Annotated in this window: 48 protein-coding genes (1 of these 48 running past the window's edge); 19 read left to right on the top strand and 29 right to left on the bottom strand. The window is 34.6% G+C overall.

What is annotated here, in order from left to right:
- Nucleotides 1-413: 413 nt before the first annotated feature.
- Entirely contained in the window at nucleotides 414-923 is a 510-nt protein-coding gene (locus tag J8281_RS12340; RefSeq protein WP_210197938.1) for a peroxiredoxin-like family protein, read from the bottom strand.
- 402 nt (nucleotides 924-1,325) lie between these two features.
- Between J8281_RS12340 and J8281_RS12335 the strand changes: the two genes are divergently transcribed.
- Nucleotides 1,326-5,042 carry a hypothetical protein gene (locus J8281_RS12335; RefSeq protein ID WP_210197937.1) on the top strand — a complete coding sequence of 1,239 codons (3,717 nt, stop codon included), beginning with the start codon at nucleotides 1,326-1,328 and terminating at the stop codon, nucleotides 5,040-5,042.
- Here J8281_RS12335 and J8281_RS12330 read toward each other — a convergent pair.
- From J8281_RS12330 to J8281_RS12280, 11 genes are all read right to left on the bottom strand, one after another.
- Entirely contained in the window at nucleotides 5,039-5,977 is a 939-nt protein-coding gene (locus J8281_RS12330; protein WP_210197936.1) for a threonine/serine dehydratase, read from the bottom strand. The two genes, J8281_RS12335 and J8281_RS12330, sit on opposite strands and share 4 nt — an antisense overlap.
- 35 nt (nucleotides 5,978-6,012) lie before the next feature.
- On the bottom strand, nucleotides 6,013-7,131 hold the full coding sequence (dnaN, locus tag J8281_RS12325; RefSeq protein ID WP_210197935.1) for a DNA polymerase III subunit beta: 1,119 nt from the start codon (nucleotides 7,129-7,131) through the stop codon (nucleotides 6,013-6,015).
- Nucleotides 7,132-7,737: 606 nt separating this feature from the next.
- Nucleotides 7,738-8,322, bottom strand: a complete 585-nt coding sequence (locus tag J8281_RS12320) for a DUF1572 family protein (RefSeq protein WP_210197934.1) — start codon at nucleotides 8,320-8,322, stop codon at nucleotides 7,738-7,740.
- 250 nt (nucleotides 8,323-8,572) lie between these two features.
- Entirely contained in the window at nucleotides 8,573-9,604 is a 1,032-nt protein-coding gene (locus J8281_RS12315) for an iron ABC transporter permease (RefSeq protein ID WP_210197933.1), read from the bottom strand.
- Nucleotide 9,605: 1 nt separating this feature from the next.
- A complete protein-coding gene (locus J8281_RS12310; RefSeq protein WP_210197932.1) occupies nucleotides 9,606-10,745 on the bottom strand; it encodes an ABC transporter substrate-binding protein in 1,140 nt (379 codons plus the stop codon).
- Nucleotides 10,746-10,872: 127 nt separating this feature from the next.
- Nucleotides 10,873-11,391 (bottom strand): alpha-ribazole phosphatase, encoded by a 519-nt coding sequence (gene cobC / locus J8281_RS12305; protein ID WP_210197931.1) that lies wholly within the window; start codon nucleotides 11,389-11,391, stop codon nucleotides 10,873-10,875.
- Nucleotides 11,373-12,137 (bottom strand): adenosylcobinamide-GDP ribazoletransferase, encoded by a 765-nt coding sequence (locus J8281_RS12300; protein ID WP_210197930.1) that lies wholly within the window; start codon nucleotides 12,135-12,137, stop codon nucleotides 11,373-11,375. Before J8281_RS12300 ends, cobC begins: the two co-directional genes overlap by 19 nt.
- A 162-nt stretch (nucleotides 12,138-12,299) precedes the next feature.
- A complete protein-coding gene (gene cobT / locus J8281_RS12295; protein ID WP_210197929.1) occupies nucleotides 12,300-13,334 on the bottom strand; it encodes a nicotinate-nucleotide--dimethylbenzimidazole phosphoribosyltransferase in 1,035 nt (344 codons plus the stop codon).
- Between the two features lie 110 nt (nucleotides 13,335-13,444).
- Nucleotides 13,445-13,957 (bottom strand): bifunctional adenosylcobinamide kinase/adenosylcobinamide-phosphate guanylyltransferase, encoded by a 513-nt coding sequence (locus tag J8281_RS12290; RefSeq protein WP_210197928.1) that lies wholly within the window; start codon nucleotides 13,955-13,957, stop codon nucleotides 13,445-13,447.
- A 175-nt stretch (nucleotides 13,958-14,132) separates the two neighbouring features.
- Entirely contained in the window at nucleotides 14,133-15,620 is a 1,488-nt protein-coding gene (locus J8281_RS12285; RefSeq protein ID WP_210197927.1) for a S41 family peptidase, read from the bottom strand.
- Between the two features lie 207 nt (nucleotides 15,621-15,827).
- Nucleotides 15,828-17,246, bottom strand: a complete 1,419-nt coding sequence (locus J8281_RS12280; RefSeq protein WP_210197926.1) for a S41 family peptidase — start codon at nucleotides 17,244-17,246, stop codon at nucleotides 15,828-15,830.
- 271 nt (nucleotides 17,247-17,517) lie between these two features.
- On the opposite strand from J8281_RS12280, the gene J8281_RS12275 reads away from it, so the two are divergent.
- The 4 genes from J8281_RS12275 (at nucleotide 17,518) to J8281_RS12260 (ending at nucleotide 19,713) form a co-directional block, all read left to right on the top strand.
- The gene (locus J8281_RS12275; RefSeq protein ID WP_210197925.1) at nucleotides 17,518-18,027 is read left to right on the top strand and encodes an RNA polymerase sigma factor; all 510 of its coding nucleotides are present in this window, start codon (nucleotides 17,518-17,520) and stop codon (nucleotides 18,025-18,027) included.
- Nucleotides 18,014-18,448 carry a hypothetical protein gene (locus tag J8281_RS12270; protein WP_210197924.1) on the top strand — a complete coding sequence of 145 codons (435 nt, stop codon included), beginning with the start codon at nucleotides 18,014-18,016 and terminating at the stop codon, nucleotides 18,446-18,448. The genes J8281_RS12275 and J8281_RS12270 overlap by 14 nt, the downstream gene beginning before the upstream one ends.
- Before the next feature lie 46 nt (nucleotides 18,449-18,494).
- Nucleotides 18,495-19,034, top strand: a complete 540-nt coding sequence (locus J8281_RS12265) for a DUF4252 domain-containing protein (RefSeq protein ID WP_210197923.1) — start codon at nucleotides 18,495-18,497, stop codon at nucleotides 19,032-19,034.
- Between the two features lie 130 nt (nucleotides 19,035-19,164).
- Nucleotides 19,165-19,713: a DUF4252 domain-containing protein gene (locus tag J8281_RS12260; RefSeq protein ID WP_210197922.1), complete on the top strand. Its 549-nt coding sequence runs from the start codon at nucleotides 19,165-19,167 to the stop codon at nucleotides 19,711-19,713.
- 222 nt (nucleotides 19,714-19,935) lie between these two features.
- Here J8281_RS12260 and J8281_RS12255 read toward each other — a convergent pair whose 3' ends face one another.
- Both J8281_RS12255 and J8281_RS12250 read right to left on the bottom strand, forming a co-directional pair.
- Nucleotides 19,936-20,796 (bottom strand): redoxin domain-containing protein, encoded by an 861-nt coding sequence (locus J8281_RS12255; RefSeq protein WP_210197921.1) that lies wholly within the window; start codon nucleotides 20,794-20,796, stop codon nucleotides 19,936-19,938.
- Nucleotides 20,797-20,944: 148 nt separating this feature from the next.
- Nucleotides 20,945-21,460 carry a DUF2892 domain-containing protein gene (locus J8281_RS12250; RefSeq protein ID WP_210197920.1) on the bottom strand — a complete coding sequence of 172 codons (516 nt, stop codon included), beginning with the start codon at nucleotides 21,458-21,460 and terminating at the stop codon, nucleotides 20,945-20,947.
- A 172-nt stretch (nucleotides 21,461-21,632) separates the two neighbouring features.
- Here J8281_RS12250 and rpmH point away from each other — a divergent pair, with 172 nt between their 5' ends.
- The 3 genes from rpmH to J8281_RS12235 all read left to right on the top strand — a co-directional run bounded on the left by rpmH (nucleotide 21,633) and on the right by J8281_RS12235 (nucleotide 25,255).
- Entirely contained in the window at nucleotides 21,633-21,791 is a 159-nt protein-coding gene (gene rpmH / locus J8281_RS12245) for a 50S ribosomal protein L34 (RefSeq protein ID WP_073314535.1), read from the top strand.
- Nucleotides 21,792-21,890: 99 nt separating this feature from the next.
- Nucleotides 21,891-24,743, top strand: a complete 2,853-nt coding sequence (gene carB, locus J8281_RS12240; protein ID WP_210197919.1) for a carbamoyl-phosphate synthase large subunit — start codon at nucleotides 21,891-21,893, stop codon at nucleotides 24,741-24,743.
- A gap of 158 nt (nucleotides 24,744-24,901) precedes the next feature.
- Complete coding sequence (locus J8281_RS12235; RefSeq protein WP_210197918.1) at nucleotides 24,902-25,255, top strand: T9SS type A sorting domain-containing protein; 354 nt, start codon at nucleotides 24,902-24,904, stop codon at nucleotides 25,253-25,255.
- Nucleotides 25,256-25,259: 4 nt separating this feature from the next.
- Here the strand turns inward: J8281_RS12235 and J8281_RS12230 are convergent, their stop codons facing one another.
- The 9 genes from J8281_RS12230 to J8281_RS12190 form a co-directional block, all read right to left on the bottom strand.
- Entirely contained in the window at nucleotides 25,260-25,646 is a 387-nt protein-coding gene (locus tag J8281_RS12230) for a hypothetical protein (protein WP_210197917.1), read from the bottom strand.
- Nucleotides 25,647-26,196: 550 nt separating this feature from the next.
- Nucleotides 26,197-26,742, bottom strand: coding sequence for an acyl-CoA thioesterase (locus tag J8281_RS12225; protein WP_210197916.1), 546 nt, complete (start codon nucleotides 26,740-26,742; stop codon nucleotides 26,197-26,199).
- 4 nt (nucleotides 26,743-26,746) lie between these two features.
- The gene (locus J8281_RS12220) at nucleotides 26,747-27,115 is read right to left on the bottom strand and encodes a 6-phosphogluconate dehydrogenase (protein ID WP_210197915.1); all 369 of its coding nucleotides are present in this window, start codon (nucleotides 27,113-27,115) and stop codon (nucleotides 26,747-26,749) included.
- A 115-nt stretch (nucleotides 27,116-27,230) separates the two neighbouring features.
- Entirely contained in the window at nucleotides 27,231-28,574 is a 1,344-nt protein-coding gene (locus J8281_RS12215) for a DNA recombination protein RmuC (RefSeq protein ID WP_210197914.1), read from the bottom strand.
- Between the two features lie 251 nt (nucleotides 28,575-28,825).
- Nucleotides 28,826-29,869: a hypothetical protein gene (locus J8281_RS12210; protein WP_210197913.1), complete on the bottom strand. Its 1,044-nt coding sequence runs from the start codon at nucleotides 29,867-29,869 to the stop codon at nucleotides 28,826-28,828.
- 151 nt (nucleotides 29,870-30,020) lie between these two features.
- A complete protein-coding gene (locus J8281_RS12205) occupies nucleotides 30,021-30,767 on the bottom strand; it encodes an ABC transporter ATP-binding protein (RefSeq protein WP_371812610.1) in 747 nt (248 codons plus the stop codon).
- A gap of 365 nt (nucleotides 30,768-31,132) precedes the next feature.
- Nucleotides 31,133-33,511: a gliding motility-associated ABC transporter substrate-binding protein GldG gene (gene gldG, locus J8281_RS12200; protein WP_210197912.1), complete on the bottom strand. Its 2,379-nt coding sequence runs from the start codon at nucleotides 33,509-33,511 to the stop codon at nucleotides 31,133-31,135.
- Nucleotides 33,512-33,626: 115 nt separating this feature from the next.
- Nucleotides 33,627-33,911, bottom strand: a complete 285-nt coding sequence (locus J8281_RS12195) for a putative quinol monooxygenase (RefSeq protein ID WP_210197911.1) — start codon at nucleotides 33,909-33,911, stop codon at nucleotides 33,627-33,629.
- Nucleotides 33,912-34,134: 223 nt separating this feature from the next.
- Complete coding sequence (locus J8281_RS12190) at nucleotides 34,135-34,965, bottom strand: S-adenosyl-l-methionine hydroxide adenosyltransferase family protein (protein WP_210197910.1); 831 nt, start codon at nucleotides 34,963-34,965, stop codon at nucleotides 34,135-34,137.
- Nucleotides 34,966-35,242: 277 nt separating this feature from the next.
- On the opposite strand from J8281_RS12190, the gene J8281_RS12185 reads away from it, so the two are divergent.
- Both J8281_RS12185 and J8281_RS12180 read left to right on the top strand, forming a co-directional pair.
- Nucleotides 35,243-36,199 carry a PhoH family protein gene (locus tag J8281_RS12185; RefSeq protein WP_210197909.1) on the top strand — a complete coding sequence of 319 codons (957 nt, stop codon included), beginning with the start codon at nucleotides 35,243-35,245 and terminating at the stop codon, nucleotides 36,197-36,199.
- Nucleotides 36,200-36,456: 257 nt separating this feature from the next.
- Nucleotides 36,457-37,401, top strand: a complete 945-nt coding sequence (locus J8281_RS12180) for a phosphoribosylaminoimidazolesuccinocarboxamide synthase (RefSeq protein WP_210197908.1) — start codon at nucleotides 36,457-36,459, stop codon at nucleotides 37,399-37,401.
- A gap of 26 nt (nucleotides 37,402-37,427) precedes the next feature.
- On the opposite strand, the gene J8281_RS12175 is transcribed toward J8281_RS12180, so the two are convergent.
- The 4 genes from J8281_RS12175 to J8281_RS12160 form a co-directional block, all read right to left on the bottom strand.
- The gene (locus J8281_RS12175; RefSeq protein ID WP_210197907.1) at nucleotides 37,428-37,787 is read right to left on the bottom strand and encodes a DUF4174 domain-containing protein; all 360 of its coding nucleotides are present in this window, start codon (nucleotides 37,785-37,787) and stop codon (nucleotides 37,428-37,430) included.
- Between the two features lie 92 nt (nucleotides 37,788-37,879).
- The gene (locus tag J8281_RS12170; RefSeq protein WP_210197906.1) at nucleotides 37,880-38,296 is read right to left on the bottom strand and encodes a glyoxalase; all 417 of its coding nucleotides are present in this window, start codon (nucleotides 38,294-38,296) and stop codon (nucleotides 37,880-37,882) included.
- 447 nt (nucleotides 38,297-38,743) lie between these two features.
- Nucleotides 38,744-41,812, bottom strand: coding sequence for a hypothetical protein (locus tag J8281_RS12165; RefSeq protein WP_210197905.1), 3,069 nt, complete (start codon nucleotides 41,810-41,812; stop codon nucleotides 38,744-38,746).
- 335 nt (nucleotides 41,813-42,147) lie between these two features.
- Nucleotides 42,148-42,897, bottom strand: a complete 750-nt coding sequence (locus J8281_RS12160; protein WP_210197904.1) for an outer membrane lipoprotein-sorting protein — start codon at nucleotides 42,895-42,897, stop codon at nucleotides 42,148-42,150.
- A gap of 86 nt (nucleotides 42,898-42,983) precedes the next feature.
- On the opposite strand from J8281_RS12160, the gene J8281_RS12155 reads away from it, so the two are divergent.
- The 3 genes from J8281_RS12155 to J8281_RS12145 all read left to right on the top strand — a co-directional run bounded on the left by J8281_RS12155 (nucleotide 42,984) and on the right by J8281_RS12145 (nucleotide 46,006).
- Nucleotides 42,984-43,874, top strand: coding sequence for a DUF72 domain-containing protein (locus J8281_RS12155; RefSeq protein ID WP_210197941.1), 891 nt, complete (start codon nucleotides 42,984-42,986; stop codon nucleotides 43,872-43,874).
- Between the two features lie 180 nt (nucleotides 43,875-44,054).
- Entirely contained in the window at nucleotides 44,055-44,447 is a 393-nt protein-coding gene (locus tag J8281_RS12150) for a hypothetical protein (RefSeq protein ID WP_210197903.1), read from the top strand.
- 449 nt (nucleotides 44,448-44,896) lie between these two features.
- Complete coding sequence (locus tag J8281_RS12145) at nucleotides 44,897-46,006, top strand: DEAD/DEAH box helicase (RefSeq protein ID WP_210197902.1); 1,110 nt, start codon at nucleotides 44,897-44,899, stop codon at nucleotides 46,004-46,006.
- A 14-nt stretch (nucleotides 46,007-46,020) separates the two neighbouring features.
- On the opposite strand, the gene J8281_RS12140 is transcribed toward J8281_RS12145, so the two are convergent.
- Together J8281_RS12140 and J8281_RS12135 are read right to left on the bottom strand one after the other, a co-directional pair.
- Nucleotides 46,021-46,416, bottom strand: coding sequence for a response regulator (locus J8281_RS12140; protein ID WP_210197901.1), 396 nt, complete (start codon nucleotides 46,414-46,416; stop codon nucleotides 46,021-46,023).
- Nucleotides 46,413-48,617: an ATP-binding protein gene (locus J8281_RS12135; RefSeq protein ID WP_210197900.1), complete on the bottom strand. Its 2,205-nt coding sequence runs from the start codon at nucleotides 48,615-48,617 to the stop codon at nucleotides 46,413-46,415. Before J8281_RS12135 ends, J8281_RS12140 begins: the two co-directional genes overlap by 4 nt.
- A gap of 361 nt (nucleotides 48,618-48,978) precedes the next feature.
- Between J8281_RS12135 and J8281_RS12130 the strand changes: the two genes are divergently transcribed.
- The 6 genes from J8281_RS12130 to J8281_RS12105 form a co-directional block, all read left to right on the top strand.
- Nucleotides 48,979-49,713, top strand: a complete 735-nt coding sequence (locus J8281_RS12130) for a heavy-metal-associated domain-containing protein (protein WP_210197899.1) — start codon at nucleotides 48,979-48,981, stop codon at nucleotides 49,711-49,713.
- Nucleotides 49,714-50,537: 824 nt separating this feature from the next.
- Complete coding sequence (locus tag J8281_RS12125) at nucleotides 50,538-51,266, top strand: phosphatase PAP2 family protein (protein WP_210197898.1); 729 nt, start codon at nucleotides 50,538-50,540, stop codon at nucleotides 51,264-51,266.
- Between the two features lie 156 nt (nucleotides 51,267-51,422).
- Nucleotides 51,423-51,779: a hypothetical protein gene (locus tag J8281_RS12120; protein ID WP_210197897.1), complete on the top strand. Its 357-nt coding sequence runs from the start codon at nucleotides 51,423-51,425 to the stop codon at nucleotides 51,777-51,779.
- A 324-nt stretch (nucleotides 51,780-52,103) separates the two neighbouring features.
- Nucleotides 52,104-54,503, top strand: a complete 2,400-nt coding sequence (locus J8281_RS12115) for a TonB-dependent receptor domain-containing protein (RefSeq protein ID WP_210197896.1) — start codon at nucleotides 52,104-52,106, stop codon at nucleotides 54,501-54,503.
- A gap of 76 nt (nucleotides 54,504-54,579) precedes the next feature.
- Nucleotides 54,580-55,482, top strand: coding sequence for a DUF4625 domain-containing protein (locus J8281_RS12110; RefSeq protein WP_210197895.1), 903 nt, complete (start codon nucleotides 54,580-54,582; stop codon nucleotides 55,480-55,482).
- Nucleotides 55,483-55,498: 16 nt separating this feature from the next.
- Nucleotides 55,499-56,711: the 5' portion of a hypothetical protein gene (locus J8281_RS12105; RefSeq protein ID WP_210197894.1), read on the top strand. The gene runs 131 nt beyond the window's last position; only the first 1,213 of its 1,344 coding nucleotides appear in the window; the start codon lies at nucleotides 55,499-55,501; its stop codon lies off the right edge, out of view.

The following is a 56,711-nucleotide window of genomic DNA, read 5'->3' as shown; positions in this document are numbered from 1 at the left end:
TTTTGCTAACTCTAATAGTCCTAACTTTGGTTTGATGATTTTTTCTTCTGTGTTCATCTGACAAATATTTAAATTGATTTAAACTAAATTACTAAAATTGTCAGATTAAGTATTAACTATTACACGTAAGTAAATTGGGTAGCGAAAAATACTGATTTTCATCTCCGGTCATGCCTTGAGGCAAAAAAAGTTTAGTTTTTCGTTTCCGGTCATGCCTTGAGGCAAAAAAGTTTTAGTTTTTCATTCCCGGTCATGCCTTGAGGCAAAAAAGTTTTAGTTTTCCGTTTACGGTCACGCCTTGAGGCAAAAAAAGTTTTAGTTTTTTGTTTCCGGTCATGCCTTGAAGCAAAAAAAGTTTTAGTTTTTCGTTCCCGGCCACGCCGAAAACATAAAACGGGTTCAATGAACCCATCTTAAGATTCCCCCCTGGCTGGATAATCATTTTTCATCACATAATCTATAGCATTCAGGATATCATCAAACCCTGGTCGTGCAAAAGGCATGGTTTGAATAGAAGCGAAATATAATGTTTGATCAGGTCGTATAAGAAACATACCAGGTTCTGAAAAATGATTAGGTTCTTTGTCATCTTTTGCTTTAGAAATATACAATCCCCATTCCCGAGCTTTGTCTATCGACATTTCAAAACCTATGGGTAATGAAGGCACATTCCATGTATTTCCTGTTTTTTTAGCTTTTTCTTCAGTATCACAACTTATTGCAACTACATTGACCCCTCGGTCTACAAATTTATCTAGTTTGCCTGCAAGTTCTTCAAGCTGTTTTTTACAAATTGGGCAATGCAGGCCTCTGTAAAAGACAACTAGAATAAAATTTTTTGGGGTTTGATCTTCTAGTTTCCAATGCGTATCATTGATTAAGTCTACTTCTAGATTGGGAACTTTCTCTCTTGGTTTTAGCATAATCCGTACTTTTAAAATGGTATTTTTATTGGCATCATCAAAGGGTATAATTCCCCAAAGCTTGCCTCGAAATTGAAAAATTATTTTTCGCGAATGCCTCTTGGACTTTCCCCAAGGTAGTTTACTCTTTCATCAAATTGTGAACAGACCCCTTAGATTTTCTTCACTTTGTATACAAAATTATGATCTCAAAAGTTATGAGACGAACTATATTACATATTTTAATAGCGTTATAAAGATCCTACTGGTACGATTGTTTTATCATTAGAGTAAAAAAAAATATGGTATGCGATAAGATTATTTGAGATTTGGAGGTTACTTCGCAATACTGCTGATCATATCTTGCCTAAGAATAGTTCAGAACGACTAACCCAATTTTGTATCTATCTAAAAACAAAATGTATGATAAATTTTCGTGTCACGATAATTTCTTTTTTTCTATGTATACTACTACAATCCTGTGCTACTTTTAAACCCCAATTTCAAAAATCAGTTGATACAACAAGTACAATCGATAAAAACATCTCACATACATTTTATGTAGTGGGTGGATACGGAAATCAAAATAAGAAAAATACAACCCAAGTATTGAACCAAAAATTATCCTCCGAATTAAAAGAAGCTGATAAAAATAGTACGCTTCTTTTTGTTGGAGATAATATTTCTAGGATAAAGGGACAAGAAAATAAAGATTTTAAACTTCTGGATGAACAACTATCTTTTGCTAAAGGATATAAAGGTGAAACACTTTTCATTCACGGAGTTAATGAATGGAAAGATGCTAGTATCGATCAAATGGAGGAATATGAGGATTATGTAGAAGAAAAAAAATCTTTGGATTCAGAATTTCCCGAAAAAAATGGATGTCCTATAGATCATATAGTTGTTAATGATGAATTGGATATTATTGTAGTCAATTCGTATTGGTTCATCTCTAATTGGGATCGTATCGAAGAAATTAATAAAAAGTGTACCAATGTCAACACTAGACGGCGTTTTGTGGAAGAATTAGAAGGATATATTAATGATGCTCAAGGAAAAAATGTACTAATCGTAATGCATCATCCAATTTTTAGCAATGGTACTTATGCAGGTCATGAAACCGCAAAAAGCCATATGTTACCGTTTCCAATTCTTGGAACACTTGCAGGGGAGATTAAAGATTTGGCGAATTTGGATAGAAATCAATTGGATTTCCCTAGGTATAGGTATTTAAGAATAGTATTAAGTGCCATAGCTCAAAAATCAGATAGAGTAACTGTAGTGTCAGGCCACGAACAAAGTTTACAATACCTAGAAGGTAAAGGTATTCATCAAATTATTAGTGGATCATATGGAGGCGCAAAGGCGACTCATCGTTCCAAGGGATTTATTCACGCCCCGGGTGGTAGTCTTTCTTATCAAGGGAAATATACCCATGGTGCTCCTGGATTTGCAAAAATCGTATATTATGAAGATGGATCATCTGCTGTAACTTTTATAACCGAAGATGAGGTAGAAAATACATCTTTCGAAGTGTTACCTCCATTCAAAACCTATCAAGACTTTACTTATGACAATACATCGCATCCTAAACAAAAAAAAGCAGTTATTATTAAAGATGCAAGTACATTGGATAAATCAGGATTTTACAAAATGTTGTGGGGTGATCGCTACCGCTCGTATTTCAATAAAGAGGTCACTGTTCCTGTAGCTATATTAGATACGCTATATGGTGGTCTTCGAGTTATTAAAAAAGGCGGAGGGCATCAATCCAACTCGCTGCGATTAGTTGATACTATGAATAGAGAATATGCAATGCGATCCTTAAAAAAAGAGGCTTTAAAATTTTTGACCCAAAAAATACGAGGTATTTCTTATGATACTCAAGATTATGAAAATACATTGACAGAAGACTTGGTTTCTGATTTTTTCACAACTGCACATCCATTTATGCAAATGGTCATCAATGATATGGCTAAAGCTTTAGATATCAATCATGCAGAAACAGAATTATTTTACGTGCCTAAGCAAAATAGCCTTGGTAAATACAATGAAACCTTCGGAGATGAACTGTATTACATAGAACGTAGACCTTCTGATGAACAAAAAAAATACAAAGGTTACAGACGGGCACTTCCAAAAGTCGAAGGTGAAATTACCGACTTTGAAAGCACTACCGATGCATTAGAAAAACTCAAAGAAGACGAATCCTATATCATGGATCAGGAGGCCTACATACGAGCCAGAATTTTTGATATGCTAATAGGTGACTGGGATCGTCATCAGGATCAATGGCGTTGGATAGAATATGAAAAAGAAGATGGAGACGATAAAATTTTTATTCCGGTTGCCCGAGATCGAGATAATACATTTTCAAAGTTCGATGGTATAGCTTTACCGATGATAAAAGTTTTTTCTCCGGCAACTCGATTATGGCAAACGTATGGTCCAGAAATTAAAAGTTTAAAATGGTTTAATGCTGAAGGAAATAATCTGGATCAAACTTTAATTACAAAACACGGCGTAGATACTTGGATAAAAGAAGCTACCTATATCAAAAATACGCTTACAGATGCTCAGATTGATGAAGCTTTTACAAACTTACCTCCAGAAATTCAAGATGAAACTACAGCACAAATAAAAAAGAATTTAAAAGAACGGTTGAATATTATCGATCAATACGCCAGAGAATATGCTACTTATTTGAACAAAACGGCTGTCGTGCCGGGAACTCATAAAGATGATCTTTTCGAAATCACTAGAATGCCAGAAGGCAAAACAAAGATTATTGGCAAAAGAAAATTAAGCAATAAAAAAAATAAAGTTTTTTATGAGCGAATTTTTGATAGCAAAGAAACCAAAACGATTCTAGTCTACGGCTTAAATGACGACGATACCTTTATAATTAACGGCGATGGAAACGGTTATAGTAAAGTTAGGATCATTGGTGGCTATGGTAAGGATACCTTTATTGTTGAAAATAGAAGAAAATTAAAAGTATACGACTGGAAATTCGAAGAATCGATATTTGAAGAGAAAAGACCTGCTAAAAAATTAACCAACCTATATGAAACCAATACTTTACATTGGAGGTATTTTCAGGAAAATTTCAACATAGTAATGCCCACTATAGGCTTGCGAAATGATGATGGCTTTTTTGTAGGGCTTAACAATACGTATACAGTTTTCGGTCTTCATGGTGATGGTGATGGTTTTAAACAGAGACATACGTTTGGCGGAAATTATTATTTTACATTTCAGGGTTTCGATGTAAACTATCAGGGTGTTTTTGCCAATATTTTTCCTAATTGGAATTTGACAGTTACAGGCTATTTTACCAATGACGCTTATGCGAATAACTTTTTCGGTTTTGGAAATGATACGGAAAATTTTGACGATGAATTAAGCCAGGATTTTAATCGAACGCAAATGCAACAAATTAAGATTGATGCCGGCGTAAATTATAGATCTCTTTTCATAAAAGGACGTTTTGAGTCTTTTAATGTGACCCCAGATGAAAATAGATTTGTGACTACTGGGGTTGTCAATCCTTTAGTTTTTGACACCCAAAACTATGTAGGAGCCGAGGCCGGAATCTCTTTTGATAGTCAGAATGCCTTAGATTTTCCTACAAAATCTATCTTATTTAATTTTGCCGGGGGATATATGCAAAACGTAGATATTTCTGATAATCAATTTGGTTATGTTACTCTTGCTTTAGGCGGAAGTCACCAACTCATTTCTTCTGGTCACCTCGTTTTAGGTACCAAAGCAGAAGTAAAAGCCAACTTAGGAAATGACTTTTTTTACTATCATGCGCCTTCGATAGGAGGGGATAATGGCCTTAGAGGCTTCAGAAATGAGCGATTTACAGGAGAAACTTACTTTTATCAAACTACAGATTTGAAGGCGAGAGTAAAACGGTTTACAACTTCTGTATTTCCCGTTACTCTGGGTGCCTTTGGAGGGTTCGATTACGGCAGGGTATGGGTAGATAATGATATTTCAAATCAATGGCACACCTCGTATGGTGGCGGTTTATGGCTTAGTGGTGCAGATACTTTTTCCTTCAGGCTAGGTATGTTTTCTTCAGATGAAGGCGTACAGATACAAGGAGGTTTTGGATTCGAATTTTAAAAAGGAAGGTTATCTAAGTCAACATTGCCGCCAGAAAAAATAATACCGATTTTTTGTTCTCGAAAACGGTCTTTTTTTCGAAGTAAAGCGGCAAATGGTACTGCACAAGATGGTTCTATAATAATTTTCATACGTTCCCATACAAAGCGCATCGCAGTAATGATTTCACTTTCTTCAACACGAATAATTTCTGAAACATGTTCTTGTATTATGGGAAAATTGATAGTTCCAAGTTGGGTTTTCAATCCATCGGCGATGGTATTTGCTGTTTTGTTAGTTTCGATTTTTCCACTTTGAAGAGAACGATACGCATCATCCACCTCAAAAGGCTCTGCACCGATAGTCTTGCAGTTATTTCCATAGTATTTTGCTGCCAATGCAGTACCTGCTACTAGTCCGCCACCGCCTACAGGAGTAAATATATAGTCTAGATCGGGATAATCTTGTAGCAGTTCGATAGCAGCAGTCCCTTGACCTAAGATTACATCCAAATCATTTGAGGGATGTATAAAAGTGGCTCCTTTCTCAATTTGAATCTTGAAAGCGGTCTCTTCTCGTTCTTTAAGTGTTGGTGGGCATTCGATAACCTCTCCTCCGTATCCCTTTACAGCATCTTTTTTAACCTGTGGTGCATTCGAGGGCATCACGATGTAAGCTTTAACACCTAAACTTTTTGCCGATAACGATAACGCTTGCGCAAAATTACCTGAGGAATGCGTGACCACCCCTTTGGATTGTTGTTTTAGAGATAAATTAGAAATGGCACTTGCTGCTCCACGCATTTTAAAAGCACCCATTCTCTGAAAATTTTCACACTTAAATACGAGTTGTGTTCCAGAGATATGATTTAAAAATGTGGAAGTAAGTACAGGTGTTCTATGAATGTAAGGCGCTATTCGCTGATGGCATAAGGCTAATTCCTGTTTCGTTGACATAAAGCTAGGTTTGTATCATCAACATGAAATTCGTATTAACTATTGAGCATAACCGGCATGACCAGCATAGTGACATATTCGCCTTCATCAAGACCATCTACGGGAGTAAGTATACCGGCTCTATTTGGCAAAGACATTTCTAGTTGAACATCGTCTGCATTTAGGTTGCTCAACATTTCACTTAAAAATCGAGAATTGAATCCTATTTGCATATCATCCCCTTGATAATCACAAGTTAAACGCTCTTCAGCTTTATTCGAATAGTCGATATCTTCTGCAGAAACATTAAGTTCTGCACCCGCGATTTTTAAACGAATTTGATGTGTGGTTTTATTAGAAAATATAGAAACTCTACGCACAGAATTAAGAAACTGCGTGCGTGCGATAGTTAATTTATTAGGATTTTCTTTTGGAATAACAGCTTCATAATTAGGGTATTTCCCATCGATTAATCGACAGATGAGCTGAGTTTCATCAAAAGTAAATTTGGCGTTAGATTCGTTGTATTCAATGGTTACTTCACTATCGCTCCCAGCCAAAATATTTTTGAGCAGGTTTAACGGCTTTTTGGGCATTATAAATTCTGCTGACTGAGAGGCTTTGATATCTTCTCGAGTATATTTTACTAATTTATGAGCATCTGTAGCTACAAAAGTCAATCCTTCAGTCGAAAATTGAAAAAATACACCACTCATCACTGGTCTTAGATCGTCGTTACCCGTTGCAAAAATTGTTTTTCCAACCGCAGTTGCCAGCACATCACCCAATAAGGTTGTGGCACTAGGATCTTCTAATGCAACAGCCTTCGGAAATTCTTCTCCATCAGCATAAGCCAGCGCATATTTACCATGGTTAGAACTGATTTCTATAGTATTATTATCTGCAACAATAAACGTTAAGGGTTGCTCTGGAAATGTTTTAAGCGTTTCTAACAATAATTTGGCAGGAACAGCCAATGTTCCCTGATCTCCTGATTCGACTTCTAACTTGGCCGACATGGTTGTTTCAAGATCAGAAGCAGAAACTGTGAGTGTATTATTATCTAATTCAAACAAAAAATTATCTAAAATTGGTAGGGTGTTGCTATTGCTAATTACTCCTCCCAAAATCTGAAGTTGTTTGAGTAAGTATGAACTGGATACTATAAATTTCATCTGTTTTTCTTTATGGTTTGTTAGTTGTCAGTTAAAATTCGTCACGGTACTACACTCTGAAATTCTTCAGCCCGATCGCGAATCATTTCACCTATTTAAAAATTTTTATCCTATTAAATGAAATAATTAAAAAATTGATAACCTATGTAACCGCTACGCTCTCACATTAAAAATTATTTGATTGTTCGTTATTATACCTAAAATTTAACTGAGAAGTCATCCTGAATTTATTTCAGGATCTCATTATGTTTATTTTCAGTACGTTGAGATGAGAAGCTGAAACGAGTTCAGCTTGACGCAACCATTTAGGTTAAATTACGGATATTCGTAAAAATTTTACTACTAATCAATTCATATGTGATGTATAACGTATAGTTTTACGCAAATATAATTGTAATCTATTAGGATCACAGTATTCAAAAAACCATAGTTATTAACAAACCTAAGGGAGTTATTGACTATTCTTACTGTTAAAGTATTCAAGTATTTTTCCTATTCAATTATAACTTGTTATCATTTGCTTTGGTCGAAAAGTAGCATTAGAAATGTTCTCTCAATTTTAGTATAGCATGACTATATTTAAATTAATGGGTTAACTATTTGATTTTACTTTGATGATTTAGAATCACCTTTCATGAGCTTATCAGTATAATGGGCTTTGTGTTTGGGGATGCTAAAACGTTCATTATTATATGCCGATGATTGTCCTTTGGGTATCGATAAACTTTCCCATTCTTGCCCAATACTCATTTTGCCAAGAAATACGATTTGTCCCACATGGTAAGCATAGTGTGCTAATTGTCGATGGATTGCCTCGGGGATGCTATGTTCTACATTCCTGATGTATACAGGATGATCAAAATTAGTTTCATTAATACTTTCTAGGGCTTTAAAAAGACAAGACCATCCTTCATTCCATTTTAAAAGCAGTTCTTCTCTTATATTCACGTCATCATCGAATTCGGTATCTCTTTTCCTCCAGGTTTTTTCTCCATCTTCAGTTAAAAAGTTAGTCCATCTGGATTTCATATTGCCCCAAAGATGCTTTACTATGATAGCAATACTATTACTGTGTTCATCATATTGCCAAAATAATTTTTCATCGGGTAATTGCTTTATGGTTTTATCACCTAATAATTTGTAATATTGAAATTGTTTTATGATGCTTTTGATATATTGATCTGTGTCCATAAAAATCGGTTTTCTTCTCTAAGATACTTTTTTATTTACAAAGCTTAGGAAGATACTTATTTTTATAAAGATTTAATATTGTATCAAATTTGGTGTAGGTATTCTAAGTCGTAATAGATCTTATAAGATATAATCTCGGTTTAATCAATCGAATGCTACACGTGAAGTGGTCTTGCTTCCAATATGTTGATAGCGCTACTTCTTCGAGGTAGTTCATTTTTAGTAAAGAGCTTCTAACGAATGATATGGATTAGAACAACATTTTGCGTTTGCGAACCAATATCCAAATGACGACTGGCGCTCCTATTAATGAAGTTATGGCGTTTATAGGTAAGGTAAATTCGCTTGCCGGTAGTTGAGCGATGCTGTCACAAATTAACATAACGATACTTCCAATAAGTACTACAGCCGGAATTAATGTTTTATGATCAGAAGTATGAAATAATTGCCGTGTAAGGTGCGGAACAGCAAGACCAATAAAAGCAATTGGACCAGCGAAAGCAATTATACTACCAGACAATAAACCTGTCGCCAAAATAATAAGAAAGCGACTCATTTGTAAATTTAATCCCAGGCTACGTGCATAGTTTTCGCCTAATAATAATGTATTTAATGCTTTAATAGAAGTTAATGTAGGTAGCATACCCAATAAAAATACAATAAAAAAAACCAAGACTTCATACCAGGATAGGTTTCCCAGACTTCCAAAACCCCAAAATATGTATTTCTGTAATTGATCGGCAGGAGCAAAATAAGAAAGTACACTTACAATGGCAGCAGTTATACTACTAAACATGAGTCCGATAATTAAAATAGCCATAGTATCTCTAACTTTTGTAGATACAATCATAACAGCGAAAAGTACTACGATACTACCTAAACATGCAGCAATCACTAATCCCCATTTTGAAATTAAAAATCCGGATAGCGCGATACCAAAAAATGTACTACCCAGGATAAGCAAAGCTACACCAAGAGCAGCACCAGAGCTTATCCCTAAAACGAACGGACCTGCAAGTGGGTTTCTAAATAATGTTTGCATAAGTAAACCAGAAATTCCTAATCCACTACCTACAATAATAGCAATTAATGCTTTTGGAAGCCGGTAATTTATGATGATATGTCTCCACGCTTCCTTTTCTACAGATCCTCCTAAAAGACTGCTAAGTGTGTCTAACCACGGAATGATAACAGAACCCAGGCTTATATTTGCAATAAAGCAGATTAATAACAGCGCAGCAATTCCTATAAAAACCTTTTTGTATGATTTGTTTGGGGTCAAATTAATCAAGTTTTTTAAAAAAATACAATTTGTAATCGGGTAAAAGCTCTGGGTGAGCGATTTTTATAATGTCTTTTAAAATTAGATCAGGACGCATTGGTCCTAGTTCATAATACATCAATCCGCCTTTGGCACCCGTTTTTAGCGTCGAGGAATATACGGCTTTATTTTTAAATGCATCAAATAATGGATATTGATGGTTCTGTTCTTGTAATTCTGTTAAAGAGTTGACGTTTCCAGAACCAATCCATAACGCCGCATGTTGAGCTTTTTCAAGAACGCTCTCAAAGCTAAGGGCAATACTTCCGGTTTTTTGATTATTTTGCCATAAATAATGAGTTTTAGCATCTGTTAAAAATTTAGCTACGTAGCTATTTCCACCGGGTACATGCCAAATGTCTTTAAACATATTTCCCGACAAAACCGTAGGTCGTTCTGTGCTATTTTGTGCGATAGCAACCGCATTACTGTATTCTGTTTTAATTTGTTGAAAAACATCTTCAGCGATATTTTCCTTTCCAAAAAATGCAGCTACAAATTTAATCCACTCTGCTCTCCCTAAGGGATGCTCTTCCATCCAGGAACCATTAATTACTACTGGGATTCCGGTTTTTTGAATGAGATCATACGCTTTTGTTTCTCCGTTTGCAGAAAATCCCAATACCATGTCTGGTGAGAGTTCAAGCACTATTTCTGTATTAAGATTAAACTCCCTACCAAGCTCTTTAATGGCGCCTTTATCCACCAGCGCGCGGGTTTTTTCCGAAGAAATATAATCGGTATGAGGAAATCCTACCAACTTTTGTTCTAAATTAAGATATTCTAGTATAGGAACGTCTGTAGTTGAAGTCACTACAACTCTTTCTACGGGGACTTCTACAAAAACTGCTTTTTCAGATTTGAAGGGCTGTTTTGTTCCCTTGGGATGTAAAATATATATAAGTTCTTCTTTTGTATCTGGCCAGGGTGTGGTCACTTTAATTTCTTTGTGAGTACCATGGTTTATGATTGTAAATCCTTTTGCATATTCAATGCTTTGCGGAGCTAGATACATTACCGTAAGGCGATTGGTCTCTTCATTTACGTTTTTGCATGAAGTGCTACACATTACTAGGGTAAAAAGTATAAAAAGAATTCGCATACCTTATTTTTTATAAAATTACTATTCTGGAGCATTAGTTTATACCGAAAACAAGCTCAATTTACTCGAGAATCGAGATTTAAAACACTACTCTGCTTGCCTTTGAGTAGTTTGCCTCTATAAGACATTAAATTTTGATCACCTCGCCATAGTCTATTTTGATTGAAAAAGAGTCTTTGAGATCAATTTCTCGTAAATACGAAATTAGCGCTCTCATGGGTCCTGCATGTAAAATAATTACAATTTTCTCGTTACTCAATAAATTTAATGAGGTGTAAAAATCTACAATACGTTTTTGCAGCATCACATACGATTCTCCGTTAGGAACTTGAATGGTAACGAAATCTTTCATCCATGGATCTAATTCTTTACTATCAATGGCTTCCCATGGGAGTAACTCCCAGTCCCCAAAATTTAGCTCTTTTAAGCGGTCGTCAAATTTAATTTCTCTGTTAAACGTTTTTGCTAATAGTTTGCAACGTTGTAACGGACTACTGTATACTTTGTCAATATCATGAATAGGAATTTGGCGATGTATGTTATCAACTTCAGCCTGAAAAGAATCGGTAATCCCTATGTCACTTTGCCCGTAACAAATTCCTTTTTCAATATTGGGTGTAGTATGTCTTACCAGATATATTTCCATAGGAATAACGTCGAAAGATAAAATATAACTTCACTTAGCTGTTGAACAGCTCCTGCACAGTCTCCTGTTTGTCCACCTATCCATTTCTTGAACTTGTGACCTAAATACATTTTGGATAGATACATAGGGATTAAAGTAAGGAATACCCAGGGGTTTTGAAATACAAATAAGGGTATAATTCCAAATATACCGCTTATTAGTAAGGTTCGTAGGTGCATACCTTTTGCCGCTGGTTTAGCTTTACTCTGATCGATGTCTCGTACATAATCATGTGAATAAATAAGTGTAGTTGCGATGAATCTACTTAGACTATGACCAGATAGTAGGACTAAAGGAATATAAAACATTTCGATTTCTCGTAGTGTTGCAAATTTGAGCGCTAATAGTATTAGTAATCCAACGGTTCCATAGGTACCTAATCTCGAATCCTTCATGATATGGAGTATTTTTTCTTTTGTCCAACCTCCTCCGAAACCATCACATACATCTGCAAAACCATCTTCATGAAAAGCACCCGTGGTGTAAATTGTTGAAAACATAGAAAGTAACAATGCTATATCCACCGAATAAATAAAGGAAAATAGATAAAATACAGTCGCTCCTATACTACCTATGATAATCCCTACCAAAGGAAAGTATTTTGCACTAAGTTGCAGATAATCCGGATCGTGGTTCACCCATTTCGGACAAGGAATACGTGTAAAAAACATAAGTGCAGTAAAAAAAATATGAATTTCTTTTTTCATGTTACATAGAGCTGAATTTACAGTAATAAATCATTTATAAACATCTTAGCATACGTTAATTCCAGATGTACAGTATCGAACTAGTTTAAATCAGTTCATAAAATCAAAATATTTTCATTTCTAAAACCTAACACCTCATACCTCAAACCTAGTAAACGGTTACTATTGACCAGAGACGCCCGCACTTTCAAAACTAGCCATTTCATTAATAAAAGTAACGGCTGATGTAATTATAGGAAAAACAACCGCTGCCCCGGTACCTTCACCCAAACGCATCTTGAGGTTGACCAGTGGTTCTTTTTTAAGGTACTGTAACATTTTTTGATGCCCCTGTTCTTCTGAGGAGTGTGCAAAAATACAATAATCAAGCACTTGTGGATGCATCGTATGTGCGGCTAATAAGGCCGAGGTAATGATGAAGCCATCTATAATAATAGTCATTCGCAACTCTGCAGCTTTCAAAATTGCTCCATAGATCATTGCAATTTCAAATCCCCCGAAACATGCCAATGCTTCTTTGGTTGACGATGGATTATATTTCATATAAACCTGAGACAGAACGTTTTGTTTTACGTTCAAAGCTTCGACATCAAGACCTGTGCCTGCACCCACACATTCTCGAATGGGTATATTGGTAAAAAAAGCCATTAACAGTGATGCAGATGAGGTATTGCCAATCCCCATTTCACCAAAACCAATACTATTACACCCTTTATTGTGGGTTTGCATGACTATGGCTGCTCCTTTTGCTATGGCAGCATCACATTGCTCTAAGCTCATAGCGGGTTCATGCTGGTAGTTTTTTGTACCAAATGCAATTTTAGCAGAGTGCAGTTCGGCTATATTTCCAAAATCATGATTAACACCCGCGTCGATAATTTGTAAATCGATGTTGTTTTGCTTACAGAAAATATTAATGGCAGCTCCTCCATTTAAAAAGTTATAGACCATTTGAGCAGTAACTTCTTGAGGGTATGGATTTACGTTACCTTCTTTAGCGATCCCGTGGTCTCCTGCAAAAACAAGAATGGTCGGGTTGGAAAGTTTTGGACTTTCAGTTTTTTGAATTTTACCAATTTGTAGCGCAAGTTCTTCTAATCTCCCTAACGCGCCAATTGGTTTGGTTTTAGTATCAATTTTTTGTTGCAGTGTTTTCTCAATTTTTTTATCGTAAATAGGTTCAATTTTAAAATTCATTATTATTTTGTTTACACTTGTTTTTGTCAATCTACAGTTACGCAAACCTAATTTAAAATCTTATCATATTGGTATGAAATTTTAAAATTGCCGTATGCAAAGGTATACTATTATGTATTATTCTTGATTTGCACAGGAATACCTGAAACCATAAATACAGCGTTATCGGCATGTTTTGCAATATGCTGATTTATCCAACCCTGTAGCTCTGTAAATTTTCTTCCTATGGCTGTAGTAGCGTGAACGCCCATGCCGATTTCGTTAGAAATGATAATAATAGTTGCTTTTAGCAATATTAGTTTATTAAATTCTTCTTTTGCCAGTAAGAGTGATTTCTCCAAATCATTTTTAGTATCCACAAAATAATTGGTAAGCCAAAGGGTGACACAATCAATCACTACGACATCTCCATCTTCAATTACTTTAGAAAGTTCTTTTTCTTCCTCTTTAGTAGTCCATCTATGATCTCTATCCGCAATATGATTATTGACTCTTTCTTGATGATTTTGATCCCAAATGCGAGAGGTTGCCAAATATATCGGAGTGTCTGAGAGTTCTAAGGCTAGGTCTTGTGCATACTTACTCTTTCCAGAACGCTCTCCACCTGTGATGTAATACAACATAGTATGGTTAGATTTTGAACTTTCAAAGGTAATCGAATAGGTAGTTTATACCAAAATGAATGTGAAAATAGATTTTCTAATGCACAAAGCGGGTTCAATAGTTTTTAAGGAATTCGAAAAATAAAAGAAGATAGCAGTATAGACTTTTCTAAATTCGTTTTTTTACGACAAAAAGCTATTTATCTAAATACATTCTTTGATATAGGGGTTGATTCATTTTACTGTCACCTAAAATCTCGAAAGATGTGTTTTGTGCTTTGTTACTAACTGCGGCGGGTACCGAATTAGTAGTAATAAGCTCTAGGGCAGTATTTAGTAACGGTTCGTTTGTGTCTCCTAGTATTCCTAAATTTTGAAAATCTTCTGCTAGTTCTATGGTAGGATCTAATCCCAGGATATAATCTGTTTTTCCGTTAATATTCGATATTTTACTAACAAGTGGTTGTAGTGCAAATGTATGATTGGGATTAGCGCCTTCTCTGCTAAAGGTTTCAGAATCGTACAGCGTTCTTGATGCTTGATATTTACCTCTGGTTTTTGTGCCGATATGAATTACATCAATATGTGCTGAAAGACCATTAATAATTAGTTCACTTGCTGATGCGCTGCTACGCGTAGCCAGAACATAAAGTTTATTAAGCCCTAAAGAATGTATAGGTTCTTGTGTATTAGAAGTATCGATAAGAACATTAGACATAAAGCGTTCGTTCAAAAATGCATCTGCATTGCTTTGATTACTTACGATACTTTCTATATCATCGTTAAATAGATTTTTTGCAAAAATTTCTTCTTCTGTTTTTCCCGTGATCATACTAGCCAGGGCAGCTGCCGTATATACCGAACCACCACCATTGTATCTCAAATCAAGAACTACATTTTCTATCCCTTCAGATTTAAACTTCAAAAACACATCATTAAGTTCCTTATTAAAACCAAATGTAAAACCATTATACATGAAATATCCTACTTTGGAACCTTTATAATTGATAGTTTTTGCCATAAAAATTGGGTTTTCGGTATATACTTGCTTATTTAATACAACGCTTTTTGAAAATTGGAAAGTATTGTTGACGATAGTACTAAATCCTACTTCATAACTATCACTACCAAAAAGTAGATCTTCATAATTGGAAATGGTAAGTTGCGTATTATTAATAGTAGTAAAAAGTTCGCCACGTTGTATTCCTTTTGATTGAGCATCGGTACCCGGCATAATATAAATCACATACCCAAATAGGTCATTAGAGTTTCCTATGCGACCTAAAAGAAATTGCATTCCATTACTCTTACTCGTACCACCTAATTGTTGTTCTAATGCAATATAATCATCAACTATAAAACTAAAATCATCTTCTGGACGCCCTAGCAAAATCTCTTTAGTTACCAGCGCATCAAATAAATTGATAGGGGAGTCAAAAGAACTTAAAAACTGTCTGTATTCTGGTATGTTATCGATTTTAGTATCATTGAGATCTGGTACATCGGATTTATATAGGTACCAAAAATTCATGGCTTTCCATACAAAATCATCGATTTGTTCATCAGGGTTATTTATTACCGATGAGTCATTACCTGCTTCTGATCTGTCATCATCATTAGAACAGGATAATATAAAAAATAACGAAAAAAATAAAATGATAAACTTTGGGGCTTTCTTTTTCATGAATGTGATTTAGTATTAATCTATTATGTGTTCAAGCAATTTCTAAATTAAAATCCGTCAATTTGATTACGTTTACTTCATTAAAAGTGTATCTGAAAATCGAGATATAAGCAGAACAGTAATTTTTTATACCTGTGTGCATTTGGCAGCTAAGCTATTAACGATTCTCATAAACAGTATATTTTATAACTATCGTAAAATTATTCTTTATTCGTTATTTCGGGCGGTAAAATCAACGTACATTTTTTCAAAATTAGGTAAATACATTTTACTACTTCCTATATCGTTCAGACTTTGGGTACTATACTTTTGTTTAGTGGCTCCGGCACCAGTAATTTGATCAATGGCAGCTTTTAATAAGGGCTCCTCGGGGTCACCAAGCATGCCCAAATTAGAATAATCTTCTTCGATTAAAACATCTGGAGCGAAACCATTAAAATAATCAGATACCCCAGCAGCATTTATAGATTTAAGCACTAATGGCTGCATGGCGTAGGTATGTCCAGAAGCTTCAGCTCCTTGCCGACCATAATTATCGGTATCATACACAGTGATAGATGCTTGAAATTTTCCTCGCGTAGTATCACCAACTTGTATGGTTTCAATATAAGGATCTAATCCGTTTATTACAAGTTCGCTAGCCGATGCAGAACTTCTGGTAGTAAGTACATAAACACGAGTTAGGTTGAGGCTATTGATGGCATCTCCGGTTCGTATTTGATTGTCAAAAAGATTTGTGCTCCCAAACCTATCTTGTAATGCTGCATTCCATTCTTCTGTAGTAAATACTTCGCCATTAAACTGACCGGTAATCATACTAGATAGATCAATAGCGCTAGAGACCGATCCGCCACCGTTGTATCGCACGTCCAAAATCAAATCTGTGACTTGACTTGATTTAAACTGAGCAAAAGCCGCATTAAGTTGTGTGTCAAAATCGGCTGTAAAGGCATTATACATAAGATATCCCACAGGTGTATTACCGATATTTAAGATTTTTGTGATAAATACAGGGTTTTCGGTATACTGACTTTTTGTTAAAGAAACCAGGTCATTTGTAGGTGTTACCGTTGATCCGTCGAAAGTAGCCAAGCCAATAGTGTAGCTATCGGGAGCCAATAAATTACGAAAATTTTGATCGGTTATTTGAGTCCCATCAATAGTATTGAAGATATTGCCTCTTTTTAATCCTTTTGCTTCTGCATCTGTACCTGGTAGAATATATCGAATATAGCCAAAAACCAAACTAGAACTGTTGGGATATCTGACAAGGCCAAACTCCATACCATTATTTTTTGTTACTCCGTCAAAAGATTGCTCTAAAGCTACGTAATCGTTAACCAAAAAGCTGAATTCATCTACGGTTGATAGCAAATTATCAAAAAAAGACTCAGGTGTCGAGAAATCTCTTAAAAAATTCGTGTAATCTTGATCCGATGAGAAACGATCATCTGCCAGAAGCGCAACATCACTTTTATAGAGATAGAAAACATTCATACCCTTCCAGATGTAGTCATTGATGTCTAGAGTAGTGGCGATTTGCGGTACATCATCATTATCTTCAAAACAAGAAGATAATACACTTATAAAAAGTAACCACACCAAAATACGTTTCCAAATTTTCATAAAATCACACTATATGTCAAATGCTAAATGTAACTACTTTATTATAATTTTAAAAAAGAATGTAACAAATTATAGATATAGTCGTCTCCCTTATATAAAACTAACAGAGTTTAATACAGAACTAGTTTACACTTTTTTCGATGTGCTAGAAAAGTATAAACCAGTTCACCATCAATCAATCAAAAAATGAAACCGACTAGATTAAAAAGAGCATTAAATGTAGAAAAATGACTGTTTAATCATAAAGGTTCCATGTGACTAAAATGAACACATGAAAGAAAAAGCATTTATATCGCTTACCAATGGATTTAAAGATAAGCTATTTAGATTAGCGAAACGTTTGTTGATAAGTACTGAAGAAGCCGAAGACGCGACACAAGAGGTTTTACTGAAGCTTTGGAGAAATAAAAGTAAAATTGCCGAATATACGAACGTAGAAGCTTTTGCGATGACAATGACCAAGAATTATTGCTATGACAAGTTAAAGGCTAAAGAAACGGGAAATCTTAAAATCGTACACAGTAATTATAAAGATGAGCAACCATCTTTACAACGACAAGTAGAAGCAAAAGATAGTTTAGATTGGGTAGGGAAAATCATGAATGATCTGCCAGAGCAACAACGAATGATCATTCAGTTAAGAGATATAGAACAGTATAACAACGCAGAAATTGCAGCAATGCTTGGGATTAAAGAAGTTGCCGTGAGAGTGGCTTTATCTCGAGGAAGAAAAAAAATTAGAGAAGAATTATTAAAAAAGCATAAGCATGGAGTTGGATAAACTAGAAAAATTACTTGAAAAATATTTCGAGGGTGAAACGACCATTTCTGAAGAAAAAAAGTTGAAGGTTTATTTTACCAGAGAAACTGTGCCGTCACACCTCGAGAGCTACAGAGATGTATTTCAGTATTTTTCAGAAGAAAGCAACATCACAGCTACCAGGAATATTGTATTTGAAAAAAATAAGAAAACCAAATACTCCTGGATGATAGGTGTGGCTGCTTGTGTAGTGTTTATTACAGGTATGTTTTTAACCAAAACAACGCCATCTGGCTCTGTCGATACTTATGAAGATCCTGAAATAGCACTGCAAGAAACCAAAAAAATACTCAATATGGTTTCGCAATATATGAATGAAGGAAAACAAGGATTAGTCTACCTTCGAGAATTTGAAAACACAAAAAACAAGTTTATAAAGTAAAAATTAATCAACGCTTACCTATAGCGACATTTAAAATTATGTAATCATGAAAAAATTAGCAATTATACTCATACTAACAGTCGTACCTTATATTTCGAATGCGCAAAGCTATTTTGATAAATATGAAGATATGAATGACGTAACTTCTATGGTAATTACAAGTAAAATGTTCAAATTATTGAGTAAAATAGATCTTGAAAGTACTGATGCTGAAACACAAGAATACCTAAACCTCGTAGAGAATATTAATAATATAAAGGTTTTTGTTACTGAAGATAAAGAGGTTGCTCAAAAAATGAAAATAGATGTAAATCAGTATCTAAAAAAATCTACGTTAGACGAGTTGATGAGAATAAAAAGTGATGATGGTGAAAACATTAAATTCTATATCAAACCAGGCAAAGATGAAGACCATGTTCAAGAATTGTTTATGTATCTGGTAGGAAATGACTCTAAAGAAGGTAAACCAGAAACAGTAATTTTAACTATTACCGGAAATATTGATTTAAAGCAAGTATCGAAATTAGCAAACGATCTTAATATTCCTGGAGGTAAAGAATTGAAGAATGTTAAAAAGAGAAATTAGTTATAATTGATTGATTTATCATCTTGAGTTCTGTTAAAGGGGTCAAGATGATAAATGATCAACTATTAATATCATTTAAAATATAATCAATCACCTTTACCAAAAGTAAGGGTCTTATAAATCAATCAAAATGAAAATTATATTTAAAATTTTAGGAACATTAAGTATGTTCCTTTGTTTCAGCTGTAATACTAGTACATCGCTTCAACAATATTTTGTTGATCATCAGGGAGATGAAGATTTTATAGCTGTAGATGTTCCTTCTAGTCTTTTGGATAAAGAAAAAATGACGCTCAATGCCGAGGAAAAAGAGGCATTAGAAAGTATTAAAAAAGTGAATTTTTTAGCCTTGCCGCTTACCGAAAAGAAAAAAGAACGCTATGAAGCCGAAAGTAATGCAATCAACACCATTTTAAGTGCTGAAAAATATGAGACTTTAATGAAGTTTGGATCCAATGGCACTAATGTTGTATTAAAGTATACTGGAGATGAGGATGATATAGATGAGGTAATTGTCTTTGCTACAGATAAGAAAAAAGGCTTAGCGCTGGTTCGAATTTTAGGAGATAATATGAGACCTGAAAAAATGGCACAATTGGCGCGATCGGTCGAGAAAGGTAAGATTGATCTGGAAGCTTTCCGAAAAATAGGGGAAAGTATTGATATCAATATTGATTAGCGACACCATCCAGACACTATCCAATATTTTGTGTAAACAAATAAAAGCGGGTTTAACTTTTTAAAGTTGAACCCTTTTTTCAAATGTAGTTAAGAACTGATTAAGTATCAACCCCTAATTAGGTATTGGTTGTGTCTACTTTTTAGTAATCTGCATCCTTGATTAATACATTGATTTTTTTTTAGCCATCTTAGGTTGAGAAAACCATTTTAAAAGTGCCTTTTATTTTCGGTTATTGTTTAAAGAATCTTTTTCTCGTTTGTATTTCTCGTACTCTTCATCTATTCTTCTTTCTTCATCAGTGCGACCGTCTTTATCGACTTTGTCTTTCTTCTTTTTCTTTGTGGATTTGTTTTGTTCTGGATTGAGGGTATCATCGAGTTCAGCATTTTCTTCTCCGTCTAATAAACCTCTAGCATCAAGATCGGCAATGATTAGCGATACTCCTTTTGATAAAGAATTGAAATGGATATTATATGAATTACTAAGCGTCTCGCTAGAGTGATGTGTTTCTATTTTTTGAATGTTTAGTAATTTTTTCTCTTCATTGGTAAAGTACATCATTGGGAAACCAAGAGCGTGCTTCAATTTATTAACGATGTGAGAATCTAGATTTGTTTTTTCATCAACATATACTAGTTTTATGTGCTCACTGTAATCTTTACTTTTTGCTTTCAGATTTTCTTTTGTATCCCAAAAAAGAACGACAAAATCAATTTGATCATGAAACCGATCTGCAAGATCATTTAAAGCGGGAATTTCTCCTATTCCAGGAACACACCATGCCGCATAGGTAATTAAAAATAAAGGTTTTTCAAATTCTTTAAAAGAAAAAGGATCTTCTTTTAAAGTGTTTACAGTAAAGTTATCCAGATACGTTCCGTTAAGGTGATTGGTAACCAAAGAATCAAATAAAAACTTCGCCCGCTCCATATCATTCTCTCTATAAGCTGCATCCATTTTCATGTTGTATTTAACAATATGGGCAGATATTGCTGTAGAAAACGGAATTCTTACTTCTTGTTGAGCATAAAAATTTCCATAGAAGCAAAAGAGTATTCCAAATACTAGTAATTTTTTCATTATAACATTATTACATTCGCTAATGTACTATAAAGTCTTTTAAAACTGTAATCTACTGATAAAACTTATGTGACTATCAAGGTTTATAGAGAGCCCACAAGATCAAACTTTAATTAAGATAACGTAATACAAAGATCAATTAGTGTGCCTAAATTTTTTTCATTTGCTGTTTCATCATGGCTATCTGATCTTTTAGCATATTATGCTTATCTAATTTTCGGGCTTCGGTAAGCAACATTTGTGCTTCTCTTTTTCTTCGCTTGGTCATAGCGATACCTGCCAGGTTCAATTTGGCAACTGCAAGATCTTGTTTCATTGATAGACCCAATTTAATTGCTCTTTTGAGATATTTTTCAGCTTGAGTAATATTGGTTTGGGATAGCATAATTCCTAAAAGATAATTATAATATCCTTGTTGCTTTTTGGTCAATGCATTTTCAGGATTTTTAATCTTATCTAACCATTTTTTGGCACCTTCAAAATCTTGCTTACGTAATTTAAAAAAGGCCAAAAGAATCATTTCATTCTTAAAATATAAAAAAACAAAAATTAACGAAAGTAAAATTAGCATGATACCATTACCAATATATCCTTCAATTATTTGCCATACAGCACCTCCTATAATCAATACTGCAATTACTAATTTTATATTTTTATTATACATTGAATCGTTATATTTTTAAGTCGCGGCAAAGGTAATAAAAACAAATAAAAATATTTTGATATTTGGGTTTGTCAAAGCAAAAAGTCTTTGTATATTTGCCCGCAGTTTTGGGAAAACATACCCAATAATAAGAACAGACATTTTTTAAGAAGATATATAAAGGTAGATAGCAATGAAAAGAACGTTTCAACCATCAAAGAGAAAGAGAAAGAATAAACACGGTTTTAGAGAGCGTATGGCATCTGTTAATGGTAGAAAAGTATTGGCTCGAAGAAGAGCTAAAGGAAGAAAGAAGCTATCTGTATCTTCAGAATTAAGACATAAGCACTAATGAGAAAATGCTTCACAAAATATGAAAGGTGTTACTTTGTAGGTAACGCCTTTTTTTATATCTATTAAGAAAATTTTAAATACAACACAATTTATTTCCATGCCAAAACGAGAAGAACTTAAGAGTATATTAATTATAGGATCGGGTCCCATTATTATCGGACAAGCTTGCGAATTTGATTATTCGGGATCACAAGCGCTTCGTTCATTACGAGAAGATGGAATTGAAACCATTCTTATCAATTCTAATCCGGCGACTATCATGACAGATCCGTCGATGGCAGATCATATATATCTTAAACCTTTGAATACCAAGTCTATTATCGAGATTTTAAAAGAACATCCTCAAATAGACGCTGTGTTGCCCACAATGGGGGGACAGACTGCTCTAAATTTGTGTATCGAGGCTGATGAAAAAGGAATATGGAAAGATTTCGGAATAGAAATTATTGGCGTAGACATAGATGCTATTAATATTACCGAAGATCGAGAGCAATTTAGAGAATTGATGTTGAAAATAGGTATTGGTATGGCACCTCAAGCAACTGCTAATTCTTATTTAAAAGGTAAAGAAATTGCTCAGGAGTTTGGTTTTCCGTTAGTAATTAGAGCTTCTTACACTTTGGGCGGAGCAGGAGCATCTTTTGTGTACAAAGAAGAAGATTTTGATGAATTACTTACCCGTGGGTTAGAGGTTTCTCCAATTCATGAAGTGATGATCGATAAGGCATTGATTGGCTGGAAGGAATACGAACTTGAACTATTACGAGACAACAACGATAATGTAGTCATCATCTGTACTATTGAAAATATGGATCCTATGGGGATTCACACCGGGGATTCTATTACGGTAGCCCCAGCAATGACCCTAAGCGATAAGACTTTTCAACGTATGCGAGATATGGCAATTCATATGATGCGTAGTATTGGAGAGTTTGCCGGTGGTTGTAATGTGCAATTTGCTGTAAGTCCTGATGAAAATGAGGATATTATTGCTATAGAAATTAATCCGCGTGTTTCAAGATCCTCTGCATTGGCTTCAAAAGCTACAGGATATCCTATCGCTAAGATCGCTGCAAAATTAGCCATAGGCTATAACCTCGATGAGTTAGACAACCAGATTACACAGTCTACATCGGCATTATTTGAACCGTCTCTGGATTATGTTATTGTAAAAATACCTCGATGGAATTTTGATAAATTCGAAGGATCAGACAGGACTCTTGGATTACAAATGAAAGCCGTAGGAGAAGTAATGGCTATAGGTCGATCTTTTCAAGAGGCATTACATAAAGCCACACAGTCTTTAGAAATAAAAAGGAATGGTCTGGGAGCTGATGGTAAGGGATATACAGATTATGACACGATTATTAGCAAACTTACTTACGCTAGCTGGGATCGTGTATTCGTAATTTATGACGCGATTCAAATGGGAATCCCATTAAGTCGAATATATGAAATTACCAAAATCGATATGTGGTTCTTGAAGCAATACGAAGAACTATACCATCTTGAAAAAGAAATTTCAACACATACCATACAATCCTTAACAAAAGAGCTTATACTAGAAGCTAAGCAAAAAGGCTTCGCAGATAGACAAATCGCTCATATGGTGGGCTGTTATGAAAGTGAAGTTTATACTAAAAGAGAAGAATTAGGAATCAAACGAGTATACAAGCTTGTAGATACTTGTGCTGCCGAGTTTAAAGCACAAACTCCTTATTTCTATTCTACTTTTGAGGAAAAAATTGAAACTCCAGATGGGCAAGTTTATGTAGCTAACGAAAGTAAAGTTACCGATAAGAAAAAAATCGTAGTTCTTGGATCGGGACCCAATAGGATAGGCCAGGGGATAGAGTTTGACTATTGCTGTGTGCACGGAGTTCTAGCTTCTGCAGAATGCGGATATGAAACCATCATGATTAACTGTAATCCTGAAACCGTATCTACCGATTTTGATATTGCCGATAAATTGTATTTTGAACCGGTTTTCTGGGAACATATCTACGATATCATACAGCATGAAAAGCCAGAAGGGGTCATTGTTCAATTAGGAGGACAAACAGCACTTAAGCTAGCCGAAAAACTGGATCGCTACGGGATTAAGATCATAGGAACCAGTTTCCAGTCTTTGGATCTTGCAGAAGATAGAGGAAGCTTCTCAAAACTGCTGAAAGAAAATAATATTCCGTACCCAGAGTTTGATACTGCCGAAACTGCTGACGAAGCTTTAGAAGTTGCTGACAGACTTGATTTTCCTATCTTGGTAAGACCGTCTTACGTTCTTGGCGGACAAGGAATGAAGATTGTTATCAATAAACAAGAACTCGAAGAGCATGTAGTTGATCTATTGCGCAAAATTCCAAATAATAAATTGTTATTAGATCATTATCTTGATGGTGCAATCGAAGCCGAAGCTGATGCTATTTGTGATGGCGAAAATGTATATATCATCGGTATCATGGAGCATATAGAACCTTGCGGAATCCATTCTGGAGATTCGAATGCGACCTTACCGGCTTTTAATTTGGGAGAATTCGTATTACAACAAATTAAAGATCATACCCATAAAATTGCGTTGGCCTTAAATACAGTTGGATTGATTAACATACAGTTTGCTATTAAAGATGATACGGTGTACATCATAGAAGCCAATCCTCGTGCTTCCAGAACTGTACCATTTATTGCAAAGGCATACGGAGAACCTTATGTAAACTATGCCACCAAGGTCATGTTAGGAGAGAAAAAGGTGACCGACTTTGATTTCAAACCTCACCTAGATGGATATGCAATAAAACAGCCCGTTTTTTCTTTCAATAAATTTCCGAATGTAAATAAGAAATTAGGACCCGAAATGAAAAGTACAGGAGAAAGTATTTTGTTTATAGATGATCTTAAAGATGATCAATTCTATGACTTGTATTCACGACGCAAAATGTATTTGAGTAAGTAAAAATTCATGTACTGCATATAAACTATTAAAAGCCAGGGATTTTGCCTTGGCTTTTTGGTTGCTAAGATACGTTAAAAACGTTGCCAATTGTTATTTTATTAACATAATGAAAGTAATAGTATTAGTATATTGTAGTAAACATATTAAAAGCTATGGTTATGAAAAAATTAGTACTTACCACATTATTTATGATGAGCATATTAGTAACATTTGCCAATCATATACCAGGAAATGTTTTGAGCATGCCTAATGAAGACATATTTTCTTTTGAAATTAAACCGTCTATTACTTCTGAATTTATAAAAATTGAAACAAATATACCTGCTCAATCCCTTCATATTAAAGTTATAGACAAGGCTGGATTCATTAGAATAGAAAAGAAATTACACCTAGAAAGAGAATTAGATGTTTCTTCTCTTCGGAAAGGATATTATCTTATCAAAATTTATACCGAGAATAGCATGGCTATTAAACGATTTTACAAAGGTCAAGATGCCGTAAATAATAAATAAGTATCTATTTTTCTAAGAAACCATCGGCTTCCCAGTCCAAAATAATGTCAATCGTTTCTTGCGGTAGCCGCCCTGAGGGTGGCATTACATTATTCATACTGTTCGAGACCATTCTAAGTACAAGATCTCTGTTTACCCCCACAATGGTCTCAGAATAATTGCGTAACGGAAAAGGTGCTCCTTCTACCGGTGGATCTGTATGGCATCGTACGCACTGTGCATCAATAATTACTTTTACATCTGCATTGTAGGTTGTGGTTTTATTTGGATTAGGATTAGTATCAGGATTTGAATCTGGGTCTGGATTTGGCTGCATATTATCATCACTACTACAGTGAAAGCAAATCATAGCTGTAAAAATCAGCAATACTACTCTAAAAAAACGTTTCATAATTTGGGGTTTGAGCAGAAAGATACAAATATTTTAATAAATGGTTTTCAAGATTTGTGGTTGTTGAATTTCAATTTATGAATATCAATAATTTAACCAAAACGATTTACGTCAAGCGGAATACTGAAACGAATTCAGCACAGGCTTGTTTCAGCTTCTCATCTCAATGTGCTGAAAATAAACGTAATGAGATCCTGAAATGAATTCAGGATGACTTCTCAGTTAAATTTTAGATATAATAGCGAACAATCAAATATCAATTCAATAGAGTTCTAAAAACTTGAACCAGTTCAAATAGTAGAAATAAGATTTCTAAAAAAATGTTCCAAGAGCTTTAACTTTTAACATTGTTGTCCAATAAAAAAGTTGATACCCTCTGAAAACCTCTATTACCATTAAGGATGTATGAGTTTATAGAAAAGACACCTTCCTTTTCTAAAATTTAGACCACTTATTTTGAAACTGAATCGCCTTTACTTCAAAAATTATAATAAACAAGTGTTTACAAATAAGTCTTTGTTCTATTTTCTTTAACCGGAAAATACTGATTTTATAAATTAACTTGTACATTATATTCTTTGAGCATTTTGAGATGTGCTTCTAATTCGAACTCAGAGGCTTTAAAACGATCCCGTCTTGCTTTCGCTTCATCTTTTCGAATGATGCTTCTTACAAACCTACGTATAGCCGTTTTATTTTCTAAAATCAAGCCAGGTATAGGGATGCTCTTTCCCTCTTCATTTTTGGCTACCATCGTGAAATAACTAGAATTACAATGTTTTATAGCACCGGTTTGTATGTTTTCGGCTTCTACTCGAAGGCCCACTACCATCGATGTTTTTCCTACATGATTTACAGAGGCTTTCAAAGTTACGAGTTCACCCACTTCTATTGGTTTTAAAAAATCTACTTTATCTACGCTGGCAGTAACACAATATGCTTCAGAGTGTTTAGAAGCGCAGGCAAACGCTATTTGATCCATTAGCGATAAAATGTATCCACCATGTATCTTTCCACTAAAATTAGAATGGGATGGAAGCATCAGTTGTGAAATTGTAATTCTAGACTCCCTATTGGTTTTAAATTCTTTTATCATTGTCTTATTTATTCCTAAAATGAGGAGATTTTTCTTCAACTACGTCAATAAGAAAGTATTTTGTATCTCCAAGCCACCATAATTTAGCAAACCGCTCTTTGTATGTCACTTTTACATAACTACCTTGAAATTTTGCTAGTTTATCAATGAGGTCTTCTTCTTGATCTTCAACAGAAAAACTAAAGATTTGAGCTCCAGAGATCCCTTGACTAATTTCACCTTCCCAAGTTTTTACAAGCACTCCTTTATTGCTAAATTTGATGAGTTCACCACTTCGGTTTCCTTCACTATAGGTTGCATAATATACAAAAGCATACCAGGATGCCAGTAGTCCGAAAATAGTTAAAATAATGATAATAAGTGTTTTTTTCATTTTTGTAATACTTTATATTTTTTTGTTATAATTTTATCTATTCGACTAGGTAGGAGTAAGCAGGTGATTGTGAGCAAATTTTGTCGTATTGTACAATAGATTGATGTTCTCAAATTCATTCATCTTCTACAGCTCTTTTTATGATAGCCTCGGGTAGGGATTTCTTAGCTTTAGCGCCCATTTTCTTCAATTTTTCGACACTTGTTATTAAATTTCCACGACCTTCAACCAGTTTGTTCATTGCTGCCGAATACTCCTTTTTGGCATCATCAATTCTTTTACCTACACCTGTAAGATCTTTTACCAAACCTTCAAATTTATCATAAAGTGCGCCTGCCTGTCTGGCTATTTCTATAGCATTGCGTTGTTGCTTTTCATTATTCCACATGGTATCTATCGTACGTAATGTCGCTAGCAGAGTTGCGGGAGTAACGATTACAATGTTCTTTTCGAATGCCTGATTGTACAATTTGCTGTCCTGATTAATGGCGATAGCAAAGGCAGGTTCTATAGGCACAAATAACAGTACAAAATCAGGGGACTCTATATCGTATAAATCCTGATAATTCTTTTCAGAAAGTTGATCTACATGTCGTTTTAGAGAGATGATGTGTTCTTTAAGGTAGGTAGCTCGCAGATGTTCATCCTCTTCATTAACATAACGTTCGTAAGCGGTAAGCGTTACCTTCGAGTCAATCACCATTTTTTTATGATCCGGAAGGTAAATAACCACATCAGGCAATACTCTTTCACCGTCAGCTTTTGTAAAGTTTTGTTGTACGAAATATTCTCGGTCTTTTTCCAGACCTGATTTTTCCAAAACACGCTCTAGTACTAATTCTCCCCAGTTTCCTTGCATTTTACTATCTCCTTTTAGAGCTTTGGTAAGATTGGTAGCTTCTTTACTCATTTGCTCATTAAGATCTTTTAATCCAAGGATTTGTTGGCGTAGGGCAGCATGATAATCAATACTTTCTTTATGAGTTTGCTCTACTTTTTTTTCAAAAGTGTTGATTTTGTCCTGTAGCGGAGTCAAAATATTTTTGATGTTTTCTTTATTCTGCTCTGTGAATTTATTCGACTTTTCGTCTAGAATTTTATTAGCTAGATTTTCGAATTCTTTGGTGAATTTGTCTTGTAGTTTTTCAACTTCATCTTTTTGTTCTTTATTTTTTAGCTGAAGGTTGTCAAATTCAGCATTGCGCCTGGTCAATTCTGTATTCAAAAAGTCTTTTTCTCTTCGAATTTCTTCTCGATCTGAAGCTATTTCAACAAGTTGTTGTTCAGCATGTTTCTTGTAGTTGTCTAATTGAAGTTGTGCCTGATTCATTCTTTCGGTAAGAATGCTTTTCTCGCTTTTATTTTTTAGCGAGGCGACATAGTTACCAATAAAGAAACCGATGATGATGGATACTATAATGACCCCTATAGAGATTGCAATCGGTGTATATTCTGACATGTACTTAAATTATTTATTGGCATCGCCAAAGGGTAGTATACTCCCTAAGTCTTGCCTCGAAATTGAAAATTAGTTGCTAACGAATACCTCAAGGGCTTGCCTCGAGAATTATGTATTCAAAGATACTGAATCTTATTTGACGCTACTAACAAAGAAGTCCTCCTATTTATATAAGGAAGACTTCTTTTTATTTCATCAAGAAATTTAATTGCAATGTAAATTCGTGATATTCTTTCAATACGGTAGAAAAATTACATCTGGATATTGGGGCTCGAGCCCACAAAATTGGTCTGTACCTTTACATCAAAAGTAATCTCACCATCTACTCCGTCGGTACCAACAATATCAGTTACTCTTATAACTCCTTTATTACCATAGCTATCAACAAATTCTATCACATCACCTTCTGCCATATTGTTGATTCTTTGAGATGAGGATTGTGTAATGCCATCAAGATCTGCTCTCGTGGTTACCGAATTGAAGTCTATTGTCGATGTTGCAAAATAGAACGTATTTAATTCTGAATCTGGAACATTCGTAAGGGCTGGTATATCAATAATATTATCTGGGTAATTTTGTGCTGAAGCAAAAGATGCATTACCATTTAATCCGTAATAGTAACCAAAATCCCAAAATGCAGCAAATTCTTCACCCTGATCTATGCGGTATACTGTATTGTTGAATAAAGAAATAAAAGAATTTGACGTTCCGTCTCCCAATGGAGCGGCAAGCATTGTTTGGCTGAAAGACTGAATGCCTTCACTCGTGGCACCGTTACCTGCAGTAAACGTAATCACACCAAATGCCGTATCGTCGATTGAATTTCTTTTTGTTACGTCTCTAAAGTCTCCACGACCTGTTGTAGCCCATACCAGGTATGTTACAGTACCATTTGCATTACTTGGTGTGTCAAAAGGAATATTAAAGGTAAAGCTGGTTCTGTTATCACTAACTAAATCAATAGATCCATCTGCTTTTTCGTCAACAGTACCTTCTTCAAATTGAAAGGGTTCATACGCTCCGCCATTCTCGCTTTTGGCAATATAAAGTCTACGCATGGGTTCGTCTGAAGTAAAGGTGACATTAACAGTTACATTGCTACTTAAGCTGGCAGTTGTTCTGTTAATATTACGCTCATCTGATCCTGCGTTAGTAGTATTAACGATCAGTTCGAGGTTAGTATCTGGATCTGGTCCTTGAATAGCATCGTTATCATCACTACTACAGCTCATCAAAAATAGCGTGAAGATAAATACCGTTGCAATCGATTTGAGTTTTAAAATACGTTTCATCATTAATTGTTTTAAGGTTTTGAGCTAAAGTATCGGAATAATTTTCGAAAGGCGTGCTCAATGGTGAGGAATGCGTGCTGATATGCTAAAAAAAAGATCGTTATCGCTAAAATGATTCTAGAGTGAAAATATTTTCTTACATTTTCATGAGCAACTAGCTTCTAACTTTATAGCGTCCTGATTTTTCATCAAAAATGACTAAATCTTCAGGAAAAAGTCCTGAAAATGCGCGCGCCTGAATCAATTCTTTGGGTCGGCCAAATTCAAAACCGTTAGTGTTCATAACGATCATTTTGTCACATAACTGTATGGCAAAATCGATTTCATGAGTAGAAAATAAAATAGTTTTCTTGGTTTCGAAAGCAAGACGTTTTAAAAGCTTTAAAATGTAAGCCTTATGGTAAACATCTAAGTGAGTGGTGGGTTCATCTAGCATAATAAAAGGGGTATCTTGTGCTATGGCCCTGGCAATAAGTACCTTTTGAAGCTGCCCGTCACTTAATTCGAAGCAGCGTTTGGTAGTAAGGTCCTGTGTATGTGTTACTTCTAGAGCCTTTCTTACTTTTTCTATATCTTCATCAGTTAGTTTGCCTACCCAATTGGTATATGGTTGCCTACCCAAAGCCACCAATTCTTGAACGGTAAGGTTTTTTGATGCAATAGCCTCTGTAAGTACAATACTTAATTGTGAGGCAAGCGCTACAGGTTTGTATGCGGTTAGTTCTTTACCAGATAGTAGTATACTACCATGCAAGGCCGGTTGAACTCTCGACAACGTTCTTAATAACGTAGATTTACCTATTCCGTTGGCACCAACCAAACCAATCAATTCTCCTTGATACAGTTTTAGGTTGATATCGGCAGCTACAACATTTAATGCCTTATTTGAATGATAACCTATCGATAAGTTTTCGGTTTTGAGAACGGTATTTAGGGTTTCGGGGTCTATAGCATATGTTTTTTACAGTTGTGCCAAATATAGAAAATAGATTTTTAAACAGTATTGTCGGTTAAAGAAAATAGACCGCTGCGCTGCTAGAAAATAGAGCAAAGACTTATTTGTAACTACTTGTCTATTATGGTTTTTGAAGTAAAGGCGATTCAGTTTCAAAATAAGTTGTCTAAATTTTAGAAAAGTAAGGTGTCTTTTCTATAAACTCATAAATTCTTAATGGTAATAGAGGTTTTCAGAGCGTATCAACTTTTGTATCGGACAACATAGATTTTTAAACATTAAAATCAAATAGTAATGTATATATGGTATCACTATGGTTTTTGATATTTTCTTTTCCGCAATAGCGAAAATACAAATGCAAATACCAGTAATAACACTAAGGGGACAACCAAATTAATAACCTGCCAAAGCGTACGTTCTCGAACCACCTTTTCAACATTTAAAAACGGAACTTTGATCTCTTTACTTCGCACTTCTATAAGTCCCGAATCATCTAATAGATAATTTATGGTATTTAATAAAAACTCTTTATTGCCATATTTGAGGTTGAGGTAAGGATCATATCCTAACTCCAAAGGTTGACCTTTACGTATTTTATTTTTAATAACGTCTCCATCTGACACGATCATCATTTTGGTGTCGATACTCTGGTCTTTGTGGGATGGCAGCGAAACTGGTTTTATCCTGTTCTTATACGCAGATTTAAATTGTCCCTCTAACAGTACGGCAAGGTTTTGAGGTCCTTCAGTATAACTTGCAATATTTGGTTTTTTTCTGATGATATCTAATCGTATTTCTTTAGGAACACCTTCTAATTTCGATTTTTCTGAACTGGTAAGTAAAACTGTTTTTTTTACCGTATTCTTAAGGGTGTCAATTTGATTCGAGAATTCAAATTTTACAGATTCGATGGTATTAACAATGGGGTGATTGCTATTACTTTTGGTTAAAGATGCATAAAACCAGGGGTATGGCGTAAATTGAGTTTCATTACCTTCTCCCGATGCCAAAACGAGCGGGGCAGAGTATAAATCATTAACCAGAATGGGGTTTACACGCACCCCATAAGAAAATAATACATCTCCCAGTCTAAGATCTTGCATAAGCGCTACAGAAGAACCTTCAGGATTCATTAAACTATCGATTTCCATAGTCGTAGATTCTATAAGCCAAAGTGATTTGCCCCCCTTCATTATAAATTGATCCAAAATGTACTTCTCGTTTTCAGAAAAAGCTTTGGTAGGTTTTGCATTGATAATCATGTCAAACTTTTGGAGATCAGATGCTGTTTTTTGAGGATTAGTGGCAACAGAATCTAATGTAAAAGCTCCAACAAAATAATAGTCTTGTAGTGTTTTAATAAAATCGGCAATCTTAGCATCTGGTAATTGTCCATTACCTTTTAGCACAGCAATTTTATATTTTTTAGGATGAAATAGTTTGGTGAAACCATCTGCAAAAACGTATTCGAGTTGTTGTGTTGAATTGTTTACACGTTCTTCAGCAGTAGCACCCATCGTATTTTTAACCAGAGAAACTTTGACACTTCGATCTTTATAGCTTAGAATGGCCCATGGGACTATGGTTTCAATTTCGGTTTTTCCACTTTCTTGAACACTTACTTCCATTGGAGTAAGACCAAATTGCTGTAATTGATTGATGGTTTCGGCGCGTAGTGCTTCTTCTTCTAGCGGATTTGTAAAAACGTACTGTATATTAGAATTTAGCGCGTTAAATTCATCTAAAATCTGTCTGACTTCTGCTTGTAATCTTTTAAACTCTGGCGGAAAATCACCTTTTAAAAGTACGTCGATTACAACTTGATCAGGAACTTCTGAAATTAAATTTTTGGTGGCTTTAGAAAGCGTAAAACGATCATCTTGTGTTACATCAAAACGCTTGTAATTAGAATTCCCTAAGGCACTAATGATAAATAAAAGAGCTAAAACAATAGCTAGGATCTTAAATTTTCGTTTTCTTTTTTCTTTACTTAAAAGTAGTATAGTAAGTACGATGAAAAGTAAAATACATCCTATAAAATAGTATACATCTCTGGTATCAATTACACCTTGACCCATTCGTTCAAAATGCAGTTGCATCCCTAAATGGTCTACAATTAGAATTTCGTATGCTGACAGTGCATTAAAACCAAAATAGAAAGTAAAGCATAACAATGAAGCGATTAAAAAGGAAATAATCTGGTTATGAGTAATAGCAGACGAAAATATGCCAATCGCGCCATATGTTGCCGCCAAAAGCAACAAGGCGATATAAGATCCTAATGTACTTCCGATGTCAATATTGCTTTCGGGGTTTCCCAATTGAACGAGTGTAAAAACATACAAAAGACTAGGTAATAAAGTGATACTTATTACTATAAGACTTGCTAGATATTTTCCCAGAACCAATTGCCATAACTTTATAGGCTTGGTAAATAATACCTCTAACGTACCCTGTTTTTTTTCTTCGGAAAATGTTTTCATAGTCACGGCAGGAATCAGGAAAAGTAATATCCAGGGCGCAATTTGAAAGAAAGGGGAGAGGTCGGCAAATCCACTATCCAGTATGTTATACTGCCCTTTGAATACCCATAAAAACAGTCCGTTTAAAAGTAAGAACACAGCAATCACGAGATACCCAACTGCGGTAGTAAAAAATGTGTTTATTTCTTTTCGTAGAATTGCAAACATAGTTTGTTAGTTGTTAGGTGATAGTGATTAGGTTTTGGGTTTTAGTCAATTTTTAGTAGAGTACACATAACTCATAACTCATAACTTTTACATTTATCATTTTACATTTTGCATTTCAACGTTTTCTCACACTCCATGCTTCGGGTTTTTGGTTGAATTTATTTTTTGTATTTGACCAAACACTTTTGAATAACGAAGAGTTTCTGTAGTTATTGAGGTGCTCTTCAGATTCCCAGTGACTGTAGGTAAAAAACTGGTTGGGTTGCTGTGTATCCTGTAATAATTCAACATAGTGACAACCTTCGAAATTTCTGATTTTATATTTATTTTCTTCAAAGATTTTTAAAAAAGCATCAATTTGGTCAGGGACAAACCCCATTTTTACAATTCGTATAATCATGCGCGATAGTTAAAAGACGATAAAGTTACAAAGCTTATAGTTATTTATGATCTAGTTATAGGATAAAGTCTTTTAATTTCCTACAAGACGTTATGTTTTTGCAGTCTTTTCAATCAGATTAGTGACTTTGCTTGAATAATATCGGAATATAAAGTAGACAGTACATAGTATAAAGTATAAAGTACTCAATACTCAATACTCAATACTCACTACTAATTCTCAATCATTCAAAACTAACAGTGACCGTATCCCGAAAGTATAATCCAAAAAGATTGGATGCACCCCCTACGGTTTTAGGGTTACTTTTGTATATGGCAAGTTCTAAATATCCTGAAGAGTTAAAAATAGCTAGTTTTTTTCCATCTTCCTCCCGCTTACCTTTATCGAGTTTAAAATTGATAGCATCACTATACCGTTCATATACACTTTTAAAAATTGCTGTACGAGCCATGATAGTAAATGTTCTTCCTTTTCCTACCTTTTCGAACAATTTTTTAGTAATGTTAGTAATTAAATTACCGTAATTATCAATGTAAATAATACTACCCACGATTTGAGTATCTCCAACATTAACGATGGGTGTTATTCCTTTGATCGTTTTTATTTCAGAAATTGATTTACCAATAACCTCTAAAGTTCCACCTCGCGCAATATGACAGGCTACAGTTACAAACACATCTATTACCGGAAAATTAGATACGATAGCATCATGGATGTTAATTTCTACAATTTTTTCAGGATTAAATTCTGATGTAATCATTCCTATTAATCCATTATCGGCACATATAAAATAATGGTCATCAAGATATAAGGCAATATGTTTATTTTCTGGATGAAGCTCACTATCTATACCAATTATATGGATACTTCCTTTTGGGAAATTTTTATACGCATTTTGAATAATGTAAGCGGCTTCAGTAATATGAAATGGCGAAATCTCGTGCGAAACATCAACTATTTTGGCATCTGGTAGCTCGGTATAGATAGCTCCTTTTACCGCAGCTACAAAATGATCTTTGATTCCAAAATCTGTAGTTAATGTAATTATCGGCATGTAATAATTGTTAATATCTTTTAACGGTAAGCCCTTAAAAATATGTAAATTTGTCTTGTAATCACAAAAAGTTTTTCTTTTGGTTTCAAAATAGAATATGACCCGACTTCTTGGTCAGGTTGTAGGCGTACAGAATAAAAATTTCATAGTATTCTGGATGATCTTAAATTCTCATTTTTGTTTCCCTCTGAAAAATTTTAAAACAAATACTATCATTATCAGTACGACAAACTTAGTCAATCCGTAAAACAATTCATACTAAAAATTTATATAGCTTTTGAACGAACTCATTATTGAACTTACAGAGATTAATCCGAGAGAGTTTTTCGGACTTCAGAATAGCAATATTCAATTATTAAAAAAGTACTTTCCTAAACTGAAAATCGTTGCACGTGGTAGTAAAATGAAAGTCTACGGAGACGAAGACATGCTCGAAGAGTTTGACCTTCGTTTTAATATGCTTCTGGATCATTTCGGAAAGTATAATAAGCTCGATGAAAATGTTATCGAACGCGTATTAACCAGCGAGAGCAAAGATGATTATGAAACTTCTGTAAGTAGTGGCGAAACATTAATTCACGGTGTAGGAGGGAGGTTGATCAAGGCACAAACGGCTAATCAAAGAAAACTGGTAGAGTCTTCAAATAAGAATGATATGGTTTTTGCCATTGGCCCGGCGGGTACCGGAAAAACATACACCGGTGTAGCCTTGGCTGTAAAAGCATTAAAAGAAAAGCAGGTTCGAAGAATTATTTTGACACGACCAGCTGTTGAAGCCGGAGAAAATTTAGGATTTCTGCCAGGCGATCTTAAAGAAAAATTAGATCCCTACATGCAACCCCTTTATGATGCGCTACGCGATATGGTCCCCAGTGAAAAACTAGATAGTTTTATTGAAAAAGGAATTATACAAATCGCTCCCATGGCATTTATGAGAGGAAGAACGTTGGATAATGCTTTTGTAATTCTGGATGAAGCTCAAAATACAACACACGCCCAAATGAAAATGTTTTTGACTCGTATGGGTAAAAATGCAAAATTTATTATTACCGGGGATCCGGGACAAATCGATTTGCCAAGACGAGTAACTTCTGGACTGAAGGAGGCGTTGCTCGTTCTTAAAAATATCCAGGGTATCGGTATGATATATCTCGACGATAAAGATGTAATACGGCATAAACTGGTAAAAAAGGTTATTGCGGCGTATAAAGAAATAGAGCATAGAAATGGATGATGTAGTTTGTGAGTCTTTTTAGTCTTTGAGTTGTTGAGTCTTTTAGTCATTGAGTCTTTGAGTTTCTGAGTTTTTGAGTTTCTGAGAATCTAAGTTTCAAAGTCTCTGAGATTTTAAGAATCTAAGTTGATAAGTATTTGAGACCAGAAACGGAAAACGAGAAACGAGAAACGAGAAACAAGAAACCATAAGCCTAACACCTAAAACCTAAAACCTAACACCTAAAACCTAGAACCTAGAAACACCAAACCCAACAAATGAATACAATTACCAATACCGACTACAATTTTCCGAAGCAAAAATCGGTATACAAAGGAAAAGTGAGAGAAGTGTATACTATTGATAACGAATTGCTGGTTATGATTGCTACAGATCGTTTATCGGCTTTTGATGTAGTTTTACCTAAAGGAATTCCTTTCAAAGGTCAGATCCTTAATCAAATAGCTACCAAAATGATGAAAGCCACAGAGGATTTAGTACCTAACTGGCTTATCGATACGCCCGATCCTAATGTAGCGGTGGGGCGTTTATGTACGCCTTTTAAGGTTGAAATGGTGATTCGAGGATATCTGTCTGGTCATGCCGCAAGGGAATATAAAAAAGGAAAGCGTCAACTTTGTGGTGTAGCTATGCCTGAGGGGATGAAAGAAAATGATAAGTTTCCTAACCCTATTATTACACCATCAACAAAAGCAGATAATGGTGAGCACGACGAGGATATCTCGCGAGAAGAAATAGTATCCAAAGGAATCGTTTCTAAAAGCGATTATCAAATTCTTGAAGAGTATACTCATAAACTTTTTCAACGAGGAACAGAAATTGCTGCAGAGCGTGGATTAATTCTGGTAGATACCAAATATGAATTTGGAAAAACTAGTGACGGAATGATTGTTTTGATAGACGAAATTCATACTCCTGATTCTTCACGGTATTTTTATGCGAAAGGATATATGGAAAGACAAGAAAATGATGAACCTCAAAAACAGTTATCAAAAGAATTCGTTCGACAGTGGTTGATAAATAAAGGGTTTCAAGGAAAGGAAGGTCAGCAAATTCCTGTGATGACTGCTGAATTTGTTTCTTCTGTTTCAGATCGGTACATTGAACTTTATGAAAAGATTACCGGTGAAACTTTTCATAAGGCTAATGTCGACCAAATAGAAAAACGTATTGAACAGAATGTACTATCTTATTTGAAATAAGTTTAACACAAGAAAATGAATAGTCACTAATTTTTAAGTTCATTTTTTCGCATAGGCATTTGATCTATACGATTAAATATGTCGCTGGCCTGTAGATCATCCTTGCAACTCAATTTAACATTCCCGTCCAAACCTATCAAAACTATTTTAAAAGGAGATTGATCGCTATTAAAAGTGCTTAAGAATTCTATATCTGTAGATAGTAAAGAGGTGCGTTGTAAACCAAACTGATACGATTTTGGAGTGACCACATACATCACAAGTTTTCGATCTTTGATGTCTTGTGGATAGGCTTGCAATTCTAATTTTTGTTTTTGAAATGTAGTATTTAAAAACGAGTCAGTAAAAATGACAATAATTCTATGTTTCCAAAGATGTTTATCCAAATTTTGGGACCAACACATAGAGCAATAGCTTAGAAAACATACCCATATAATAATTCGCATCATCTTTTAACAGAACCGATTTATAAATCAGTTTATGAAGTAATTACAGATAATGGGCTTTCTAGTAGTTGCACATTATCTTGTAATCTTTCTTTTACAATATTCATCATTCTTTTGTTAAGGGCAGAAGAGTTTTGAGTGTATTGTAAATACTCTTGTATGGTAAATTGACCAATGATCATTCCTTTCAAACTATTTCTAAGTTTCATGTCTTTCTGGATAGCATTTTCAATATAAATCAATCGCTTTTCAAGGGATATTTCGTAGAAGGTATTTTTTCTTTTTTTAATATAATTTCTAAATACTTCTATTATTAAGTTTCCCTGAAGTTTTACTATCGGTCTAAGCGTTCTATTCTGAAACTTTTCGTCGCTACTCATATTTTCAGAAACTCTAACATTTGATAATTTTGGACGTATTTCTAATAAACTTATTTCCCTGTTTTCCATAATTCAAATAGATTACTCGATATTCGAGGTATAATACTCCTTTGATTTTTGCTTACTCCACGTACAATGTTCACGCCATTTTTTATAAATTTAGCAATACTCTAAATGTAAATCCTTTACTTTTTGATATGTTGACATATATAACTAAAATACGGATTAGTATTCTTGATATTTCACCTGAAGAATTTGAGTTGTAAACGACTTATGAACAATTGGACTACCAGGTAGTCGAGTTAAATTGTATGTGACCAATCTACATTGAATTATAAGAAGGTCTAAAAAGTTTAAACCACTTCCACTTTAAAATCACTCATTAAAACTTGCCCACCTGTTGGATGGCAGTCAGGATTGCCCTTTTCAGTTTATACTTCAAAATAAAAGCAGTCATTTTTCGTCTAAACAAAAAATGACTGCTTTTATTTGAGCAATTTCAAAGTAGAACTGGTATTATTTATTAATAAATGCTTCTTTATCTAAAATTTTGGTAGGAGATTTTCCTGTCTTTTCTAGATAATTATTCAATTTAGCAATTTGTTTGCTTTTGATTTTGTCATAAGAAACTTTAGCTTCATTTAATCGGGTTTCTAGTATCTCCTGATTTTCTATTTTCGCATAAGAGGGTTTTTCAAACTGATTCGCTACTTCACCATATAATTGAGATAGTTTTTCGCGTAACTGTGGTTCTGCTTCTGCTACATAATTGTCGCCGGTGGTAACCACCAGAGTTTCTTTCAATTGGGTTAAAGCTTCGATCACCGGAGTGGCAATTTTCTTTGCGGCAGGATCATTCTCAATCAATTTTTCAGCTACTTTACTATGCTCATCAATTTTATAGACCAAATACGCGAGTGTTTCCATGTTATCAAACAATTGCTGCGTTAATTTTTTATGCGCAATTCTATCGTCTGGAGTGATTGAAGAAGCAGGGTCGTTTTTCACTGTAAGTGTACTTGTATACTCGTTTTTGCCTTTTTTTAGAACCACTTTATACGTACCGGCAGCAACTCTTGGTGCCGTAAACCCTCCAAAGGTAAAAGTCTTACCTGCGGCTACTTTGGGTCCTTTTTTTCTAAAATTCCAGTTGACTACATTAATACCTTTCGCTTTACCCGGAACTAAACTTACGACTTCGTTACCCTCTTTATCTTGTATAGACAAGGTCATTTTACCAAAGGTGTGTCTTTTTTTGAGATAATAAATGATTTTAGCATCTGAGCTTGGGTTATCACCTACAAATTGCAGTTCTGTACTACCACCACCAAAGCCTCCTTCTTCTTTAATTATGGCAGGCTTGGTATCAAAGAAGTGAACATCCTTGGTAAGTATGTTTTGATTAATTTGTCGTAGCGGAGAAATGTCATCAATAATAATGATACCTCGACCATGAGTGCCCATGACCAAATCGTTTGTTTGTTTCTGTAGATCAATAAAATGAACGGCGGTAGCCGGCATTTTATTCGTGAATTTTGACCAGTGCTGTCCGCCGTCTATAGTAATAAACAAACCAAACTCGGTCCCGAGAAATAATAAATCTTCGTTTACATAATCTTCTTGAATGTTTCTAGCAAAACCTTTGATATCTTTTGTGACGATAGATTTCCATGTTTTTCCAAAATCTGAAGTTTTATAAACATAGGTGTTCATGTCCCCAGAGGCATGACCGTCAAAAACGGCATAAGCAGTTCCTTTTTTATGAGTACTAGCTTCAATATGATATACCCACGTGTTTTTTGGAAGTCCTTGTATGTTTGCAACCGTATTGGTCCAAGTTTTTCCTCCATCCTGGGTGATCTGTACATTTCCATCATCTGTGCCTACCCAGATTATTTTTTCGTCTAATGGAGATTCTACAATAGTAAAAATTGTGGTATGGGTTTCGGCTCCGGATTTATCTGTAGAAATACCTCCTGATTCTTTATCCTGTTTTTTAGGATCATTGGTAGTCAAATCTGGAGATATTTTTTTCCAGTTATCCCCCATATCTTCACTAACATGTAGAAATTGACTTCCCATGTAAAATCTATCCGGTTGATGTGCACTCACAGCCATAGGAGCATTCCAGTTAAAACGCAGATCTGCTTCACCTTTTATAGGAAACGGTTGTATATTTTTGGTATAATTTTTATCCATATCATACCTCCATACATTTTGTGCGCCTTGCATTTCAGAATAAATTATTCTTTTCGTAGGGTGTCTTAAAACTCTAAATCCATCGCCAACACCAACAGGATTCCAATCACGGGCTTCGATACCTCCTGGGGATGAAGAAGGTCCCCACCACGATCCATTATCCTGTAAACCACCATAAATATTGTAGGGTTCGTCATTATCAACACTAATATGATAAAATTGAGATACAGGAAGATTATCTACCATATCAAGGGTAGCGCCTCCGTCCCAACTTCTATAGACACCTCCATCGGTTCCTACATACATCGCATCGGGATTATTACTATCAAAAACAATGTCGTGTATGTCGGCATGCATATTTCCCAAATCCTTAAATGTTTTTCCGCCGTCTCTAGATATAGATCCAAACAAACCACCTTTTACTAAAATATCTGGATTTGTGGGATGCACAACTAATCGTGAAAAGTAAAAAGGTCGAACAACAAGTCCGAAATCTCCGTTTAACAAGGTCCAACTTGCACCCGCATCGTCTGATCGATAAAGCCCTTTATCCTCTTTACTCTCTACAACTGCAAATACCGTTTTTGGAGCAGAGGGAGCTATGGCAATTGCGAACCTGCCCAGGTCTCCTTTTGGAAAGCCATTATGGATCTTTTTCCACGTTTTTCCTGCATCTGTCGATTTGTATAATGCGCTGTTCGGGCCACCCGAGTTAAATCCCCATGCCGTTCTGCGAAACTCCCACATAGCAGCGTATAGAATGTTAGGATTAGTGGGATCCATTAGGATATCATTCGCTCCTGTTTTTTCGTTAATGTACAGGATTTTTTCCCATGTTTTGCCGCCATCTATAGTTTTATAAACGCCACGGTCTTCACTATCGCCCCAAAGCGCACCTAATACCCCTACATAAACCTCGTTAGCGTTTTTGGGATTTATTACTATACTACTGATTCTTTCAGAGTTTTCGAAACCTATTTTTTTCCAGTTAGCGCCCCCATCATTCGATTTATACAAACCATCACCCACAGAAACACTATTTCTGGTCCAGATCTCCCCGGTACCCACCCAAACTGTATTGTCAGGATCACTAGGATCTACCGCTACAACGCCAATAGATTGTGCATGATCATCAAATACAGAAGAAAAAGAGGCACCTCCGTTTTCAGACTTCCAAACCCCGCCACCTGCAGTACCCGCGTACAGTATTTTGGCGTTGGTAGGATGATTTTCAAGATCGATAATACGACCACTCATTAATGCAGGGCCTATTTGTCGAGCTTCCATAGTACCAAAGAGTTCTTTTCCTTTAAGTACAATTTCTTGAGAATATGCAGTTATAGATACTAGTATACCCAGTATAACCGCCATGTTTTTACGATTCATGACTATTTTGATTGATTTGTTGTGAATATAAAATAGAGCTATTTAACAACTCCTTTGTATGACATTTAGAGCAAAGTCAAAAAACAGTATGTTTTAGATTTTTTGTATTTTAATAGCTCTTGATATGAAAGAGCAACAAAGAAATAATTTTAAATAGCTTTTTATCAAAATAAATATAAAGATAGTTCAATCTACTTGTTCATATCGTCTTCTACTTCATTACAACAAACTTCCAGAGCTAAGACTATGTAAGAATTTTGAAGCTTTGTAGATGATGATGACAACTGCACATCTTTAGCCTATTTTTATATTTATTTGGGTAGTGTTTATTTGTATTATTTTTTAGCCTCGGTTTTTTCGGGAAATACAAAAAGTGTAGTATCAACTTCCGGATTTAGTTTGATTTCCTTGAAACCCATGCTCTGAAATTGATTACTTATAGAAAATGGAAAATATACTCCGTTTACTTCTTGATAATCGCTTATGGTTGATTTTACATTTTGACCTTTCATAGGGCCTTCATTAATTTCTGTTTCTACAACGATAGGTACAAAATTTTCGGTATCAAAATAATAATGAGAGATGTTTGGTTTTGATTCTCCATTGACCATGATAGGATCTTTGGTTAATTTTATTTTGAAAGTTTCTGTTCCATCAATAGTTTCTTTACCAATAAGTTCTGCAGTATATCCTTTGTCTTTATAGTTAAGAAATGGATCTGGAAAATCCTTGGCTTGTTTTTTCATATTTTCTGTAGCTTCATTATCGCTTTTTTCGGCTTCCATAGTCATTTGATTTCGTTCCCATGAAGTTTCACCGTCAAAAGCAGACCATATCATTTTGCTACCCTGAAGCTCTATAGTAATAAGCTGTTTCCCGTCTTTTGTGGCAACCTGCTCAAATGGAATTTCCATATTTTGCATTTTCATAACACCGATCATTTCCACTCCGTCCAGTTTTTCCCAATTTTCTTTTCCCCCGGTGTTTTCAAAATAATTGTTGATAATCTCGTCTGCTGTTTGAGCATAAAAAGAAGTGGATAAAGCCAATACTAAAGCCACCAAAATTGATTTTAAAGCGTTCATTATTATAATTTTTATGATGTTTGCATAAAGTTAGTCATTCAAATGATACTTTTGTTACAACTTTTGATAATCTTTTATTAACGCTTATGCAATTTGGAAAAGTAGAACACCCTGAATTAGTAGATTTTACATTACCCGCAGATCATAAAGAGACAAAAAGAGTCTTAACGGAACAAAAGGACGATACACTATCTATATTTGTAGGTTGCGCCAAATGGAATAAACAAGATTTAAAAGGATTTTATCCTCGAGGTACCAAAGATGAACTCGAATATTACTCGCAACAGTTTAATAGTATAGAATTAAATGCTACGTTTTATAGAATATTTCCAGATGATCAATTTAAAAAGTGGTACGATAAAACACCTTCCGGATTTAAATTCTTTCCAAAATTAGTTCAAAATATATCTCATTTAAAGAGATTGAATGATGATGTGCAACCTTATGTTGATCAATACTTAACTAATGTTATACATCTCAAGGAAAAGTTAGGTACAATTTTTTTACAGTTGCATGGTAATTTTGGTCCTAAATATATGGATAGGGTGGTCGCATTTATAGAAAAATGGCCAAAGGATATAAGATTGGCAATAGAGTTTAGACATACCGATTGGTTTAATGATGAGAATGTCGCTAATGAACTCTATACGCTGCTTGAAGAAAATAATATAGCCAACATCATAACCGATACTGCAGGGAGGAGGGATTTATTGCATATGCGTTTAACAAATGCCGAAGCATTTGTACGATATGTTGGAGCTAATCATGATACAGATTATAACCGGTTAGATGAATGGGTACAACGACTATGTACCTGGAAAAATAATGGGATTAACCATATTCATTTTTTTGTACATCAGAATATCGAGAAAGAATCTCCCTTACTATCATCATATTTTATTCAAAATTTAAACGAGAAGTTAGGTACCGATTTAGTAATACCCAATCACACCACAGATGATTTAAAATTGTTCTAGAAATAAATTTTCATAGAGTAAATAACTGAAACTTTAACAGTTAAATGTAAAAGCAGTGTTGTTTTTTAACGTTGATTATTGTACTTTAGCGATGTTATTAACAAATAAAATGTAAGAAAAAACAAATTTTTTGTAAGATTTTAGCCTTGCAATTTCATCAGACTCCTTAATACTGCTACTATGATTACATCTCTACGTTCCCAAATTTTATTGATTTTCTTGTTTTGTTCTTTTATAGGAACTGCACAATTCGCTATTGCGCCAGAACACATCTCTGGTACAAAAGAAAATCAAAGTGCGCTCACTACTAATTATACATTTCTCTCTACTACTATTACTATCAATAAAGAACAACATCAATCATCTTATCCCTGTGCAAAATCAATGGGTCTTCATCGTGTAACCCATAATAGTCATGAGCAACAATTGTCCTTACTTGATGTGTTATCTTCTGATGAAGGAACAGATTTTAATTGCTCTGGTGGTTTTTGTATGAATACGTTACATTTTCATAAAAAAGGGTTGACTTTAAAGCGTCAATTTTTTATATACTTTCTAAGTATTTCTTGTTAAGTTTTTGTTAATAGAATTTCACAAGACTTTGTCTTGGGCCTAGCAAAGAGATTCTAAGACTTTTAGAACCAAAAGTCAGGACTAAGAGATTATCTAGTTTCTTCATTCTTAAAAGTGAAGCGATTGTAATTTTAAAGTGGAAGTGGTATAATACCCATTTCGTTGACGCTGCTTCTCATTAGTTCATTTTATCAATACGGCTTCCTTATATTTATTGTTACCGCTAAAGGGTTTACATATCCTCAGACTTGCCTTAACATTAAAATTCAGTTTTTTACGAATACTTTAACGGCTTACCCTAAGATAGTTTACTGAAAGATTCTAAAGCTTATCAAGAATCCTGCCGGATACTAATTTTGTTTCGAGATAAGCTGTGAGGGGTTTAAATCTTGATTATCGAGTAAATTTTCTGATATATTCATCTATTTTTGTAGTGTAAACCGATGAATATGACATTTTCAGAATTAGGAGTACCTAAACCTATTGTAAAGAGTTTGAAGGAAATAGGAATTACTGTTCCGACAAAAATACAAGAGCAATCCATACCTGTTTTGCTAACTACAGAAACTGATTTTATTGGCAAGGCTCAAACAGGAACGGGTAAAACTGCTGCATTTGGAATACCGATTTTGGCTCAAATAGACGCTCGAAAACCTTACACTCAGGCACTAATTTTAGCACCTACTAGAGAATTAGGACAGCAAATTGCTAAGCAACTTTTTAAGTTTACCAAGTATACCGATACAATCTTTACCGAATCTGTATACGGCGGGGAAAAAATTGAAATACAAATTTCTAGGTTAAAAAGACCTACACAAATTATCGTAGCTACCCCTGGCAGGCTTATAGATTTACTAGAAAAAAATGTAGTCGATATCTCAAAAATTAAAACTCTGGTATTAGATGAGGCCGATGAGATGTTAAGTATGGGGTTTAAAAAAGATCTTACTACAATATTGAGCAAAACGCAAGGAAAACGACATGTATGGCTTTTTTCGGCGACAATGCCTTCTTCTCTCGACGAGATTATATCTAAATATGTCGATAAAAATGCAATTAAAATAACTATCGATAAAAATGAGGCTGTAAATAGAAAGATCGAGCATCAATTCGTGGTTGGAGACGAAGTAAACAAATTGGATACGCTTTCTTATTTTTTGAAAACGAAGAAAAACAGCAGGGGTATAATTTTTACAAAAACTAAGGTAGCTGCAAGAACGTTGGCAAAACAATTAAAAGCAAAGAATTATAATGTTGGACTTCTCGAAGGTGAAATGACACAAAAAGAAAGAGATAAAGTAATGCGTGCTTTTCGGAAAAAAGCAGTACAATTGTTGGTGTCTACAGATGTGGCTGCAAGAGGTGTAGATGTAGCTAATCTAAGTTTTGTAGTTCATTATCAATTGCCTGATACACTAGAATACTATACTCATAGAAGCGGTAGGACGGCAAGAGCAGGTAGTTCAGGCTTATCTTTGGTGTTAATTCAAAAATCAGAATTAAAAATCATCAAAGAGCTAGAGAAACAATTGGGAATTCGGTTTCATCAAATTCGATAACCGCTACTGTATTATCAATTTTTACTCACGTGTTTTGGATCTAAATCACTTCTTATTTTTGAGATAACCGCTAAGAGTTTATCAAAATTAACAGGTTTTGAAAAGTAATTATCAAAACCTATACTTATAAAACGTTGCTTATCACCGGGCATTGCATATGCGGTTACAGCAAATACGGGAATATTTCTAAGTAAGTCTAATTTTTTAAATCTCTGTAGTAATTCACAACCATCCATTTGGTTTAATCCTAAATTAATATCTACCAAGATTAGGTCCAGACTTTGATCTTTTACTACTTTTAGCGCCTGTGAACCGTTTTCTGCAAGAATAACATTGGCCTTGTTTTTGGATAGCATCTTATCCATGACCATTGCATTAATTTTATTATCTTCTACATAAAGAATATTCATAGGTATTCTGGAATTATAATAGTAAAATCTGTTCCCTTTCCAATGTTGCTATTCACCTTTATTCTTCCGCCAAGTATTTCGATGTATCGTTTTGATAAACTAAGCCCTATTCCGGTTCCTTCATATTTTCTATCAATCCCAATACTTTCTTGGATAAAGGGATCAAAAACCTTTTTCAGATTTTCTTTATCGATCCCTATACCAGTATCAATAACCGAAATATAAACAATATTTTTTGATTTGTCTGAATTCACTTTGATTTTTATGCTTCCGTCTATCGTATATTTGATAGCATTATGAATAATATTGTTGAGTGCAGCTCTAAATAAGTCGTCGTCAATATTAATTTGCGGACTTTTTGGATCGAGCTCCAGTACATATTTCAGACTTTTAGCTTCGGCAAGGTGTTTGTATTCCCTAAACGAAGTTTCGACCGTATAATTGGTATCAAGCACTTTTTGATTTAAATTGTTTTTAATGATGTCGAGTTCACTAAAGTTAGAAAGGTTATTGATGGTTTCTAACAATCTATCTTTACTTTCTTCTAGATATAGTAATAGTTCTTTTCTTTCTTCCGGTCTCTTCTCATCGAGTAACAATTTACTTACGGTCATAATACCATTTAAAGGAGTTCTGATTTCGTGACTAAAGTTCGAAAGGATATTAGATTTCAGACTATTCAGTTCTTGTTCTTTAAGATGCGCTTCTTTGATAGCAATCTCGGCAAGTTTACGTTCGGTAATATCATGAAAGCTAATAAGAACAGAATTAACACTCTCATCTTGCCCCAGTATCGGGGTGTATTTTGATTCGAGATATTGAAGATTTCCTTTTTTAGTAATACGCTCTATCTCCTTTTTAACGATGTTACCTTTTAGTGCTTCATTAAACTCATGCGCAAAGGTGTTTTTAAAATTAAGAGGCATCACATCTATAAAACGTGATTTCGTTTCTAGAGGATTCACGTTGAAGTCTCTTTTTATGATTTTAAGTGATTTTTCGTCCGTCATTAAAATTTCTCCTTGAAGATTAAGTAAAACGGTGTATGCGAAACCGTTATTTACCATAGCCTGTAGCCTGTTTTTGTTTTCGGCTATGGTTTTTTCGTTTAATTTTCTTTGATGAACGTTTATGAGATTACCAATCATTCTCACAGTATCACCATGTTCATCCTTTCTTCTAAACCCATACACTTCATAGTGATGATACTCGCCTTTTCTATTTCTTACACGATAGAAATTGTGGTAGTGATTCCCTTTTTTCTTAAGGTTGTTTAGGTGTCTTTTAACTGCATCTTCTACATCATCAGGGTGTATCATCTTGCGAAAAACCTCTTCAGACACATAATCCTGATCCAAAGGTAGCCCTAACATTTTTCGAAAGTCTAGACTGTAAAAGACTTCATTTTTTTGAATTAAATGATCAAAGAGGCCTGATTGTATACCTTTTAACGCTAGGCGTTTTGTTTCTTCATTTTCTTTTAACTGTTCGATATAATTATGCCTTGCTGTCACATCGGCAATAGTTCCGTTAACGTAGACCACCTCGTTTTTATAAATCACAGGATGTGCCACTACTTTTATCCATTTTTCATTGCCTTTGTGAGTAGTAATTTTTTCGGTATACTTATATGGTTTTTTTGTTTGAATTAAGGTATCTAAGTAGCTTTCTATTCGCGCCCTGTCCTCTTCAGCGTAAAAGCTCGCTCCTAATTCGCGTGTCATTTCGGTATCAGGATCTAAGTCTTTGATGAGGTAGCATCCTTTGGACCAGAACATTTCTTTATTTTTAGGATTGTAATACCACGCGCCGGTTTTGGTAAGTTTCGATATGGTTTTGAGTGCGCGATGTTCTTTATATTCTTCTGTTGTATCTATTCCTGCTGCATAAACTAATCCTTTATGGTAGGTAAGATCAAATTTTAAAGAAAGAACTCCATGTTTTTCAGTCGCAAAACTAAAGGACTTGCTTAAGATTGAGTTTTTAGTGCTTAAAAGAGTAATAGCTTTCTTAAAAGCTTTTACATCATTGTCGATGATAAAATCTGTAATATACGTTACTGTTCTTTCTTCATGGGTCTCGGGAATAATAACTTTACAACGGTTGTTATAGGTTATTATTTGTCCACTTTTTTTCAGAATTAGAAGAAAGTGAAGTGTTTTATCAGCTAAAATTTCCAGTTGTTCAGCAGTAAATGGCATAATCAAAGGTTGGTTCAATTTAGAAATAAGAGGTATAATATTTTAAAGTTACGAAATGATTTAGAAAGATTGGATAAGTTTTTTTGTTACAGCAGTGTTTTTGAATTTTATAAAACCGAGAAAATAAAAACAATTTGTATTAGTTTTACAACCTAATAATCTGAGTTTAATTATCAATTAGTTGAATAGTGTTTAGTTACTTTTGCCTGTCTGGTCGATCGGAGTGGAGACCTGGTTAATGAACCTGAAAATAACCTTTTGACCCCGCATGAAATAACTGAAACAAAATAGGATGTATGAAAATCAATAGATTAACATTCGAACTTAGGTTATTACCAAATAATTAATAAAATATCAACAGATGAAACATACCTATGCGATAAGCGGTATGACATGTAACGGATGCAAAGCTACTGTCAAAGATAACCTTCGGGCACTTGCGCATGTAACCCATGTTGTTGTTGACCTTGACAATGCGAGTGCTGAGATCACAATGGCTAAACCCATCTCAATAGAAAAATTGCAAAGCGCCTTGCCAGAAAAATACAGAATAATAGGGAAAGAAGATGTAGATAAGCAGGCGTTATATCAAACTTCACATCATACTGAGGCGAATGATAAGAGTAAACTACAGCAGTTAAAACCACTTTTGCTTATTATATTTGGTATCACAACAGCAAGTGTTTTATTGCATTACAAAGATTGGAGCTGGAGTGCTTTTATGCTTGATTTTATGGGGTTGTTTTTTGTGATTTTCAGTTTTTTTAAACTGTTGGACTTAAATGGATTTCCAGATTCATTTAGAATGTATGATCCTTTGGCAAAACAGGTATATGTATACGGTTGGATATATCCCTTTATCGAAATAGGTTTAGGAATTATGTTCTTAATGCGTTTTCAAATCAAGGTAGCGCTGGTAATTACATTGGTCATATTAAGCATAACTACAATTGGAGTAACCAAAACACTTTTGGATAAAAAATCTATTCGCTGTGCATGTTTGGGGACAGCATTACAGTTACCAATGACTGAAGCTACATTTATAGAGAATGCAATCATGATCATTATGGCTATTTTAATGATGATATACCTGTGAAAACCTGCATAAACAATTTTTAGGCTAAAGAGGCGGGGAGTGACTATAAAAATAAGTTGTATATATTAAAAAATCCCCAAAGGCACGATTTGAAAGTTCCGGATACCCTAAACCGACTTGCCACAATTAATTTCGTTTATCTATTGATGATTTCTCATGGTCATTCTCTGGGGAATATTCTAAAGGAATGGTTTTTTAAACAATCATCAGAACTCAAAAAAAATAATTTCGAGCTTTAATAAATATAGTGCGGTTACATTACAACTTTCTTAAGATTTTGTGAAAAGTTATGTAATTGATTTATGAACCTATCGTGCATTTTGTTTTTTTTGTTCAAAATCTGTCAATTCGAGTGCTTCGACCGAAGGAAGAAGTGTATCGAGCCCTTCAATAAGCTCCAGGATGACGTAGGATTTTGGATCCTAAAGCTATTCTCAATACCCGCAATTAGGTTGAAGGCAGGCTAATTTTTCTTCATGTCATCTCGCGTAGAGTCGAGAGGTTATTACGAAAAATCACTCGAATTGACACTTTTTTTACTATTACTTTCATAATATATAACGAGTTTTAAGACTCTTAACCATGCAAAATTAGTTTTGAATCTTTAGCCTAATAAGTACATTCAAATAATCGGATTAAGTGTGTCCCAAAAAAAGCTTTATAATTTTAATATGAGCGAACTAAGGTAGATTATTTTTTACGCTAGCATTCGTTTTGATCGAATCTAATATTCATCTTTTTTAAAGGTATTTTGGTGTATTACTATTTGAATAGTGCTTATTTTATAAATTTACGGATATAAATACACATTAAACGAGTTACTCTTGTCCAGAATTCTTGAAAAAGCGATACATCGATTACAAAAATTACTTTTACCCGTATTAGGAAATCGCAAAGAAAAAATACCTTATTTTATAGTAGCATTTGTTGCATTACTCATTGTTGTTTTAGGAATCAATATTTTTGTAGAACTCACTGAAGAGGTGATCGAGGATACACTTACCCTTTATGATCAGAGAATAACAGAGTTTATACTTTCTTACCGAAGTCCTTTTTTAACTCAGTTTTTTAAAGCAGTGACAGCTATTGGTGAAAAGGAAGGCTACCTTATTATTCTTGGCGTCTGTATATTACTTACTATTTTTATTTTCAAACGATGGAAATACATCGCTCAAATTGTAGTAGTTCTATTTCTTGCAGCTGCATCCAACGTTATTTTGAAACGATTTATAGATAGAGCCAGACCTGGTATAGACCCTCTGGTGATTGTTAAATCTTTGAGTTATCCAAGCGGTCATGCTATGGCATCTATAGCTTTTTATGGTTTTTTAATATATCTGCTATACAGGTTCAAAATGAATATTTTTTTAAAGTTTTTTTTGATACTTATGTTTTTATTCCTGATTTTGAGTATTGGCATCAGTAGAATCTATCTGGGGGTGCATTTTCCTTCAGATGTAGCAGGTGGATACATCGCAGGGCTTATTTGGGTATTCTTCTGTATTTTTATCTTTAATTTAATCGAAGTTTTTAGAAAAGATCTACGTACTTAAAAGTCGTATAGGTATACGTTATGACTACCTCATGAGTTCTTCCCGTCTATATGAAATCGTATCACAAATAGGCTATAAATCGCTAATTAGTTTTTAAGTTGATTTAATTAAATATGTTTAGTGAATACGCTATAAAGGCTACCAAAACAAAAAGTATTGTTAATTAACAAAAGTTGTACGTTGCATTTTGATATTTTCGTTGCTATGATGAAGCGTACTTGTACATTTCATATTGCCTTTTTTCTATTATTCGTTTTCTCATGCTTACGAGTAGTTAATCTTCATGCATATATTCACGTATTTGGAGAAGAAACAGAGCATTGTGAACAGTGTGAATTTCTGTACCAAAGTGAAAAAAATAATCCGTTATCTCCAAGTCTTGCTACATCGGATAACAAAGTATTCTCGATATGTCGTACAGAGTTGACAGAATTCTCTATTGATTTAGAGCTTTTTGTCAAGAAAACTATACTCTACGACTATGTTTTCAATAAACCACCACCTAGTATTTAGGTTCAGAGTTTCCAAATCATTTTAATAGCTATGTGTTTTTGATAACTTATGTAGTTACTATATTTATGTAACTTCTAAGTCATACTATTAGATGTACCTTCAGTAACGATGTAGATCTACATGTTTGATTGAATTTGAGAAACTTCACTCATCTTGATTTCGAAGATATTAATAAATAATAAGTTTACGAATGCTATCTATCGCATAGCATGGATAATATACTTCATTTACCATCATAATTTTTTCACAATTCAAATTAGTGCATAAAAAGTTATCTGTTTGATAGCACACAATATACACTATAGGATTTTATCGTCTTAAAACATGGGTAATGCATTACATGCAATTGCATCGAATTTTTTATATGTAATAACTACGGTTGTAACGCTTGGTTGTAATTGTTATACATATTCTCAGAGCGTTTCAGGTTATATTCTGGATATAGACAATACACCTGTTGCATCTGCGACAATTACATTGCATCCTAAAAAAACATCCATAATCTCAGATAGTTCAGGATTTTTCACTATTTCCCGAAGTGAAGAAGATGATATTACGGCCTTTTTAGAGGTGAGTCATGTGGCTTTTATTACAAAGCGTATTGATCTCGTAAGCCGAAATAGAAGTGAACTTCTCACTATAATTCTCGATAAAAAAATTAATGATTTGGAAGAAGTGGTGGTATTACAACCTATGGGGTTCGAAAATGTAACTAACAATTCTCAATCGGTCATTACAATTAATAAAGATTTTATTTCGAAAAGTAACCTTTCCACTTTTGCTGAAGCTCTGAAGGCATTGCCAGGTTTGAATACTATGAATTTGGGTGTAGGAATCGCCAAACCTATGATACGCGGTATGGGCTTCAATCGAATTTTGGTTAATAATCGAGGAATTAAGCAAGAAGGACAACAATGGGGAGCAGATCACGGACTCGAAATTGATCCTTTTGACATAGAAAATGTAGAAATTATAAAAGGTCCGGCATCTTTGCTTTTCGGTTCAGATGGTATGGGCGGAGTCATTAATATTAAGAATAACGAGCCCTTAATCGAAAATGGAAATTTACTCACGCTACAAAGCGTGTATCAAACCAATAACAGAGCGATTTCTAATTCACTAGAGTGGAAAGGTAGACAAAATAAGTGGTTTTTTGGAACGCGGGTTACCTATCAGGATTATGGTGACTACACGATTCCTACGAATCAATTTACCTATGCCGGATTCAATTTACCAGTTTTTAATAACAGACTTAAAAATACAGCCGGGAACGAATTGCACCTTGGTGTTTCTTTGGGATATCAAAATGAAAATTTTAAAACTAGTCTAAAATATACCAGTTTCACCCAAAAAGCAGGAATTTTTACTGGAGCCATAGGTTTACCTAGAGCTTATAATTTAGAACATAACGGAGACTTTAGAAATATTGATTTTCCTCGACAGGAAAATCAACATCATATGTTGACTAGCAATACTAGTATCGATTTTGAGGCTCAAAAGTTGGAGATCAATCTGGGATATCAGCATAATGTTCGTGAAGAATTGTCTTTCCCGGGTGCACATGGAATTGCCGCAGATCTCGTCTCGTCGAACCTGGCACTAGGATTATATCTAGACACGTACACAGCCAATATAAAGTATGATATATACCCGAATGCAAACCATACCATTGTTTTTGGGTCACAATCGCAGTATATGCATAACACCAAAGATGGGTTTGAATATTTACTGCCTCAGTTTGATAGCTATCAATTAGGATTTTATCACTATCAATTATTTCGAGTTAGTGAGCGGTGGACGATGAATGGAGGTATACGATATGATTACGGAATGCACGATATTCAAAGACATGAACAACCTGAATACGACAGAGAAACTTTAAGACCTACTGGTAGGTTTATAGAGCGAACGCCAGAGTTTGATAGAAATTTTGAAAATGTAAGTGGTGCAGTGGGGATTACCCATAAATTAAATAAAAAACACCACTTAAAATTAAATTTTGGAAATAGTTTTCGCTTTCCAACGGCAATAGAACTTTCTAGTAATGGTGTGCATCACGGTAATTTTAGACATGAAATAGGAGATCAGAATTTAGCTATAGAAAACGGTTATCAAATAGATGCTACGTATCTGCACCGATCAGAAAATACATATTTTGAGCTATCGGCTTTTTATGGGATATATGATAACTATATCTATTTGGCACCCACCGGAAATTTTTCGTTTTTGGCCTCTGGCGGAACCATGTGGCAATACCAACAAAACGATGCTATTTTTAATGGTTTTGAGCTCGCTGCGAGTCATCAGTTTCCTTTTCATATTAAAACAGATGTAGTCATCGATTTTGTTCAAAATATAAATAGAGATACTCGCTTGCCACTACCATTGACCCCAGCACCGTCAGTACTTGCTAGTATTGAATGGAATCAGTTTTTTAAGAATTCTAAATATCTTGATGAAGAGTACCTATTTATTTCAGGGCGGTATAATTTTGAACAAGATCAAATTGATAGAAACGAGAGTATCACCCCAGATAGTTTTATTGTTGATTTGGGACTTGGTTTTCATATCCCATTACAATCAAATGCAATTCATTGTAAGCTAAGCGCTACTAATATTTTCAACACTCGGTATTTTAATCACATTAGTAGGTACCGCTTAATTAATTTACCAGAGCCAGGAAGAAATTTTGTGTTTTCTGCTCAAATACCTATAGGCTTTTAACCTTCTAACCTTTTAAAGCTAATCATATGAGTACAACTATTTTTAATAATCGAACGTAAATTAAATTCTGAAACCCATGAAATTACATTATTTATTATGTGCTTCTAGTCTCCTATTTATATCATGTTTAGGAGATGATGATGCTAATGACACCGATTTGCAAGCACCTGCAATTAAGGCAAATGATAACCTAAGTACTATACTGCCGTATCATTTTCTTACAACGACAAATGAGGATACCGAGATTCCGTTAGCATTTACAATCGAAGACAACAGCGGTATTCGAGAAATCAAACTCGAATCGCACAATGGTTTTGACGGCCACACTCACGGAAAATCAAGAATATCCAAGAATTCTCAGTTTAAATTATTTAGTTTTTTTGAACTTATAGAAATTGAAAATTCTGAGCAGCCCACCACGTTTACCAGAAGTTCTGAAAGCGGAGCCGCCATATATCTCGATGAGCGTAATACGAGTCTAGAAGCAAACGATCTCATTTTAGCAGGTCCCTATCATTTTTCAATCCAGGCTACAGATATATTAGGTAACCAAACGCGTTATCAGGATAATACCACGTATCATACTACTATTTACATAAATAGAGCGTATGCGCCACAAGTTGAAATATCGAATGTTGCTATATCTAGTAAAGAAATCTCTGGAGAAATCACTAGAAACGTATCCCATACAGCATCTTCAGATATTCGCTTTCTATGGATTTATATTGAACAACCTGTTCTTGATAACCCTGGACAAGAAGGCGCTATCGTTAAAAATTGGGTCTGGGGTTCTTCTAACTGGCCTCATCAATTTAGACCCAATAGCGGAGATGCATTACCTAATACACAAACCATCGATTTGAGTAGTTTACTCAATAAGAATGATGATTTTTTTGCGAACCTACAAGATAATATTCTGGTCATTTGGGCTGAAGACGATAACGGAAATATAACAGTAAACAAATTACCTATTAACTAAATCTAAATGTAAAACAATGAAAACAACAATTTTAAAATTCGCAGGATTCGCAATCGCAATCCTATTTTTTGTCGCTTGTGATGGTGACGACGATGCAAATCTACCTAACCCAGATGGAGGTGGTGGAGAAGAACCCGTAACTTTTGCCGATTTTGAAGACGAGTGGGTAAGACTTTCGTTAATTCGAGATAGTAAAATAGAGGTAATGCAAGCCTCTAAAGAACAAATCATTGGATCTGTAGATACGGGTATACCACAAGGGGCACGCTACTATCCTACCAATTCAGGAAGGTACCTTACAGTAGTAAACTCTGGCGCGAACGAAGTCACGTTTTTTGATACCGGGGTGGTTAATCATACAGATCATGGCCATCAAAATCAGGTGCGTTGGTTGGATCGGACTGTGCAAGCGGCCGAACCTACGCACTTCACCAGCGTAAATGGTAATATAGTGATTTTTAATGACGGTGATGGGTCTATTACTTACGTAGAAGAGGACCGACTAAGATTACCGGAATCAGCATATAACCCAAAAACCATGCAACTAGAAAATACAGTAGCACATCACGGTGTAGGGATTGCATTAAACAATGGAAAATTTGCAGTAACCTTTCAAAGTGATAATCCTCTACCTGACTATGACTGGGGACCACAAATGGTTAAATATGTAACGAGTGACGGCGCTGTAATTGATGATAATAAGGGAGTTCTAGTAAAAGGAATCCATGGTAGTGCTAATAATGGTCGTTATGGAGCTTTTGGTTCTACAGAGGGTGTAATTATCGTTGATGAACAAGATAATATTGATTTAATACCCAATATTGATGGTCTTAGTGCTGAAAGATTCTTCTGGATTGCAAATTTAAAAAGCCACGAAAATAGCAAGCTATTTTATGGTAGAGCAAATAATCTTGGTATTTATACCATAGATCCTGAACAAAAAAGCATGTCCCTATTATACGAAGGAGAAGATGTGAAGAATAATATGTTCAGTTTTCATGGAGAATATTATTTAATACATACTAATGATAACAGGATTAGGGTATATGATGCAAATACTAGTAACCTGATTGCTGAGCGTATTGTGGAGATGGCCAATATTCCAGATTCTCCGATAACTAGTGCTAAGTATGCAAATTCAGAAATTACAAAATTAAAACAACAAGAGCAAGAAAGTCCTGTATTGGTTTGCTCTGATAAGTATTTGTATGTACTAGCACCCAATCGAA

Origin of the sequence: Aquimarina sp. U1-2 (assembly GCF_017897595.1) — a bacterium.
In the GTDB taxonomy this organism is placed as follows: Bacteria; Bacteroidota; Bacteroidia; order Flavobacteriales; family Flavobacteriaceae; genus Aquimarina.
This window is presented reverse-complemented; position numbering and strand designations above follow the sequence as displayed.

Coding starts and splice junctions, on each gene's coding strand:
- J8281_RS12340 (WP_210197938.1), bottom strand. CDS start 923: ATGCTAAAACCAAGAGAGAAAGTTCCCAATCTAGAAGTAGACTTAATC.
- J8281_RS12335 (WP_210197937.1), top strand. CDS start 1,326: ATGATAAATTTTCGTGTCACGATAATTTCTTTTTTTCTATGTATACTA.
- J8281_RS12330 (WP_210197936.1), bottom strand. CDS start 5,977: ATGTCAACGAAACAGGAATTAGCCTTATGCCATCAGCGAATAGCGCCT.
- dnaN (WP_210197935.1), bottom strand. CDS start 7,131: ATGAAATTTATAGTATCCAGTTCATACTTACTCAAACAACTTCAGATT.
- J8281_RS12320 (WP_210197934.1), bottom strand. CDS start 8,322: ATGGACACAGATCAATATATCAAAAGCATCATAAAACAATTTCAATAT.
- J8281_RS12310 (WP_210197932.1), bottom strand. CDS start 10,745: ATGCGAATTCTTTTTATACTTTTTACCCTAGTAATGTGTAGCACTTCA.
- cobC (WP_210197931.1), bottom strand. CDS start 11,391: ATGGAAATATATCTGGTAAGACATACTACACCCAATATTGAAAAAGGA.
- J8281_RS12300 (WP_210197930.1), bottom strand. CDS start 12,137: ATGAAAAAAGAAATTCATATTTTTTTTACTGCACTTATGTTTTTTACA.
- cobT (WP_210197929.1), bottom strand. CDS start 13,334: ATGAATTTTAAAATTGAACCTATTTACGATAAAAAAATTGAGAAAACA.
- J8281_RS12290 (WP_210197928.1), bottom strand. CDS start 13,957: ATGTTGTATTACATCACAGGTGGAGAGCGTTCTGGAAAGAGTAAGTAT.
- J8281_RS12285 (WP_210197927.1), bottom strand. CDS start 15,620: ATGAAAAAGAAAGCCCCAAAGTTTATCATTTTATTTTTTTCGTTATTT.
- J8281_RS12280 (WP_210197926.1), bottom strand. CDS start 17,246: ATGAAAATTTGGAAACGTATTTTGGTGTGGTTACTTTTTATAAGTGTA.
- J8281_RS12275 (WP_210197925.1), top strand. CDS start 17,518: ATGAAAGAAAAAGCATTTATATCGCTTACCAATGGATTTAAAGATAAG.
- J8281_RS12270 (WP_210197924.1), top strand. CDS start 18,014: ATGGAGTTGGATAAACTAGAAAAATTACTTGAAAAATATTTCGAGGGT.
- J8281_RS12265 (WP_210197923.1), top strand. CDS start 18,495: ATGAAAAAATTAGCAATTATACTCATACTAACAGTCGTACCTTATATT.
- J8281_RS12260 (WP_210197922.1), top strand. CDS start 19,165: ATGAAAATTATATTTAAAATTTTAGGAACATTAAGTATGTTCCTTTGT.
- J8281_RS12255 (WP_210197921.1), bottom strand. CDS start 20,796: ATGAAAAAATTACTAGTATTTGGAATACTCTTTTGCTTCTATGGAAAT.
- J8281_RS12250 (WP_210197920.1), bottom strand. CDS start 21,460: ATGTATAATAAAAATATAAAATTAGTAATTGCAGTATTGATTATAGGA.
- rpmH (WP_073314535.1), top strand. CDS start 21,633: ATGAAAAGAACGTTTCAACCATCAAAGAGAAAGAGAAAGAATAAACAC.
- carB (WP_210197919.1), top strand. CDS start 21,891: ATGCCAAAACGAGAAGAACTTAAGAGTATATTAATTATAGGATCGGGT.
- J8281_RS12235 (WP_210197918.1), top strand. CDS start 24,902: ATGAAAAAATTAGTACTTACCACATTATTTATGATGAGCATATTAGTA.
- J8281_RS12230 (WP_210197917.1), bottom strand. CDS start 25,646: ATGAAACGTTTTTTTAGAGTAGTATTGCTGATTTTTACAGCTATGATT.
- J8281_RS12225 (WP_210197916.1), bottom strand. CDS start 26,742: ATGATAAAAGAATTTAAAACCAATAGGGAGTCTAGAATTACAATTTCA.
- J8281_RS12220 (WP_210197915.1), bottom strand. CDS start 27,115: ATGAAAAAAACACTTATTATCATTATTTTAACTATTTTCGGACTACTG.
- J8281_RS12215 (WP_210197914.1), bottom strand. CDS start 28,574: ATGTCAGAATATACACCGATTGCAATCTCTATAGGGGTCATTATAGTA.
- J8281_RS12210 (WP_210197913.1), bottom strand. CDS start 29,869: ATGATGAAACGTATTTTAAAACTCAAATCGATTGCAACGGTATTTATC.
- gldG (WP_210197912.1), bottom strand. CDS start 33,511: ATGTTTGCAATTCTACGAAAAGAAATAAACACATTTTTTACTACCGCA.
- J8281_RS12195 (WP_210197911.1), bottom strand. CDS start 33,911: ATGATTATACGAATTGTAAAAATGGGGTTTGTCCCTGACCAAATTGAT.
- J8281_RS12190 (WP_210197910.1), bottom strand. CDS start 34,965: ATGCCGATAATTACATTAACTACAGATTTTGGAATCAAAGATCATTTT.
- J8281_RS12180 (WP_210197908.1), top strand. CDS start 36,457: ATGAATACAATTACCAATACCGACTACAATTTTCCGAAGCAAAAATCG.
- J8281_RS12170 (WP_210197906.1), bottom strand. CDS start 38,296: ATGGAAAACAGGGAAATAAGTTTATTAGAAATACGTCCAAAATTATCA.
- J8281_RS12165 (WP_210197905.1), bottom strand. CDS start 41,812: ATGAATCGTAAAAACATGGCGGTTATACTGGGTATACTAGTATCTATA.
- J8281_RS12160 (WP_210197904.1), bottom strand. CDS start 42,897: ATGAACGCTTTAAAATCAATTTTGGTGGCTTTAGTATTGGCTTTATCC.
- J8281_RS12155 (WP_210197941.1), top strand. CDS start 42,984: ATGCAATTTGGAAAAGTAGAACACCCTGAATTAGTAGATTTTACATTA.
- J8281_RS12150 (WP_210197903.1), top strand. CDS start 44,055: ATGATTACATCTCTACGTTCCCAAATTTTATTGATTTTCTTGTTTTGT.
- J8281_RS12145 (WP_210197902.1), top strand. CDS start 44,897: ATGACATTTTCAGAATTAGGAGTACCTAAACCTATTGTAAAGAGTTTG.
- J8281_RS12140 (WP_210197901.1), bottom strand. CDS start 46,416: ATGAATATTCTTTATGTAGAAGATAATAAAATTAATGCAATGGTCATG.
- J8281_RS12135 (WP_210197900.1), bottom strand. CDS start 48,617: ATGCCATTTACTGCTGAACAACTGGAAATTTTAGCTGATAAAACACTT.
- J8281_RS12130 (WP_210197899.1), top strand. CDS start 48,979: ATGAAACATACCTATGCGATAAGCGGTATGACATGTAACGGATGCAAA.
- J8281_RS12115 (WP_210197896.1), top strand. CDS start 52,104: ATGGGTAATGCATTACATGCAATTGCATCGAATTTTTTATATGTAATA.
- J8281_RS12110 (WP_210197895.1), top strand. CDS start 54,580: ATGAAATTACATTATTTATTATGTGCTTCTAGTCTCCTATTTATATCA.